The organism is Aliiroseovarius sp. xm-d-517, assembly GCF_013283135.1.
Classification (GTDB): Bacteria; Pseudomonadota; Alphaproteobacteria; order Rhodobacterales; family Rhodobacteraceae; genus Aliiroseovarius; species Aliiroseovarius crassostreae.
Genome location: NZ_WBXT01000002.1, coordinates 57672 through 105282 on the forward strand (window position 1 = coordinate 57672; position 47611 = coordinate 105282).

Annotated in this window: 42 protein-coding genes and 1 riboswitch (1 of these 43 running past the window's edge); of the genes, 17 read left to right on the forward strand and 25 right to left on the reverse strand. The window is 61.7% G+C overall.

Annotated features, from left to right (window positions below; all coding sequences use genetic code 11):
- The 3 genes from XMD517_RS15400 to gabT all read right to left on the reverse strand — a co-directional run.
- Positions 1–1116 carry the 5' portion of an aldehyde dehydrogenase family protein gene (locus tag XMD517_RS15400; RefSeq protein WP_217360576.1) on the reverse strand. It extends 315 nt beyond the left edge of the window, so only the first 1116 of its 1431 coding nucleotides appear in the window; the start codon lies at positions 1114–1116; its stop codon lies off the left edge, out of view.
- A gap of 134 nt (positions 1117–1250) precedes the next feature.
- Complete coding sequence (locus tag XMD517_RS15405; protein ID WP_173507590.1) at positions 1251–2465, reverse strand: acyl-CoA dehydrogenase; 1215 nt, start codon at positions 2463–2465, stop codon at positions 1251–1253.
- Positions 2466–2487: 22 nt separating this feature from the next.
- Positions 2488–3783 (reverse strand): 4-aminobutyrate--2-oxoglutarate transaminase, encoded by a 1296-nt coding sequence (gabT, locus tag XMD517_RS15410; protein ID WP_173507591.1) that lies wholly within the window; start codon positions 3781–3783, stop codon positions 2488–2490.
- Between the two features lie 179 nt (positions 3784–3962).
- Between gabT and XMD517_RS15415 the strand changes: the two genes are divergently transcribed.
- Positions 3963–4544 carry a cupin domain-containing protein gene (locus XMD517_RS15415; RefSeq protein ID WP_173488206.1) on the forward strand — a complete coding sequence of 194 codons (582 nt, stop codon included), beginning with the start codon at positions 3963–3965 and terminating at the stop codon, positions 4542–4544.
- Between the two features lie 79 nt (positions 4545–4623).
- Here XMD517_RS15415 and XMD517_RS15420 read toward each other — a convergent pair whose 3' ends face one another.
- From XMD517_RS15420 to XMD517_RS15470, 11 genes are all read right to left on the reverse strand, one after another.
- Positions 4624–5967 carry an FAD-binding oxidoreductase gene (locus XMD517_RS15420; RefSeq protein WP_173488205.1) on the reverse strand — a complete coding sequence of 448 codons (1344 nt, stop codon included), beginning with the start codon at positions 5965–5967 and terminating at the stop codon, positions 4624–4626.
- Positions 5968–5987: 20 nt separating this feature from the next.
- A complete protein-coding gene (locus tag XMD517_RS15425; protein WP_173488204.1) occupies positions 5988–7289 on the reverse strand; it encodes an FAD-binding oxidoreductase in 1302 nt (433 codons plus the stop codon).
- 27 nt (positions 7290–7316) lie between these two features.
- The gene (locus XMD517_RS15430) at positions 7317–8693 is read right to left on the reverse strand and encodes a glutamine synthetase family protein (protein WP_173488203.1); all 1377 of its coding nucleotides are present in this window, start codon (positions 8691–8693) and stop codon (positions 7317–7319) included.
- Positions 8694–8807: 114 nt separating this feature from the next.
- Positions 8808–9458, reverse strand: coding sequence for a GntR family transcriptional regulator (locus tag XMD517_RS15435; protein ID WP_173488202.1), 651 nt, complete (start codon positions 9456–9458; stop codon positions 8808–8810).
- A 165-nt stretch (positions 9459–9623) separates the two neighbouring features.
- Positions 9624–10274 carry an energy-coupling factor ABC transporter ATP-binding protein gene (locus tag XMD517_RS15440; protein ID WP_173485153.1) on the reverse strand — a complete coding sequence of 217 codons (651 nt, stop codon included), beginning with the start codon at positions 10272–10274 and terminating at the stop codon, positions 9624–9626.
- The gene (cbiQ, locus tag XMD517_RS15445) at positions 10261–11049 is read right to left on the reverse strand and encodes a cobalt ECF transporter T component CbiQ (RefSeq protein WP_173488201.1); all 789 of its coding nucleotides are present in this window, start codon (positions 11047–11049) and stop codon (positions 10261–10263) included. The genes XMD517_RS15440 and cbiQ overlap by 14 nt, the downstream gene beginning before the upstream one ends.
- Positions 11046–11675, reverse strand: coding sequence for a cobalt ABC transporter permease (locus XMD517_RS15450; RefSeq protein ID WP_371734356.1), 630 nt, complete (start codon positions 11673–11675; stop codon positions 11046–11048). Before XMD517_RS15450 ends, cbiQ begins: the two co-directional genes overlap by 4 nt.
- Positions 11672–12289: a cobalt transporter CbiM gene (cbiM, locus tag XMD517_RS15455; protein ID WP_173488200.1), complete on the reverse strand. Its 618-nt coding sequence runs from the start codon at positions 12287–12289 to the stop codon at positions 11672–11674. Before cbiM ends, XMD517_RS15450 begins: the two co-directional genes overlap by 4 nt.
- Positions 12290–12326: 37 nt before the next feature.
- The gene (locus XMD517_RS15460; RefSeq protein WP_173488199.1) at positions 12327–13124 is read right to left on the reverse strand and encodes a DUF4198 domain-containing protein; all 798 of its coding nucleotides are present in this window, start codon (positions 13122–13124) and stop codon (positions 12327–12329) included.
- A gap of 149 nt (positions 13125–13273) precedes the next feature.
- Positions 13274–13498: riboswitch (cobalamin riboswitch) on the reverse strand.
- A 196-nt stretch (positions 13499–13694) separates the two neighbouring features.
- The gene (gene pssA / locus XMD517_RS15465) at positions 13695–14429 is read right to left on the reverse strand and encodes a CDP-diacylglycerol--serine O-phosphatidyltransferase (RefSeq protein ID WP_173485149.1); all 735 of its coding nucleotides are present in this window, start codon (positions 14427–14429) and stop codon (positions 13695–13697) included.
- On the reverse strand, positions 14422–15114 hold the full coding sequence (locus XMD517_RS15470; protein ID WP_173488198.1) for a phosphatidylserine decarboxylase: 693 nt from the start codon (positions 15112–15114) through the stop codon (positions 14422–14424). Before XMD517_RS15470 ends, pssA begins: the two co-directional genes overlap by 8 nt.
- A gap of 171 nt (positions 15115–15285) precedes the next feature.
- Here XMD517_RS15470 and XMD517_RS15475 point away from each other — a divergent pair, with 171 nt between their 5' ends.
- Positions 15286–16185, forward strand: coding sequence for a BadF/BadG/BcrA/BcrD ATPase family protein (locus tag XMD517_RS15475; protein WP_173488197.1), 900 nt, complete (start codon positions 15286–15288; stop codon positions 16183–16185).
- Positions 16182–17300 (forward strand): N-acetylglucosamine-6-phosphate deacetylase, encoded by a 1119-nt coding sequence (gene nagA / locus XMD517_RS15480; protein WP_173488196.1) that lies wholly within the window; start codon positions 16182–16184, stop codon positions 17298–17300. The genes XMD517_RS15475 and nagA overlap by 4 nt, the downstream gene beginning before the upstream one ends.
- Positions 17301–17421: 121 nt before the next feature.
- On the opposite strand, the gene XMD517_RS15485 is transcribed toward nagA, so the two are convergent.
- Positions 17422–19326: a PhoX family phosphatase gene (locus tag XMD517_RS15485; protein ID WP_254450052.1), complete on the reverse strand. Its 1905-nt coding sequence runs from the start codon at positions 19324–19326 to the stop codon at positions 17422–17424.
- A gap of 423 nt (positions 19327–19749) precedes the next feature.
- On the opposite strand from XMD517_RS15485, the gene XMD517_RS15490 reads away from it, so the two are divergent.
- Positions 19750–22539, forward strand: coding sequence for a bifunctional aconitate hydratase 2/2-methylisocitrate dehydratase (locus XMD517_RS15490; protein WP_173488194.1), 2790 nt, complete (start codon positions 19750–19752; stop codon positions 22537–22539).
- Between the two features lie 101 nt (positions 22540–22640).
- Here the strand turns inward: XMD517_RS15490 and XMD517_RS15495 are convergent, their stop codons facing one another.
- Positions 22641–23102, reverse strand: coding sequence for an Lrp/AsnC family transcriptional regulator (locus tag XMD517_RS15495; RefSeq protein ID WP_055191012.1), 462 nt, complete (start codon positions 23100–23102; stop codon positions 22641–22643).
- A gap of 156 nt (positions 23103–23258) precedes the next feature.
- Here XMD517_RS15495 and putA point away from each other — a divergent pair, with 156 nt between their 5' ends.
- Positions 23259–26732: a bifunctional proline dehydrogenase/L-glutamate gamma-semialdehyde dehydrogenase PutA gene (gene putA, locus XMD517_RS15500; RefSeq protein ID WP_173488193.1), complete on the forward strand. Its 3474-nt coding sequence runs from the start codon at positions 23259–23261 to the stop codon at positions 26730–26732.
- Between the two features lie 115 nt (positions 26733–26847).
- Here the strand turns inward: putA and XMD517_RS15505 are convergent, their stop codons facing one another.
- Positions 26848–28851: a hydantoinase/oxoprolinase N-terminal domain-containing protein gene (locus XMD517_RS15505; protein WP_173488192.1), complete on the reverse strand. Its 2004-nt coding sequence runs from the start codon at positions 28849–28851 to the stop codon at positions 26848–26850.
- A gap of 175 nt (positions 28852–29026) precedes the next feature.
- Between XMD517_RS15505 and bioB the strand changes: the two genes are divergently transcribed.
- From bioB to XMD517_RS15535, 6 genes are read left to right on the forward strand one after another with little or no spacing between them, the layout of a single operon-like run.
- Positions 29027–30079, forward strand: coding sequence for a biotin synthase BioB (gene bioB / locus XMD517_RS15510; RefSeq protein WP_173507559.1), 1053 nt, complete (start codon positions 29027–29029; stop codon positions 30077–30079).
- On the forward strand, positions 30076–31257 hold the full coding sequence (locus tag XMD517_RS15515) for an 8-amino-7-oxononanoate synthase (protein WP_173488190.1): 1182 nt from the start codon (positions 30076–30078) through the stop codon (positions 31255–31257). The genes bioB and XMD517_RS15515 overlap by 4 nt, the downstream gene beginning before the upstream one ends.
- Positions 31254–31874: a dethiobiotin synthase gene (bioD, locus tag XMD517_RS15520; protein ID WP_173488189.1), complete on the forward strand. Its 621-nt coding sequence runs from the start codon at positions 31254–31256 to the stop codon at positions 31872–31874. Before XMD517_RS15515 ends, bioD begins: the two co-directional genes overlap by 4 nt.
- Positions 31871–33169, forward strand: coding sequence for an adenosylmethionine--8-amino-7-oxononanoate transaminase (gene bioA / locus XMD517_RS15525; RefSeq protein WP_173488188.1), 1299 nt, complete (start codon positions 31871–31873; stop codon positions 33167–33169). The genes bioD and bioA overlap by 4 nt, the downstream gene beginning before the upstream one ends.
- Positions 33166–33783, forward strand: a complete 618-nt coding sequence (locus tag XMD517_RS15530) for a pimeloyl-ACP methyl esterase BioG family protein (RefSeq protein ID WP_173488187.1) — start codon at positions 33166–33168, stop codon at positions 33781–33783. The genes bioA and XMD517_RS15530 overlap by 4 nt, the downstream gene beginning before the upstream one ends.
- A complete protein-coding gene (locus tag XMD517_RS15535) occupies positions 33780–34553 on the forward strand; it encodes a methyltransferase domain-containing protein (RefSeq protein ID WP_173488186.1) in 774 nt (257 codons plus the stop codon). Before XMD517_RS15530 ends, XMD517_RS15535 begins: the two co-directional genes overlap by 4 nt.
- A gap of 151 nt (positions 34554–34704) precedes the next feature.
- Here XMD517_RS15535 and XMD517_RS15540 read toward each other — a convergent pair whose 3' ends face one another.
- The gene (locus XMD517_RS15540; RefSeq protein ID WP_055191104.1) at positions 34705–35154 is read right to left on the reverse strand and encodes an Lrp/AsnC family transcriptional regulator; all 450 of its coding nucleotides are present in this window, start codon (positions 35152–35154) and stop codon (positions 34705–34707) included.
- Positions 35155–35274: 120 nt separating this feature from the next.
- Between XMD517_RS15540 and XMD517_RS15545 the strand changes: the two genes are divergently transcribed.
- Genes XMD517_RS15545 through XMD517_RS15560 form a run of 4 tightly spaced genes read left to right on the forward strand, consistent with a single transcriptional unit; the run spans position 35275 to position 39539 of the window.
- Entirely contained in the window at positions 35275–36420 is a 1146-nt protein-coding gene (locus tag XMD517_RS15545; RefSeq protein WP_173488185.1) for an amidohydrolase, read from the forward strand.
- An 11-nt stretch (positions 36421–36431) separates the two neighbouring features.
- On the forward strand, positions 36432–37625 hold the full coding sequence (locus XMD517_RS15550) for a diaminopropionate ammonia-lyase (RefSeq protein WP_173488184.1): 1194 nt from the start codon (positions 36432–36434) through the stop codon (positions 37623–37625).
- Positions 37618–38796 carry a Xaa-Pro peptidase family protein gene (locus XMD517_RS15555; RefSeq protein WP_173488183.1) on the forward strand — a complete coding sequence of 393 codons (1179 nt, stop codon included), beginning with the start codon at positions 37618–37620 and terminating at the stop codon, positions 38794–38796. Before XMD517_RS15550 ends, XMD517_RS15555 begins: the two co-directional genes overlap by 8 nt.
- Positions 38793–39539 carry an aspartate/glutamate racemase family protein gene (locus XMD517_RS15560; protein WP_173488182.1) on the forward strand — a complete coding sequence of 249 codons (747 nt, stop codon included), beginning with the start codon at positions 38793–38795 and terminating at the stop codon, positions 39537–39539. The genes XMD517_RS15555 and XMD517_RS15560 overlap by 4 nt, the downstream gene beginning before the upstream one ends.
- A gap of 73 nt (positions 39540–39612) precedes the next feature.
- Here the strand turns inward: XMD517_RS15560 and XMD517_RS15565 are convergent, their stop codons facing one another.
- A complete protein-coding gene (locus XMD517_RS15565; protein WP_173488181.1) occupies positions 39613–40104 on the reverse strand; it encodes a cytochrome b in 492 nt (163 codons plus the stop codon).
- 332 nt (positions 40105–40436) lie between these two features.
- Between XMD517_RS15565 and XMD517_RS15570 the strand changes: the two genes are divergently transcribed.
- Positions 40437–41444, forward strand: a complete 1008-nt coding sequence (locus XMD517_RS15570) for a type I glyceraldehyde-3-phosphate dehydrogenase (RefSeq protein WP_173488180.1) — start codon at positions 40437–40439, stop codon at positions 41442–41444.
- Between the two features lie 30 nt (positions 41445–41474).
- The gene (uraH, locus tag XMD517_RS15575) at positions 41475–41840 is read left to right on the forward strand and encodes a hydroxyisourate hydrolase (RefSeq protein WP_173488179.1); all 366 of its coding nucleotides are present in this window, start codon (positions 41475–41477) and stop codon (positions 41838–41840) included.
- Positions 41841–41890: 50 nt separating this feature from the next.
- On the opposite strand, the gene XMD517_RS15580 is transcribed toward uraH, so the two are convergent.
- The 6 genes from XMD517_RS15580 to XMD517_RS15605 form a co-directional block, all read right to left on the reverse strand.
- The gene (locus XMD517_RS15580; RefSeq protein ID WP_173485127.1) at positions 41891–42436 is read right to left on the reverse strand and encodes a biotin transporter BioY; all 546 of its coding nucleotides are present in this window, start codon (positions 42434–42436) and stop codon (positions 41891–41893) included.
- 24 nt (positions 42437–42460) lie between these two features.
- Positions 42461–43087 (reverse strand): energy-coupling factor transporter transmembrane protein EcfT, encoded by a 627-nt coding sequence (locus XMD517_RS15585; protein WP_173488178.1) that lies wholly within the window; start codon positions 43085–43087, stop codon positions 42461–42463.
- On the reverse strand, positions 43062–43799 hold the full coding sequence (locus XMD517_RS15590) for an energy-coupling factor ABC transporter ATP-binding protein (RefSeq protein WP_173488177.1): 738 nt from the start codon (positions 43797–43799) through the stop codon (positions 43062–43064). The genes XMD517_RS15585 and XMD517_RS15590 overlap by 26 nt, the downstream gene beginning before the upstream one ends.
- A gap of 209 nt (positions 43800–44008) precedes the next feature.
- Complete coding sequence (locus tag XMD517_RS15595) at positions 44009–44659, reverse strand: ATP-binding cassette domain-containing protein (protein WP_254450053.1); 651 nt, start codon at positions 44657–44659, stop codon at positions 44009–44011.
- Positions 44660–44663: 4 nt separating this feature from the next.
- On the reverse strand, positions 44664–46364 hold the full coding sequence (locus XMD517_RS15600) for an ABC transporter permease (protein ID WP_173488175.1): 1701 nt from the start codon (positions 46362–46364) through the stop codon (positions 44664–44666).
- A 53-nt stretch (positions 46365–46417) separates the two neighbouring features.
- Entirely contained in the window at positions 46418–47611 is a 1194-nt protein-coding gene (locus XMD517_RS15605) for an ABC transporter substrate-binding protein (RefSeq protein ID WP_173507592.1), read from the reverse strand.

Below are 47611 nucleotides of genomic sequence, written 5' to 3' on the forward strand. Positions count from 1 at the left end.
GCGCATCTGGTTGGTGGCGCCGACGAACATGGCCGGGGCCTGGAAGAAGCCTTCGGTGTCGCGGTTGAGGCGTTCCCCGCCGATCACCTCGGCCCCTTCGGAGCGGGCCAGATCCACATAGCCCAGATTGCCGTTCAGCTGGTTTTCCGACACAACCGGGCCGATCTGCGTGGCCACATCCAGCGGGTTGCCCACGGTGAGCGCCTGCATTTCCGCCGCGAGCCGCTCGACAAACGCGTCATGGATGCCCGCCTGCACGATAATGCGCGAGGACGCGGTGCAGCGCTGGCCGGTCGAGAAGAAGGCGCCATTGAGGACGGTCGAGACGGCAATGTCCATATCGGCATCGTCCAGGATCACCATCGGGTTCTTGCCGCCCATTTCCATCTGCAGCTTTTTCATGCCGCGCGCAGCGTCCACAGCCATGTTGCGCCCCACCGGCACCGACCCGGTAAAGCTGATTGCGGTGACGCCGGGGTGGTCCACGATGGCCTGTCCGACAACGGAGCCGCGCCCCATCACCAGGTTGAAGATGCCCGCGGGCACGCCGGCCTCGTGCAGGATCTCAGCCAGCAGATGCGCCGATCCCGGTGTCAGGTCCGCAGGTTTGAACACCACCGCATTGCCATAGGCCAGCGCCGGGGCGATTTTCCACGCCGGGATCGCAATCGGGAAGTTCCAGGGCGTGATCAGGCCCACAACCCCCACCGGTTCGCGCGACACTTCCACATCCACATCCGGGCGCACCGAGGCCACCGCATCCCCGGTCACACGGATCGCCTCTCCGGCAAAAAAGCGAAAGATCTGCGCCGCGCGGACGGTTTCCCCGATGGCTTCCGCCAGCGTCTTGCCCTCTTCGCGGGCCAGGATCGTGCCGATCTCATCCTTGCGGGCAAACAGCGCCCCCGCCACCGCCTCAAGCAGGTCCGAGCGCAGTTGCGGCGAGGCATTCGCCCAGGCCGGAAGCGCCGCATTGGCCGCCGCCACCGCGTCATTGACCTGTTCAACAGAGGCATGGGCATAGGTGCCAATCACATCCGACAGGTCTGCGGGGTTGAGGTTTGGAACGGCATCCACGCCATCCAGCCATTCACCGGCAATCAGGTTTCGCTTCATCGGCTCTCTCGTCATGTTTGAAGGTCAGGGAAAGACGAGGAAAGCCGCAGATGTCAAATCTGGGGAGATATGTACGGCTTTCCTCAGGGATCCGGCCACCAAGAGGAACAAGTGGCCGGATCTGTTCGACGGGATCAGGCGAAGGCCTGCAACCCGGTCTGGGCACGGCCCAGGATCAGCGCATGCACGTCATGGGTGCCTTCATAGGTGTTCACCGTCTCAAGGTTCACCATGTGACGGATCACGTGGAAGTCCTGGCTGATGCCGTTGCCGCCATGCATGTCACGGGCCAGACGCGCGATATCCAGCGCCTTGCCGCAATTGTTGCGCTTGATCAGCGACACCATCTCGGGCGCGGCTTTGGCTTCGTCCATCAGGCGACCGACGCGCAGAGCGGCTTGCAGGCCCAGGGTGATCTCGGTCTGCATATTGGCCAGTTTCAGCTGGAACAGTTGCATCTGCGCCAGGGGCTTGCCGAACTGTTTGCGGTCCAGCCCATATTGACGGGCACCGTGCCAGCAGGCCTCAGCCGCCCCCATCGCGCCCCAGGCAATGCCGTAACGCGCGCGGTTCAGACAGCCAAACGGACCTTTCAGGCCTTCAACATCCGGCAGCAGGGCGTCTTCGCCCACTTCCACATTCTCCATCACGATCTCGCCGGTGATCGACGCGCGCAAGGACAGCTTGCCTTCGATCTTCGGCGCGCTCAGCCCCTTGGTGCCTTTGTCCAGCACAAAGCCCTTGATCTTGCCATCATGGGCATCCGATTTGGCCCAGACCACAAACACATCCGCGATCGGCGCGTTCGAGATCCACATTTTCGAGCCGTTCAGAACATAGCCGCCATCGACCTTTTTGGCGGTGGTTTTCATCGAACCGGGATCGGAGCCCGCATCCGGCTCGGTCAGGCCAAAGCAGCCAATCCACTCACCCGATGCCAGTTTCGGCAGGTATTTCGCGCGCTGCTCTTCGGTGCCATAGGCATAGATCGGATACATCACCAGCGAGGACTGCACCGACATCATCGAACGGTAGCCACTGTCGATGCGCTCAACTTCACGCGCCACCAGACCATAGGTCACATAGCCCGCGCCAATGCCGCCGAACTTTTCCGGGATGGTGGTGCCCAGCAGGCCCATTTCACCCATCTCACGGAAGATCTCCGGATCGGTTTCTTCGCGCGCAAACGCCTCGGTCACACGCGGCATCAGCTTGTCTTCGCTATAGGCGCGGGCCGCATCACGGACCATACGCTCATCTTCGGTCAGCTGGTCTTCCAGCAGGAAGGCATCGTCCCAGTTGAAGGATGCCAGCGCCGGCTGGGATTGGGGGGAAAGATCTTTCGCCATATCTTTGTCTCCTGTTCGCGGCTTACGCGGCGGTTTTGCTGATGGCAGCTTCAATCGAAGCCTCAATGATGTCCATCGCCTCGTCGAGCTGTTCCATCGGAATGGTCAGCGGCGGCAGAAGGCGCACAGCATTGGCGCGGGTGCCGCAGGGCAGAATGATCAGACCACGCGCCTCGGCCTCGGCCACAATGGCCTGGGTCAGCGCGGGATCCGGGGCGTTGGTGTCACGGTCGGTGACCAGTTCAAAGGCAATCATCGCGCCAAGGCCACGCACGTCGCCAATCGCTTCCATCCCCTGACGCGCCGCCAGGGCGTTCAGACGGGATTTGACCGTCTCACCAATCTCAGTGGCGCGGTCGCAAAGCTTCTCTTCCTCGATCACGTCAAAGACAGCATTGGCCGCCGCCACCGCCAGCGGGTTGCCCGCATAGGTGCCGCCGATGCCGCCCACCGGGGCGGCATCGACAACCTCGGCCCGGCCAGTGACGGCTGAGAGCGGGAAGCCGCCCGCCAGGCCCTTGGCCATGGTCACCAGATCGGCGGCCACGCCCGCATGCTCAAACGCAAAAAGTTTCCCTGTCCGCGCAATCCCCGCCTGCACCTCATCCGCAATCAGGATGATGCCGTAATCGTCACAGATCTTGCGCAGCGCGCGCAGGAATTCAGGCTGGGCAATGTTGAAGCCGCCTTCACCCTGCACCGGTTCAATGATCATCGCCGCCACACGTTCCGGGTCGATCGAGCTTTTGAACATATTGTCCAGCACCGCCAGCGACTGTTCGACCGTGACCCCGTGGAATTCATTCGGGAACGGCGCATGCAGCACCTCGGGCGGCATCGCCCCGAAGGCTTTCTTGTAAGGGGTCACCTTGCCACAAAGCGCCATGCCCATCAGGGTGCGCCCATGGAAGGCGCCGGAAAAGGCAATCACACCCGAACGGCCAGTGTAAGCCCGCGCCATCTTGACCGCGTTTTCCACCGCTTCCGCGCCGGTCGTGACCATCATGGTCTTTTTCTTGAAGTCCCCCGGCGTCGACGCGTTCAGACGCTCCGCCAGCGCGATATAGCTTTCATAAGGCGCCACGTGGAAACAGGTATGCGTAAACGCCTCGGACTGCTTGGCAACCGCTTCCATCAGCTTCGGGTGACGATGGCCGGTATTGTTCACGGCAATGCCCGCCGCAAAGTCGATATAACGCTTGCCATCGGCATCCCACAGCTCGGCATTCTCTGCGCGCACCGCATAAATGCCACGGGTGGCAACGCCATTGGCAACAGCCTCGGCGCGGCGGGATTTGAGGGTTTCAGTAGTGCTCACGTGAGGCTCCTCCACAGGTGACGGAATGTGTCTCCCCCCCAAAAATCCGGGATCGATTCACATATTCATTGATTCTCGCATCCTGTATTGCTCAATTTATTGAGCATTGCTAGAGGTGAGTTTGGACAAAACTCGCTGAATCGCCCAATCTGGCAAAAAGCGATGAAAGGACCCAATCCATGGTGGACGAATTTGACGTTGGCACCCGTTTGAAGCAGCTGAGACAGCAATTCAACATGTCTCAAAGACAGCTCGCCGAATCCGCAGGCGTGCCGCACGGGCAGATCTCGATGATCGAAACCAACAGATCCAGCCCTTCCGTCGCAAGTTTGCGCAAAATTCTGGGCGGTTTCGGAATTTCCATGTCAGAGTTTTTTGAACCCGACGCAACAACAACATCCCAGACCTTCTTCACCCCCGCAGAGCTCAGAGACCTCACATCCCTCCTCTACCAGGGAAACGAAGCCGCCCAGAAAAAAATCACCCTCAAACAGGTCGGGGACGCAAAACTCCACGGCCTCCAGATCCTGCACGAAAGATACGAACCCGGCGCCGATACCGGCGAAACCATGATCGAACATGACGCAAATGAAGGCGGCATCGTCATCGAAGGCGAACTCGAAATCACCGTCGGTCCAGAAACCAGAACCCTCAAAGCCGGCGACGCATACCTCTTCAACTCAAAAGAACCACACAGATTCAAAAATAACTCCGACAGAGTATGCAAAGTCATATCAGCTTGCACTCCCCCATACCTATAAAGGACCAAAGCGGGCAGAGGGATCAGGGAATGGCCCGGCAGGCACCACGCCGGGCAGGAGGCCGGTCGGGGGCGATATCCTATCCGCCAAGCCCCTCATCACAGAGCCGATACCAGGCAAAGGCCGCGGGCAAGGCGCTGCGCCGCCAGCGACCCAGTTCAAACCGGCGCAAGGGGCGTTGCATCAAACCGGGATGCGGGCGGGCAGCCCGCCCAAGCGCCATATCGGCAATCAACGCCCCCGCATAGGGCGCCATGGTCACGCCGCCGCCGTGAAATCCAAGCGCGGCCCAAGCCCTGTCCATCCCCGGCACCGGCCCCGCAAATGGCACGAGGTTGCGGGTCATGCAGATGAGGCCGGACCAGAAATACTCTGTCTCCACCTGCTGCCAGGCCGGGAACATCCGGTCGAAATCCGCCCGCGCCATGGCCTCGGTTCGGGCCATCTCTGCCTCTGTCACACGCACGGAGCCGCGCAACCCAAGCAACATCCGCCGATCCGGCAGCAGGCGGAAATAATGCAGCAGGGTCCGGCTATCGACGCACATCTGGTCCGAGGTCCAGCCCTGCGCCGCCAGTTCATCCTCTGTCATAGGGCGCGTCACGAGGATATTTGACTGCACCGGCAGGTAACGTCCGGCCAAGGCGTCGGGCAGGTCCTCCGAGGAATAGCCATTGGTGCAGATCAGCAGGTGCCTGGCCCGCAGCCTGCCCTGAGGCGTCTGCAGGATATGTGGTGCTCCCGGCGTGATCTCCATGACTGGCGACCGGGAATGGATCCGCACCCCGGCGCGCTCTGCCGCCCCGGTCAGCCCCAGCACGAATTTCATCGGGTTGAGCGCAAAGCCGATCGGCAGGGTCACCGCCCCATGAAAATCCGGGCTGGTCATGCCGCGGGCGGGCATCTCTTCTTTCGGGATGAACTGATAGGGCAACCCGTAGCGGCTGGTATATTGCTGGCCATAGTCTTTCAGCCCCTGCACCGCGTCGGGCCGATGGGCCAGATAGGTGTAACCGCCGGACTGGCGGTCCACATCCAGCGCAAACCGCTCCAGATAGGTTTCAACCAGATCCACCGCCGCCCGCTCAGCGTCAAAAAACAGCCGCGCATCGTCCGGCCCGTAGCGGCGCAGGATCTGGCCATCATCGAGCTTTGCGGCCCCCACTGAGACCAGCCCACCATTGCGCCCCGACGCGCCCCAGCCGGGGGTCATCGCATCCAGCACCGTCACATCGGCCCCGGCCTCAGTCAGCTGGAGGGCGGCAGACAGGCCGGCATACCCGCCGCCAATCACGGCAAAATCCGTCTCTGCCTCCCCGCTCAGGGCTGGATATTCCGGTGCCGGGTCCGGCAGGAAACGGCTCCAATACCGGTCACGGATCGGGCGATCCGAATAGGCCAGATTTTCATAGATCCGCCGCATGTTCCCCCCTCAGCCGCGCCTCAGAGCCTGTCCCTGAGACTAAACCACAACATGGCCAGAACCAGAAGGGGAGAGCGAAGCGCAGGCCCGCCGGGGAAGCGTTGGGTCGGCACATTCGCCATAATGTCAAACCGTTCCGCCTGCCCCGCGATGGCTTCCGCCGCGATCTGACCCGACAGGGTGGCCAGCGCCACACCATGGCCCGAAAAACCGGACAGCGAGAGGATATTGCCACTGATCCGTTCCACATGTGGCATCCGGTTCATGGTGATCCCCAGCGTACCGCCCCAGGCATAGTCGATGCCGATGCCCTTGAGCTGCGGAAAGATCTCCTCCATCGGGCGGCGCACCGCACCGGCAATATCGGACGGGAACTTGTAACGATAGCTTTCCGTGCCACCGAAAAGCAGGCGGTGGTCGTCGGAGAAGCGGAAGTAGTTGATCACGAATTTGCTGTCGGCCACGGCATAGTTGTTGCGGATCAGATCTTCCTGCTGCGCCGGGGTCATGGGCGTGGTGGCGACAATGTAATTGTTGATCGGCATCACCCGCTCGGCCACATGGCGCTGCAGTTTTCCAAGATAGCCATTGCAGCCCATCACCACATGGCGCGCCGACAGGGTGGCCGCGTCGGTGACCACCTTTGCCGGGTCCCCTTCGATGATCTCGCTGACCTTGCTTTCCTCAAAGATCCGCACCCCGGCCTGAACCGCCATCCGCGCCAGTCCCAAGGCAAATTCCAGCGGGTGGATATGCCCCGCCCCCAGATCCAGCGTCCCCCCGTAATAGGCGGGCGAGTTCACCAGATGGCGACATTCCTCTTCATCGACAAACCGAATCTTGTCATAGCCGTATTCATCGTTGAGCTTGCGGGCATAGTCCCGGCTATGGGCAACATAACGCCGGCGGTGATCGGTGTGCAGCACCCCATCGTGGAAATCCGCCCGCACCAGATCGGATTTCGACAGATCCCGCACCAGATCCACCGATTGATTGGCCAGCGCCCACAATTCCTGCGCATGGGCCTTGCCGACCATATTTTCCAGATCATCCTGATCAAGGCGCTGCCCCTGCCCGACCTGTCCGCCATTGCGCCCCGAGGCCCCGAACCCCACGCGCTGTGCCTCAAGCAGCACCACATCATAGCCCTTCTGCGCCAGGTGCAGCGCGCTTGACAGCCCCATGAACCCACCGCCCACGACACAGACGTCACAGGTGATCTCTCCCCGGGCCTTCGGGAACCGATCCAGCGGCGTGGCGGTGGCAGCATAATAGGAGTGCGGATATTCCCCCGCACGATCATTGACGGTCAGCAGATCCATAATGTCCTCGCATTTCCCGGTTGGATATCAGGCATTCAGAAGAAGGTGACGGCGTTCCCAGGGCGAGATTTCCCGCTGGTATTCCTCGTGCTCCGCCCATTTGATATCGGAATAGAGCTTGCAAAACTCCTCCCCCAGCACGGCCCGGATCTCATGCGCCTCATCAAACAGCTCCAGCGCAGCCTGCAACGAGACCGGCAGCGGCTCCTCCGCCTCCCAAACCTCCTTGGTCGCCTCCGCGCGCGGCTCGACCCGGTTCATCATACCCAGATAGCCGCAGGCCAGAGAGGCCGCGATGGCGATATACGGGTTGCAATCCATGCCAATCACCCGGTTTTCAAGCCGCCGCGCCGCAGGGCCGGAATGGGGCACGCGCAGCCCGGTGGTGCGGTTGTCCGCCGCCCATTCCAGATTTGACGGCGCCGACTGCCCTTCAACCGTGATCCGCCGGAACGAGTTCACATAGGGCGCCAGCAGCGGCACCACATCCATCATGTATTTCTGCGATCCACCAATGAACCAGCGAAACAGGTCCGACGCGGTGCCATCTGTGTTCGAGAACACGTTCTGGCCGGACGCGCTGTCCACAACCGACTGGTGCACATGCATCGCGCTGCCCGGTTCATCGCGCATCGGCTTGGCCATGAACGTGGCAAAAACGCCGTTTTTCAACGCGGCCTCGCGGATGGTGCGTTTGAACAAAAAGACCTGATCGGCCAGATAGACCGGGTTGCCATGATTGAGGTTGATCTCGATCTGGCCGGCCCCGCCTTCCTGGATAACCGTGTCAATCTCCAGCCCCTGCGCCTCGGCAAAGTCGAAAATCGTGTCGATCACCGGCCCGTATTCATCTACCGCCGACATGGAATAGACCTGACGGCTGGCCCCTTGCCGCCCGGTGCGCCCGATCGGCGCTTCGATCGGTTCGTTCGGGTCAAGATTGGGCTTGGTCAGGTAAAATTCCAGCTCTGGCGCCACGACCGGATCCCATCCCTGCGCCCGGTAAAGACCCACCACATGTTTGAGCAGGTTGCGCGGGGCAATCGGCAACGGATCCCCCTCGCGGGTGAACATGTCACAGATGATCTGCACCGTGGCATCCTCGGCCCAGGGCACCGCATTGGCGGTGGACATGTCCGGGCGCAGCACCACGTCGCGCTCCAGCCACTGGTTCTCGATCTCCATATCCACATATTCGCCGGAAATCGTCTGGTAAAAGAGGGAAATCGGCAGCGCCAGCGCCTCCTCCGGGTCAAATTTGACCGCAGGCATCGCTTTGCCGCGCGAGGTACCGGCAAGGTCGGGAATGATGCATTCGACCTCCTCCACGCGGCGCCCGCGTGCATATTCGGTAAACTCTTCGGGCAGGGTGTTCATCCAGCCGCTGCGGCGATCCTGTGTCATCTGTCCTCCTTTGACGCCCATTTGACATGGGGCGCTCAGATCTGGATGCACTTTTGATCAAAAGTGTGCAGCGCGTCAAGATATTCCTTTACCTTGTCGCGCAGCAGGGGTCTGTCATGCGGTAAGGGATTTTTGCACAAACCCCATACCCTGGCGGATATCTTCGGCCATGGCGGCCCCGACGGCTGTCGGATCTTTTGCCCGCAACGCCCGGATCGCTTCCATATGCTGGTCACTCTGACCTGACGTGCCAAACCGGCCACATCCCACCCGCAAAGAAGGGCCAATCTGCAACCAGAGCATCTCGGCATGGCGCAACAGAATATCGGCCTCAGACGGGGCATATAGCGCAAAATGGAACCGGTAATTGGTTTCCAGATAGCCCCGGATATCCCCCAGATCAATCGCCTCGCCCATCGCGTCGTCAATTTCCTCTAACCGATCAATATCTTTTTTATCCAGCTGCTTAGCACCCATCTCTGCCAATTTTGGCTCAACGGAAAGACGCAGGATTTCGATCTGCTCGAACCGCTCCTTGGTCATGACCGGAACCGCCACCCGCCGATTTTCCAAAACCTCGAGCGCGCCTTCCGTGGTCAGTTTTCGAATGGCTTCACGCACGGGTGTCACCCCCGCCCCAATCGCCTCTGCCAACCCGTGAATGGTCAGCGGCTGGCCGGGCAGCACCTCTCCAAACAGGATCATTTCCTTGATTTTCGTGTAATAGGTTTCATGAACCGGGCGGCGGCCTGTCAATCTGCTCATCACATTCTCCAACTGGCCCCAACTGGCGGCGAACCTTCTGTCAGGGTGTAGCAGATCGCGCTGCGCGCAGCAAACCGGTCACGTCACGAGGGGCTACAGTTTTGATAAAAACTGCAAGCCTCAGGGAAAATCACCCCCCGGACAGGTCCGGAGGGCGGGGTATTTTCAGAATCGCACCAGTTTGCGCCCTTCCAGCCGATAGCCTTCCGGCGCGATTTCAGAGCGAAATTCCGGCACATGGCTGACCAGCAGGATCGCCTGATCCAACCCTTTGAGGATCTCGATCAGACGCGCGTAATTGTCCGGGTCGAGCGCATTGGTGGGTTCATCAAGGATCAGCACCTCGGGCTCCATCGCCAGAACCGTGGCCAGCGTGACCAGTCGCTTTTCGCCACCCGAAAGTTTGTGGGTGACCCGATCCCGCAGATGGATCAGCCCCAGACGCGACAGCACCCGGTCCACAATCGCCAGCGCCTCGTGCTTGGATTTGCCCAGGTTAAGCGGCCCGAAGGCCACGTCTTCGGCAACGGTTGGACAGAACAGCTGATCATCCGCATCCTGGAAAACCAGCCCGACCCGACGGCGCATCTCGTGGAAATCCGCCTCGGCGATGCAGGGTTTGCCAAAGGCTTTCACCGTGCCGCTCAGGGGGGTGATCAACCCCATGATGATCTTGAGCAGGGTGGATTTGCCCGCCCCGTTTGGCCCGACCAGCGACAGGCGCTCGCCCGGTTCCAGCCGCAGCGCCGCCCCTTCCAGCACCGGGTCCAGCCCCGGATAGGCAAAGTGGATGTCTTCCAGCTCAATGAGTGGCATAGAGAACCTCGGCGCCGATCAGGGTCAGCAATGCAACCGCAAGGGACAGGGCAAACAGGATGTCGGATCGGGTCAGCCGGAACTCCTCGAGCAGCAGGATACGGCCCGAGAACCCCCGGCATTTCATCGCCGCCAGAATGCGTTCGGACCGTTCGATCGCCCGCACCAGCATCATCCCCACCAGATAGCCATAGCTGCGATAGGTGTGCCAGTTGGTGCCGGGGCGGAAGCCGCGCAGTTTCATCGAGGTGCGCAGGCGCAGGTATTCCTCGCGCAGCACTTCGATATAGCGGATGGTGAACATCATCAGATGCACCAGCCGCGCCGGGGTTTTCAGCGCAAATAACGCATGCCCCATGGTCACCGGCTCCATCGTGCCCACCAGCGTCATCACCGCAAGGATCACCGCGTTGGCGGTCAGCGCGATTTCCACCGCGCGCCACAGCCCTTCCCAGCTGGCGGCAAACCCCCAGATCGTGAAGATCGGCGTTCCCGGCATGGTAAAGGGCAGCAGCACCAGCATGAAGATGATGAAACTGTCCATCATCGCCATGCGTTTCAAGGTCTGGCGAAACGGCAGGCCGGACAGGCAGAGCAGCCAGACCGACAGGCCCATGGCGCCGGTCAGGACCCGCAGGTCGCTCAGCCCGACCACAACAATCGCATAGGCCAGGGTCATCACGATCCGCATCCGCGGGTCCAGCGCAGAGACGGCAGCGCGAAACGCGCCAAAGCCGGACAGGGGTTTTTCAACGCCGGTCAGAACATAGGTCATTGCCTATCCCCCATCTTGTCCCCCATCTTGCGCCGTGCGGCGATATAGAAGACCACGCCAAACAGGCCGAAAATATAGCCGATCCCGCCAAGGATGGACTGGAAATTCGCTTCATTCTTCAGGGCGGTGATTTCCTTGCGCAGCGGGCGCAACTCGGTGCGCAGCATGGTCGCAAGCTCGGATTGTGCCTGATCAGACAGACCGGCAGTTGACGCCATCATCTGCCCGGGCGCGCCTTGCAGCACCGACGCCGCGGCAGCAGGATTGGGGGCGGTCGGGCTTTGCCCCATCAGCTCTGCCACTTCCGCGCCGGGCATGATCACCTCGGCCACATGACCCGCCCCCAGATCGCCCCGGAACACATGGGTGACCGGCTGGGCCGGTGTGAACAGAAAGAACCCGTCCGCATCGGTTGTGGTTTCCCCGATCTTGGTGCCCGCCTCGTCAAACACCTCAATCAGCAGATCAGCGGCCATGTCGCCGTTGGAAAACCCGACCTCGCCCTCGATATTCGATCCTGACGGAAAGACGGCGGAAATCACGTTATGGGCATAAGCCGGCAGGACCGGCAGCGCCAGAAGCGCGGTCAGAAAGAAGGCCCGGATCATGTGGATCATGTGGATCATGTCAGCCCTCCTTTCACATCCATGAACAGTTCAGGTTTGACACGGCGGGCCAGGAAAATGGCGGCCCCGGACAACAGCGCCTCGATCACCATCACCGGGATATGGGCAAAAAACACCAGCTTTGCGGCGGGCAGGAATTCATCCCCGGTCAGCGCGAGGGAAATCGCCACGGCGATGGTGGTGGCCGCAATGGCCATGCCCCCGCCGATGCCGCCCCAGATCGCGCCCTGACGCGGCGAGCCCCGCGCCACAAGCGGCCGAAACGCCAGCCCGACCAGCACCGCAGGCAGCGCGATATTCACCGCATTCACCCCCAGTACGGTCAGACCGCCAAACCCAAAGAACACCGCCTGCAGCAACAGCCCGACAAACAGGGCCGGAAAGGCGGCCCAGCCCAGCACAAGCCCGGCCAGCCCGTTCAGGATCAAATGGACCGAACTGGGCCCGATCGGCACATGGATCAGCGAGGCCACAAAGAAGCTCGCCGATAACACACCCGCCGCGGGGATACGTTCAAGGGTGAGATCCTTCAGGCCCATGGCAAGCCCGCCAATGGCCAGGACCGCCCCGCCAATCACCACCGGGTTGGACAGGGCGCCATCTACGATATGCATCCTGCCCCCTCCCCTTTTTGACTGCGGAGTGCGCGTGTCATTTCAGATCCTCCGCCCGGATCCACAACACGGCATCCTGGCTCAGCTCCTTGCCTTCATGTTCCGTCTCGGGCCCGGTTCCAAGGGCCGCAAACCCCCAATAGCCAGCTTTCGGAATGCCGAAGGTAAAGACGCCATTGGCATCGGTCAGCGCAACGATGGACCCTCCGGCCATTGGCTGAACGGTGCTGCCGGAGGTCGCGAACCGCTCCAGATCCGGTTCGGCCGCCATATATTCGATTTCGATCTCGGCGCCGGCAACGGGCTTCCCTTCGGACAGGACCTGCCCCGAGAAGGTCGAGCCGGTGATCACGTTATACGGCTTGTTGAGCGGCAGGATCTCGGTCGGCAGACCCACCGGCTGATCCCAGTCGGTGGGCAGCGTGTTGCGGTTCAGAACAACCTTGGCGATCTGCTGGATATAGATGTCTTCGCTTTGCTCATAATAGGGGGCGGGCACCGTCACCACCACGTAATCGCCCGAGCGTTTGACCGGCACGCTGGCCCGGTAGGCGGCGGCCTCGTTCGAGGCCCCTTTGAAGGTCGCAGGCTCCAGACGATCCATCAGGTCGGTCTTTTCGCCATTATGCACCATGAAAAATTCCTGCGGCTGGCCCATATCCATGGCGTGCCCGTTCTCCATCGGGTGCCAGAAGATCAGCCCCATCGGCACGTCCCCCGGACGTTCGATCAACGCATCCTTGGTATAGTTCAGCTGGAAATGCGCAAAGGCCGTGACCGGCAGCAATGCGGGAAGGGAAATGGCCAGTGCTTTGGCCAGAAAGGTCGTTTTCATATCGTCCTCATTCGACAGTGCGGACACGTCTTTCGCGCGCCCTGCAAGCAGGAATGAACAACGGGGAGTTGGCACGGTGGGTCCGGTTTTCATTCTGGGACCGCCGGGCCAGACGCTCACCCCGGCGTCCGGTTGGAAATGGGCAAGGTCTCCCTGGCCCAGTGTCCGGCAGGTCTCCTGACTCGCGGGTCAAAGCTTGGCTGGCCTTCCCGAGGCGCCTTTCGGCGGCTTCCCAGTGGCATGTTCAGCGTCGCTCACCGCTCACAGTTGCGGGGGCAGTCACGGAATTGGCGCCTGTTGGCTACACCTCACCGTATTCCCTATTGCTACCGCGGAGCCTCTGCTCGCGCGGAACCGATCACAGGGTCTGAATGTCAGATCAAGGCCCCGGATGTCAAGGCGCAGCGCCGCTTTCCACAGGTCGCAATCCGGCGACAGTCGGTCGCGCATTTACGCAAGCCGCTGAATTCAAACGAATTCGGAAGGTGAAGAAAAGCGACCCCAAAGGCAACAGCGCAGATCCGCGGCGAATCATCTGGCTCAGGACACAGCCTCTGGACACGGCGATTGTCAGTGGCGCAGCATCCGCAGCGCCCCGAGGGCCACCAGAACCAGATAGGCCACACTGCACAGCAGGAGCGTCAACCAGATATAGGTTACAAAGGCCGCCCCGAACACGCCCACAGCGACCAGCACGTATTTCACATGCTCCCGATGTACCCGCGTGGTTTTGAACGACGGGGTCGGAATGCGGCTGATCAGCAGGAACGCCACCAGCATCAGGTACAGCACCGTGATCCCATCCGGCAGAGGGCCCGACTGCACAAACACCCGGTCCAGATAGATCGGCACCAAGGCCAGAAGCGCACCCGCAGGCGCGGGCACCCCCACGAAATGCGCCGAGCTGCCGCCCTGTTCGGATTTGTTGCCCACATTGAACCGCGCCAGACGGATCAGGCAGCAGATCGCAAAGGTCAGCGCCGCCAGCCATCCCAGCGAACGCAGATCCTGTAGCCCCCAGAAATAAAGAATGAATGCAGGCGCCACGCCGAAATTCAGGAAATCGGCCAGGCTGTCCAGCTCGGCCCCCATTTCGGACTGCCCATTGACCAGCCGCGCCATCCGGCCGTCCAGACCATCCAGCACTGCCGCCAGCAAGATAAACCCAACCGCCCAGCTGACATGGCCCTGAATGGCAAACCGGATCGCGGTCATCCCCGCACAGACCGCCGCCACGGTCATCACATTCGGCACCAATTGGATCAGGGCAACCTTGCGGGGCGCCTTTTGGGGGTCATCAAGCATCGGGGCTGCCGCCTGCGTCCGACGCGTCGGTCAGCTCTGCAATCAGCGTTTCACCCGCGATCATGGTCTGGCCCAGACGCACCATCGGCTCGACCCCTTCCGGCAGATAGACATCCAGACGAGAGCCAAAGCGGATCAGGCCGAACCGCTCCCCAAGCCCCAGACGCTGCCCCTCGCCGGTGAAACAGACAATGCGGCGCGCCACGAGACCCGCGATCTGCACCACGGCAATGTCGCGCCCGTCCGGCATTTCTATCCGCAGGCTGTTGCGCTCATTATCCTTGCTGGCCTTATCGAGCGAGGCGTTGAAGAACTTGCCCGGGCGATAGGCGATCTTGATGATCTTGCCGCCCACCGGCATCCGGTTCACATGGCAGTTGAAGACCGACATGAACACGCTGACGCGGGTCAGCGGCTTGTCTTCCATCCCCAGTTCCGTCGGGGGCACCGCCGGTTCGATCAGCGACACCACCCCGTCCGCCGGGCTGATGATCACATCATCGCGCACCGGCGACATGCGTTCGGGATCGCGGAAGAAGTAGTAACACCAGACGGTCAGCCCGACCCCGATCCAGCCAAGCGGCTCCCACAGCAAAAACAGCACCACGGTGATCGCGGCAAAAATGGCAACAAACCGACGCCCCTCGGGATGCATCGGTTTGACGAAGGTAGACATCATATTCACGGCAGGTTTTCCGATCAAAAAAGTTCGCCCCAAAATACGCAGCGCGATTGGGAAAGCAAGCGACATCACCCGCGCCCGCCTTTGGAGCGGCGCCTGCACTCCGGCAAGACCTTGCAATCAGTCCGAGTTTGGCCTGTTCTTTTGCCCTCATCTGCGCTTTACAGTTTGACCATGACATCAATTTTCGCCCCCTCATCCCCCTGCCCCCCGCACCCGGTCATTGCCGTGGATGGCGGCGGCACCAAATGCCGGATGGTGCTGGAGAGCGGCCCCACCCGACATGACGTCGAAGGCGGGTCGGTGAATGTGAACTCCGATTTCGAGGGCGCGATGGCCGAGATCAGGCGCTGTCTGGATCTGCTGTCGCAACGCTCCGGCCAACCGGCGGACCAGCTGGCCGCCCTGCCCAGCTATCTCGGGCTGGCCGGGATCATCAGCCCGGCGCAGATCCCCGCGATCCATGCCGCCCTGCCCTTTTCGCGCGTCAAGATCGAAGATGACCAGCCCGCCGCGCTTAAAGGCGTGCTGGGGGACGAGGACGGGTATCTTGCCCATTGCGGCACCGGATCTTTCGTCGCGTCCCAGATCAGGGGAAAGATGCGCTTTATCGGCGGGTGGGGCGCGGTTCTGGGCGATCCGGCCTCGGCAATGTGGGTGGGGCGGACGGCGCTCAGCTATAGTCTGGATGTGGTGGATGGGCTGCGCGCCCCCTCAGACCTTGCCAGTCATTTCCTTGATCAGTTTGCCGACCCCCTTGGCATCCTGCGCTTTGCCGCCGGGGCCTCACCCGCTGATTTCGGGCAACTGGCCCGGGCCGTGACCCGATTTGCCGAAGAGGGTGACGCTCTGGCGCTGGCGGTGATGGAGGCCGGGGCGGATGCAATTGCCGACCGGTTGATCCGAATGGGCTGGCAGCAGGGCCAGCCGCTCTGCCTGACCGGTGGGATCGGACCGGAATTTGCCGCCTATCTGCCCGACCGGATGCAACAGAGCCTGATCGCGCCCAAAGCCACGCCGCTTGAGGGCGCGCTGGCGCTGGCACATCTTTTTGCTGCGGAGGGTCAGCCATGACCGCTGCCACGCTGCGCGTCTCGGGCGGGCCGATCTTTGACGGCACCCAGCTGCGGATGGGCCATATGGCCCTGTTTGTGAACGGGGCGCTGCAAACGCTCCTGCCCGAGGATGGGACCAGACCGGATATCGACCTTGGCGGGGATATCCTGTCGCCGGGCTATGCGGATCTGCAGGTCAATGGCGGCGGCGGGGTGATGCTGGGGGACGCCCCTGATATCGACACCCTGCGCCTCATGTCCAAAGCGCACCGCCAGCTTGGCGTGGCGCAATTCCTGCCCACGCTGATCACGGATCGGCCCGAAACCACCCGCGCCACCATCACCGCCGTGCAACAGGCCATCCATGCACAACTGCCCGGCATTGCCGGATTGCATCTGGAAGGCCCGCACCTGTCACTGGCCCGCAAAGGCGCCCATGACGCCGCCCTGATCCGGGCCATGACCGAGGCCGATCTGGACATGCTCATCGCCGCCGCACAGGCCCTCCCCCTGCTGAAAGTCACAATCGCCCCGGAAAACGTCACCCCCGAACAGGTTCGCGAGCTGGCCCAGGCCGGGGTTCTGGTCTCACTTGGTCATACCGATGCAGATTTCGACACCTGCCTGCGTTATGTCGAAGCAGGGGCACGCTGCGTCACCCATCTGTTCAACGCGATGAGCCCACTGACCAGCCGCGCGCCGGGCTGCGTGGGCGCAGCCCTCAGCGACGGGCGGCTCTGGGCCGGGGTGATCGCGGACGGGATCCATGTGCACCCGCAGGTATTGCGCACGGCCTGGGCCGCCAAATCTGGCCCCGGTGAGATTTTCCTCGTCTCCGACGCAATGGCCGTGGCGGGAAGCGACCGGACAGGGTTTGATCTGAACGGACGCCGGATCACGCGGGATCAGGGTCGGCTGACGCTGGCGGATGGCACGCTTGCCGGGGCCGATCTGGACCTGACCCGCGCCATTCAGGTGATGGTTGAGGAGGTCGGCCTGCCGATGGCTGCGGCCCTGCGCGCCGCCACCTCTGCGCCACGGGCGCTCGCGGGGCTTGCACCCCCAACAGCCGCAAAGGATTTCATCCGCCTCAGCCCGGACCTGCGCACGCTGCGCTGGCTGTCAGAAAAATGAACCCACCCCCGGCCCGTTCAACCAGTCTGGGCGAAACCGGCCGGGGGTGGATCTGTCTTGCGGGGCTTTCAACGCACCCGTTTGCGCCGTTTCCGCGCAGATCAGCCCAAGTGACCCCGGATCAACCGAGGCGCCCGTTATCCTCGCGTTTCACCGCAATGACAGATGAGCGTGGCAGGCCGGTTTCCGCAGGCCAGGATCCGCCCGGATGCTGGATCCCGACAAAAGCGGTGCGCCGGTCCGATGACCAGCACAGCCCGGTCACTTCGCTGCCTTTCGGCCCGGTCATAAAGCGCGCAATCTCTCCGGTCAGAGGATCGCCCACCAGCATCTGGTTGTTGCCCATCCCGGCATAATCACCTTCGTTGCTGTCCTTGCCATCGGTCTGAATCCACAGAAGGCCGCTGTCATCAAACGCCATCCCGTCCGGCGAGTTGAACAGGTTGCCCTCGGTGATATTCGCGGATCCGCCATAGATATTGTCATAAAGCGTGGGATTGCCCGCCATCACATAAAGGTCCCAGTCGAACCGGTCAGAGGCGTGATCGTCCTGATGCGGACGCCAGCGCAGGATCTGGCCGTAATGGTTGGTTTCACGCGGGTTCGGCCCGTTGACCGATGTGTCATCCCCACCGGCATTGGGCTTTACCCCCCGGTTCTTGTTATTGGTCAGCGCGCAATAAACCTCGGTTGCAACCGGGTTTGCGGCCACCCATTCGGGACGGTCCATGGTGGTGGCCCCCACGGCCGAACCTGCTTCGCGCGCAAAGATCAGCACTTCGGCCAGGCTCTCCATGCCGGTGGTTTCCGGGGTCAGGGCCAGCCATTCCCCGGTACCGTCATCGTGGAACTTCGCCACGAAAAGCGTCCCGTCATCCAGCAACCCCTCGGTGGAGCCGCCCGGCTGATACCGGCCATGGGACACGAAACGATACAGGAACTCGCCGCGTTCATCATCGCCCATATAGACCACAACCTGCCCGGAGGGCGCCAGCACCACCTCAGCGTTTTCATGTTTGAACCGGCCAAGGCCCGTGTGTTTCACCGGCATGCTGTTGGGGTCGGTCGGGTCAATCTCGACGATCCAGCCCGCCCGGTTGGGTTCATTCGGGGTCTTCGACGTGTCAAACCGCGCATCCCATTTGTGATAGTCATAGCCCCAGCCATCCGCACCGATCCCGTAACGCTGGAAACCGCGCGGCAGCGGGTCGGCCTCACCGGCGGTGGACCCGAAATAGCCGTTGAAGTTTTCCTCGCAGGTCAGATAGGTCCCCCACGGGGTCTTGCCAGAGCCGCAATTGTTCAGCGTGCCCAGCGAGCGGGTGCCGGTCGGATCCGCCTCGGTTTGCAACAGGGCGTGACCCGCCGCAGGCCCCACCAGTTTCATCGGTGAGTTATGGGTGATCCGGCGGTTGAACGGGCTGTCCACAACCACCTGCCAGCCTTCCGACCCTTCGGCCAGTTCCATCACCGTCACGCCCTGAAGGTTCTGCAGTTTCTGCACATCCCCGGCCCCGGCGGGCACCCCGCCCTGGGCGGCCGGCAGGTTGATCTTGCGGTTGGCATATTCATGGTTGATCACAATCAGCTCGTGACCCTGATAGCTGAAACATTCCATCCCATCGGTATTTTCGCCGAAAACCCGGTCCGACTTGGCAACGGGACCACCGTCCTGAACGCTGTAGCCCGCACCGTCTGCAAACAGCGCATCCCCCCAGCTGGCCAGAACCTGACTGTGATAGCCCTCGGGCACATGCACCAGATGATCGGTGGCGATCGGAATGGGTTTGAACGGGAAACGCGCCGCAGTTTGCGCCTGTTGCGCCAGCGCCGAGGTGGCGTTCAGCATCCCTGCCCCCACCCCTGCGCCCATGACGGCAGCCCCGGATCCGAAGGCCAGAATGCCGCCCAGAAACCCCCGGCGGCTCAGCGCGCGTTCGACCACCTCGTCAAACTCGTTTTCATCAGGGCGCGGGAAATGTTTCTCATCCCAGTCATCCGCGGACAGGTCGTGCATTTGGTCCATATCTTCTCTCCAACCAGACATGCGGCCCACACCAGATCGGGCGGGCTTTGCGTTTTGGCGTAAGGAACCCCCGAAATGTAACAGAAAGACCATCGCCACATGAAGGTTTCGCGACGCTGCCGAATTTCACGGGCAAACACCCGATGGGCCAGACGGACAGGTGACAGAGCACCAGCCCTGCCCTATGTTGCCGGGGATTCGTTACGGCCTTCAACCGGGTCTCCATCTGGAATTTATCAGGGGGAGTATGGGGGGATTACCGGGGAAAATCTTTGGGATTGCCCTTAATTTTCAGGGCAAAAGGGGTTGCATACAAATGTATGCTGAAATATATCACCCATAGCTAGCTTCCCCCGGCCCGCCAGATTCTGCTCTGCCCCGGCGTCGAAAGCTGAAACCAAACTCTAACGCGTAGGGATCGTCATGAGCTTGTATACCGACTATCTGACCGAGATCGAAACCCGTAAGGCCCAAGGCCTGAACCCCAAGCCGATTGACGGTGGTGACCTGGTTGCCGAGCTGATCGAACAGATCAAGGACACCGGCAACGAACACCGCGAAGACAGCCTCAAGTTCTTCATTTACAACACCCTGCCCGGCACCACCTCTGCCGCTGGTGTGAAAGCGGCCTTTCTGAAAGAGATCATTCTGGGCACGGCCACCGTGGCCGAAATCACTCCGGATTTCGCCTTTGAACTGCTGTCGCACATGAAGGGCGGACCCTCGGTCAAGGTGCTTCTGGATCTGGCTCTGGGTGATGACGCCGCAATCGCTTCGCAGGCTGCGGACGTGCTGAAGACTCAGGTGTTCCTCTATGAAGCTGACACCGACCGTCTGGAAGACGCTTACAAGGCCGGCAATGCCGTGGCCAAGGATATTCTGGAAAGCTATGCCAAGGCTGAGTTCTTCACCAAGCTGCCCGAGGTGGAAGAAGAGATTAAAGTGGTCACCTATATCGCCGGTGTGGGCGATATCTCGACCGACCTGATGTCGCCGGGCGCCGAAGCGCATTCGCGCGCCGACCGCGAGCTGCACGGCCAATGTTTCAGCACCCCCGAAGCACAGGCCGAGATCCGCGCCCTGCAAGAGGCGCATCCCGATGCACGCGTGATGATGATTTCGGAAAAAGGCACGATGGGCGTGGGGTCCTCGCGCATGTCCGGGATCAACAACGTGGCGCTGTGGATGGGCAAACAGGCCAGCCCCTATGTGCCCTTCATCAACATCGCCCCGGTTGTGGCCGGCACCAATGGCATCTCGCCGATTTTCCTGACCACTGTTGGCGTGACCGGCGGGATCGGCATTGACCTGAAAAACTGGGTCAAGAAGACCGATGCTGATGGCAACACGGTTCTGGATGAAAACGGCGAACCCGTTCTGGAACAGGCCTATTCGGTGGAAACCGGCAAGGTGCTGACCATCAACAGCAAAACCAAGAAACTCTATGATGCGGACGGCACCGAGCTGGCCGACGTGTCCGCCTCCTTCACCCCGCAGAAACTTGAGTTCATGAAGGCGGGCGGCTCTTACGCCGTGGTCTTCGGCAAGAAACTGCAGACATTTGCAGCCGAAGCCCTGGGACAGGAGCTGAAATCGGCTTACGCCCCGTCGAAAGAGATTTCGATCGAAGGTCAGGGCCTGACCGCGGTTGAGAAGATCTTCAACCGCAACGCCCGCGGCACCACCCCCGGCAAGACCCTCTATGCCGGTTCGGATGTGCGCGTGAAGGTGAACGTGGTAGGGTCGCAGGACACCACCGGCCCGATGACCGCTCAGGAACTGGAAGCGATGGCCGCGACCGTGATTTCCCCGTCGGTTGACGTGGGCTATCAGTCGGGCTGCCACACCGCGTCTGTGTGGGACAAGAAGGCACAGGCCAACATTCCGAAACTGATGCAGTTCATGAATGATTTCGGCCTGATCACCGCGCGTGACCCGAAGGGTGTTTACCATTCGATGACCGACGTGATCCACAAGGTGCTGAATGACATCACCGTGGACGACTGGGACGTGATCATCGGCGGCGACAGCCACACCCGCATGTCCAAAGGCGTGGCCTTTGGTGCAGATAGCGGCACCGTGGCGCTCGCGCTGGCAACCGGCGAAGCCGCCATGCCGATCCCGGAATCGGTCAAAGTGACCTTCAAAGGCCAGATGGCCGATCACATGGATTTCCGCGACGTGGTGCACGCCACCCAGGCGCAGATGCTGCAGCAACATGGCGACAACGTGTTCCAGGGCCGCATCATCGAGGTGCATATCGGCACATTGCTGGCTGACCAGGCCTTCACCTTCACCGACTGGACCGCCGAGATGAAGGCGAAAGCCTCGATCTGTATCTCGAATGACGAGACGCTGATCGGTTCGCTGGAACTGGCCAAGTCGCGCATCCAGATCATGATCGACAAGGGTATGGACAACGCTGCCCAGACCCTGCAGGGCCTGATCAACAAGGCTGACGCCCGGATCGCGGACATCAAATCGGGTGCGAACCCGGCGCTGACCCCGGATGACAACGCAAAATACTTTGCCGAAGTTGTGGTGGATCTGGACCAGATCGTTGAACCGATGATCGCCGACCCGGATGTGAACAACGACGACGTGTCCAAGCGTTACACCCACGACACGATCCGCCCGATCAGCTACTACAAGGCTGAAAAGACCGTGGATCTGGGCTTTGTCGGCTCGTGCATGGTGCATAAGGGCGACATCAAGATCGTGGCGCAGATGCTGAAGAACCTCGAAAAGATCCATGGTTCCGTCACCTTCAAGGCCCCGCTTGTGGTGGCGGCCCCGACCTACAACATCATTGATGAGCTGAAGGAAGAAGGCGACTGGGAGATCTTGCAGAAATATTCGGGCTTCGAGTTTGACGACCTGTTCCCGAAAACCCAGGCACGGACCGAGTATGAGAACATTCTCTATCTCGAACGTCCGGGCTGCAGCCTCTGCATGGGCAACCAGGAAAAGGCCGAAAAAGGCGATACGGTGCTGGCCACCTCAACCCGCCTGTTCCAGGGCCGCGTCGTGGCCGACCTGCCCGAGAAGAAAGGCGAAAGCCTGCTCGCCTCGACCCCGGTTGTGGTCCTGTCCGCCATTCTTGGCCGCACCCCGACCCTTGAGGAATACAAGGCCGCCGTGGAGGGCATCGACCTGACCAAATTCGCCCCGCCGCAAGAAGTGCCCAGCACCGCGAAATCGGTCCATTTCTAAGATCCCGCTCACTATCCCGACGGGACAACAGAACACGGCAGGGGGGCGCGCGCGTCCCCCTGTTTCATTTTACCTGTTTCATTTCAGATACCCCATTTGGGTCAGAAGGCCTCGTCCTTGACCGACTGCATCGACACATGGGTTGAGGTGCTGGCCACAAAAGGCAGGCCGGAAATCACCTCTCCCAGAATGGTGCGATAGGATTGCATGTCGCGCGTGCGCAGCTTCAGCAGATAATCAAACGCCCCGGCAATCATGTGGCACTGTTCAATCTCGGGCGCCGCCTGCACCGCCGCATTGAACGCGCTCAGCGCCGCTTCGGTCGTATCGGTCAACTCCACCTCGACAAACACGACCTGATCGAGCCCAAGCTTCTCCGGATCCAGCATCGCCTTGAAGCCGTGGATATACCCCTCCGCCATCAGGCGCTTCATGCGCAGCTGGCAGGGTGTCTTGGACAGGCCCACCCGGTTTGCAAGCTCGGTCACCGGCAGGCGCCCCTCCCCCGACAGAATCTTCAATATTTCCCGATCATATCGGTCGAGATTCCCATTTTCCGCCATTCTTCATATCCTTTGACCCATTCAGAGCATTAAAATAGGTCTCTTGGGCCACAAACTCAATCACTTTAGGCATTCTGCCTTTCCGTTCTACGCTACACTTATCCAACCTTGAAACCCCGCCGACCTTTGACACGGCCCACTCTCACGAGGACCGCAATGACCAAGCTGACCCATATCCGCTCCACCCTGCGCGCAAATCACCTGCGCGATGAGCGTGCCGTGCTGGCCGACCTGACCGCCGCCCACCCATTCAGCGCCGCCGAGCGCGCCATGGCCCGCAATGCCGCCACCCGGCTGGTCGAGGACATTCGCGGTCACAGCGATCCGGGGTTGATGGAAGTGTTCCTGGCCGAATATGGCCTGTCGACCAGCGAAGGCGTCGCCCTGATGTGCCTGGCCGAGGCGCTGCTGCGTGTGCCCGATGCAGACACGATCGACGCGCTGATCGAAGACAAGATCGCGCCATCCGCCTGGGGCCAGCACCTTGGCCAATCCTCCTCCTCACTGGTCAATGCCTCGACCTGGGCCCTGATGCTGACCGGCAAGGTTCTGAAAGAAGGCGAGGGGGTGATTGCCACGCTCAAGGGCGCGGTGAAACGGCTGGGTGAACCGGTGATCCGGGCGGCTGTTGGCCGCGCGATGAAAGAGATGGGCGCACAGTTCGTGCTGGGCGAAACCATCAAAGAGGCCGTGAAGCGAGGCAAGAAGAAGGAAAAGGAAGGCTACACCTATTCCTATGACATGCTGGGCGAAGCGGCGCTGACCGCCGAAGACGCCAAGGACTTCCTCACCGCTTATTCCGATGCGATTGCCAATCTGGCCGCGGAATGCCGCTCCGGTGACATTCGTGAAAATCCGGGCATCTCGATCAAACTCTCCGCCCTGCACCCGCGTTACGAAGTGGGACAGCGCGACCGGGTGATGAGCGAACTGGTGCCGGTGACGCTGAAACTGGCCCAGCAGGCCAAGGCCGCCGGGATGGGGTTCAATATCGACGCGGAAGAGGCCGACCGGCTGGAACTGTCGATGGATGTGATCGAAACCGTGCTGCGCGACCCGTCGCTGGCCGGTTGGGACGGGTTTGGCGTGGTGGTTCAGGCCTATGGCAAACGCGCAGCCCAGGTGATCGACTGGCTTTATACACTGGCCGAAGAGCTGGATCGCAAGATCATGGTGCGCTTGGTAAAAGGGGCCTATTGGGACACCGAGGTAAAACGCGCGCAGGTCGAAGGGCTGAAGGGCTTCCCGGTCTATACCCGCAAACTTGCCACCGACATCTCTTATATCTGCAACGCCCGCAAGCTGCTGGGAATGACCAACCGGATCTACCCGCAATTTGCCACCCACAACGCCCATACCGTGGCGGCGATCCTGCAGATGGCTGGCGACAACAGGTCGTTTGAATTCCAGCGCCTGCACGGAATGGGCGAAAGCCTGCACGACATCGTCCTGCAACAAAACGGCACCCGCTGCCGCATCTACGCCCCGGTTGGCGCCCATCGTGATCTCTTGGCCTATCTGGTGCGCCGCCTGCTTGAAAACGGCGCCAACTCCTCTTTCGTGAACCAGATCGTCGACGAAGACGTGCCCGCCGAAACCGTCGCCGCCGACCCGTTTGAGGCCTATGGCGCCGGGGGGCAGAACGCGGCGGTGAAAACGCCGGCAAACCTGTTCGGCCCGGAACGGGTGAATTCGAAAGGCTGGGATCTGCATGACGAAGACGACCTGGCCGATATTGTGGCCGCCCGCACCCCGTTCAAAACCAGAACCTGGACCGTGGGCCCGCTGATCGCAGGCGAAGTGGAAGGGGACAGCGCCCATAAGGTGATCAACCCCGCCAGTCCTTCGGACGTTCTGGGCGAGGTCGTTCAGGTCTCCGCCAAAGATGTGGAAACCGCGCTGAACGCCGCCGCGCCGTGGGATGCGGATGCCGCCACCCGCGCCGAGGTGCTGAACCGTGCCGCCGACCTTTACGAAGAAAATTTCGGCGAAATCTTTGCCATCCTCACCCGCGAAGCCGGGAAAACGCCGATGGATGCCATTGCCGAACTGCGCGAAGCGGTCGATTTCCTGCGCTATTACGCAGCACGGGGTCTGGAACAGAAACTGCCCGCCCGCGGGGTGATGGCCTGCATCTCGCCGTGGAACTTCCCGCTGGCGATCTTCTCGGGCCAGATTGCCGCCGCGCTGGCAGCTGGCAATGGCGTGCTGGCGAAACCGGCCGAACCCACGGCCATCATTGCCACCCGCGCCGTGCAACTGATGCATGAGGCCGGCGTGCCGGTCTCCGCCCTGCAGCTCCTGCCCGGTCGCGGATCGGTTGTCGGCGCGCGCATCACCTCGGATCCGCGCATCAAAGGCGTCTGCTTTACCGGCTCCACCGCCACCGCCCAGACCATCAACCGCGCCATGGCCGAAGGCGTCGCCCCCGGCGCCCCGCTGATCGCCGAAACCGGCGGGCTGAACGCGATGATCGTCGACAGCACCGCCCTGCCCGAACAGGCCATCAAGGATATCGTGGCCTCAAGCTTCCAATCCGCTGGCCAGCGATGCTCGGCCCTGCGGATGCTTTACGTGCAGGAAGATGTGGCCGCCCCGTTCCTTAAAATGCTGTATGGCGCAATGGACGAACTGGTGGTCGGCAACCCCTGGAACCTGTCCACCGACACCGGCCCGGTCATCAACGAAGGGGCCCGGCGCGAGATCCAGGACTATATCGAAGCCGCGCGACGCGACGGGCGCCTGCTGAAAGAACTCGACATTCCGCAAGGCGGCACCTTCATCGCCCCCACGGTTCTGTCCGTCTCCGGCATTGCCGATCTGGAAAAAGAGGTGTTCGGTCCGGTCATGCATGTGGCCACCTTCAAAGCCCACGAACTCGACGACGTGGTGGCCGCCATCAACGCCACCGGGTTCGGGCTGACCTTCGGGATGCACACACGCATCGACGATCGGGTCGAACAGGTGACCTCGCAGCTGAATGTCGGCAATATGTATATCAACCGCAACCAGATCGGCGCCATCGTGGGATCACAACCCTTCGGGGGCGAGGGCCTTTCCGGCACCGGCCCAAAGGCCGGCGGCCCGAACTACGTACCCCGCTTCACCCAACCCGGCAGCCGCACCCTCGCCGCCGAGGCAGGATCAGCCGTGGAACTCGCCCGCCTGCAGGCCGCAATTGACGCAGCCCCCCGCCCCGCCCGGCGGCCCCTGACCTGCGACGCCCTGCCCGGCCCAACCGGCGAAAGCAACATGCTGTCCGTCTATGGTCGCGGGCTGCTGCTCTGCACCGGCCCCACATTGGCCGCCGCAAAAGAACAGGCCGAAATTGCCCGGGCCCATGGCTGCACCAGTGTGATCATTGCCCCCGGTGCCTCGGGCGAGCACATGGTGGACGGCGTGCTGGATCCGGCACACCTCTCCGCCCTGACCGGCATCGACGGCGTGGTGTCCTGGGCAGAAGACGCCCCCCTGCGCGACATGCGCCGTGCACTCGCCGCCCGCAGCGGCGCGCTGGTGGCCCTGATCACGGACGAGGATTTCGGCCCGCGCTGCCTGATGGAGCGGCACATCTGCGTCGACACCACCGCAGCCGGCGGCAATGCCTCACTGCTCGCGCAAGCGAGCTAAACGGTCCACCACATGAAAAACCGGGAGCCCGCCCTATGCGGCTCCCGGCCCTCTTTTTCTTGCTGAAAATACCTCGGGGTGAGACCCGAAGGGTCGAGGGGCAGCGCCCCTCCCTTCAAACCGCGATCCGGGGGCGCCCCGAAGCCTCGGCGGTTACATCCGCATCCAGAAACACCTCACGCCCATCAATTGTAGCGGTGCGGATATTGCGATGTGCCTGCGTGTGGACCCCTTCGGCCCCCGCCGCATCCGCTTCTGCCTGCGCTTGCAGCAACAACACCTCTTCCACCCGGGCCATGGCCGCGTCAGCCGACAGGAAATCCTCGGGTCCCTGCTCCAAATGCGCCCGGAACTTGCCTTCGGCGGGGCTTGTCACGCTCGCGCTATGGCGAATGGTGATCCGCCCCACCACCGCGCCAATCGCATTGGCCACATGGGCATGGCGCGGCAGCTTCATCTCGCAGCCCAGCCGCGCGCCCACGGCGGGGTAATAGGTCGGGGCCGACGCCCCCAGCCCCACAACGGGAAGGTTCAGCCCGGCGTCGAGGCGCACAAGCCCGCGATGCGCCCCCAGCCCGCGCTGGGTCAGCACATGACGGGCCAGCTCTTCTGGCGACAGGTCAAACCCCTCCTCTTCCTGCGCAAAGGCGCTTTCCAGAAGCGCAATCCCGGTCTGGTGTGTCAGCTGATCAATGATCATCCGCGCCACCTCTTCGGCGGATTGTGCCAGCACCTTGCCCGCCCCGGTGCGCTGGCGACCAAACAGCACCAGCGCCTTTTCCGCCGCCCCCCGGTCCCAGGCCGCATTCAGCCCCAGAACATGGCTCGCATCCGAGGGGGTAATGCCCGAAATCTGCACCAACCCGCGCTCGATCAGGCGGCGCAGCGCCATATATTCCAACCGGGAGGAGAGCACCTCCCCCAGCGGGTGAATCTCCTCTCCGATCCGGTCCAGAAGCCCGGTTTCCCGCGCACTCAGCCCGGTGCGCAGCGCCCCTTTCACAGGGCGCACGAAACGGGCAAAATGCTCGCCCAGATAGGTGCTTTTCAGCTGCGTATCCAATAGCTTATGCACCAGATCAGGGGCCTCTGTGGCAATCAAGGACACCGGCAGGACGCGGCGCGGACCAAGGGTGATCTGGCCCTCAAGACCGCTTTGCACCAGATGCGCCTCGCTATCTCCGCCCAGCCCGGTGGTGCGCATCGCAACCGCTTCGACCATGGTGCGATAGGGGCCAACCCGGGCGCCATCGGGGTCAATCGCCGGGCGCCCATCGCGCAGCAGCGCCACATCGGTGGTGGTGCCGCCAATATCGCTGACCAGCGCCTCGGCCACACCGGTCATCCAACGCGCACCAACAATGCTCGCCGCTGGACCGGACAGGATGGTTTCAATCGGGCGCTCCAGCGCAAATTCAGCCGAAATCAGCGCGCCATCCCCGCGCACGACCATCAGCGGCGCATCCACGCCCAGCTCAGCCAGCCGGGCCTGCGCCCGCGTGATCAGCCGGTTGATCATGCCGATCAGCCGCGCATTCAACACCGCGGTCAGGGCGCGTTTCGGCCCGCCCAGCTTGGCCGACAGGTGGTGCGAGCAGCTGACCGGTTTGCCCAGACGGTCTTGAATGATCTCCGCCACCCGCCGCTCATGCCCGGTATTGCGGGTGGCAAATTGCGCGCCGATGGCAAAGGCGGACACCTCATCGCCATGCGCCTCCAGCCACGCCACCAGCGCCGCCTCATCCAACGGGGCCGCCTCATTGCCGGCATAATCATGGCCGCCCGCGATCAGCACACAAGGATCATCCCCAATCGCGTCCGAAAGCCCGTTGCGCGCCATATCCTTTTCGTCAAAGCCGATCAGAACAAGGCCCACCCGCTCGCCCTGCCCTTCGATCAGGGCATTGGTGGCCAGCGTGGTCGAGAGCGACGCAAGTGTCACATCTTTGGGCGACACCCCCGCCTGCGCAAACACCGCCTGCGCCGCCAGACCGATTCCCTCAGCCAGATCATGGCGCGTGGTCAGGGATTTGGCGGCGGCAATCACCGTTTTTTCATCTTCGATCAGAACCGCATCCGTATAGGTGCCGCCGGTATCCACGCCCAATGCCAATGCCATGTATCTTCTCCTGTTTCGCCCCATTCACATAGCGCCCCGCCCACCCCCCTGTCAGGTGATTTCCGACCGCCGAGGTCGTTTTTCATATGTCCCGGCACAAAGCACCGCTTGCCTTTTCAAAAACTATAGATAATATCCCCGACCAAATGTCACCTAATAGGGTTTTATCTATAAAATGGAAAACGGCAAGAAAATCTGGACCCGGGAAGAGGCGCTCGCCCTGCATGACCAACCGCTGATGGACCTGCTGTTTCAGGCCCAGACCGTGCATCGGGCCAATTTCGACCCCAACAAGGTGCAGATGTCGCGCCTGCTGTCGATCAAGACCGGCGGCTGCGCCGAAGATTGCTCCTATTGCTCACAATCCGCCCGCAACGGCTCAAAACTCACCGCCTCCAAACTGATCGAGGTCGAGCGCGTCCTGTCCGAAGCCCGCAAGGCCAAAGAGGCCGGGGCCACGCGCTATTGCATGGGGGCGGCCTGGCGCGAACCCAAAGAACGCGACATGGATCAGCTCATCGCCATGGTCGAAGGCGTCAAGGCCATGGGCATGGAAAGCTGCATGACGCTGGGGATGCTCGACGACACGCAGGTCATTCGCCTGAAAAATGCAGGCCTGGATTACTACAACCACAATGTCGACACCTCGGAACGGTTTTACCCCGAGGTGATCACCACCCGCACCTATGCCGACCGGATCGACACGCTCAATCGGGTGCGCGAAGCCGGGATCAAGGTCTGCTCTGGCGGCATCCTGGGCATGGGCGAGGAAGGTCAGGACCGGGTGGATATGCTGGTGACACTGGCCAATCTCGAAGAGGCCCCCGACAGCGTGCCGATCAATATGCTGATGCCACAGGAAAACACCCCGCTCGCGGATTTGAAACCCATCGACCCGATCGCCTTTGTCCGCGTCATCGCCACCGCCCGCATCATGATGCCGCGCTCACATGTGCGCCTGTCGGCGGACCGCAGCGACATGACGGATGAAATGCAGGCAATGTGTTTCTTCGCCGGCGCCAACTCGATCTTCTGTGGCGACACGCTGTTGACCGCGGACAATCCCGAAGACGACAAGGACATGGCGCTGTTTGCCAAGCTTGGCCTGAAACCGATGGTCGCAGCCGACCATATGGATTGCGACAAGAAGACAGCCGATGCGCAGCCCCCGATCCCCAACCTGCGCCCTTTTGGAGCCAGCACCGCCCCGATTGAGGCCGCTGAATGAGCGTCACCGCCCGCCTGTCCGGCGCGCTTGACGCCCTGTCCGCGCGCCATCGCAGGCGGGCGCTGATCCCGCGCGCGGGGCTGGATTTTGCCTCGAATGACTATCTTGGTCTGGCCGGGTCGGAGCTTTTGCAGGCGGCGGCACGGGATGCGCTGTCGCGCAATGTGCCTCTTGGGTCGGGCGGATCCCGGCTCTTGCGGGGCAACCACGCAGAGCATCAGGCGCTTGAGGAGGAGGCAGCGCTGTTTTTCGGCGCCGAGGCCGCGCTTTTCATGGGCGGGGGGTTTCAGGCCAATCAGGCGATTTTCTCCACCCTTCCCGCGGCGGGCGACCTGATCTTGCATGACGCGCTGATCCACGCCTCGGCCCATGAAGGGATACGGCTGGGCCGGGCCGAGGCGCGCGCATTTGCCCATAATGACCTGTCTTCCGCCCGCAGCACGCTGGCCCGCTGGCGGGCCGAAGGTGGGGCGGAGCGGGATCGTGCGCAGGTCTGGATTGCGGTTGAAAGCGTCTATTCGATGGAAGGGGACATGGCCCCGCTGAGGGAGCTGGCCCGGTTCGCCGCTGAGGAAAACGCGGTTCTCGTCGTGGATGAGGCCCATGCCACCGGGGTGTTCGGCGCGCGCGGCGAAGGGCTTGCCCATGAGGCGGCCGGGCATCTTGGCGATCACCTGCTCACGCTGCATACCTGCGGCAAGGGGCTGGGCGTTTCCGGCGGGCTGATCTGCGGCGCGCGCATCATGATCGACACGCTGATCAACCGCGCGCGCCCCTTCATCTTTGCCACCGCCCCGTCGCCTTTCGACGCGGCCCTTGTGCGGGCGGTGCTGGCCGGATTGGCCGAGCACCCCACCCGCGTGCTGGCTGCGCAGGCCCGGATCCGTCATGCCCATGACGAAGCCGCACGAGTGTTGACCCTGCCTGACCTCTCAAGCCAGATCATCCCGGTGGTGCTGGGGACCGATCAGGCCGCGATGCGGGCGGCGCAGGATCTGCAGGATCTGGGGTTCGACATTCGCGCCATCCGTCCGCCCACCGTGCCGCGTGGCACCGCACGGCTACGCGTCTCAATCACCGGGAATGTGACCAATCGCCAGATCACGCAGCTGATCGAGGCCATCGCCGCCACCTGCCCCAAGGCACATCCCGACCCCTCAATGGAGCCTGTTGCATGAAACCGCTTGTCGTGACCGGCACCGATACCGGGGTCGGGAAATCCATTGTCGCAGCCGGGCTGACCGCAGCCCTTGGCGCGGCCTATTGGAAGCCGGTGCAATCCGGGCTGGAGGATGAAACCGACAGCGCGCTGGTGGCCCGGCTGACCGGCGTCACCCCGCTGCCGGAAACCTATCGCCTGCCGCTTCCGGCCTCGCCGCACCTGTCCGCCGAAGCGGCCGGGGTCAAGATCGACCTTGGAAAGCTGGCCCTGCCCAAGCTGGACGGGCCATTGGTGGTGGAAGGCGCGGGCGGCGTGATGGTGCCGCTGACACGCCGGCATTTCTACCTCGACCTGTTTGCCCGCTGGCAGGCGCCGATTGTGCTGGTTGCACGCACCCAGCTGGGCACGATCAACCACACCACCCTGTCGCTGCGCGCCCTGCGCGGGGCGGGGTGCCACGTGGTTGGCGTGATTTTCAACGGCCCACCGGACCCCAAGGTCGAACAGACCATTTCCGAGATGAACGCCGTCGCCCATCTTGGCCGCCTCGCCCCCCTGGACGAGATCACGCCGGGCACATTGCGCAGGGGCTTTGCCGCGATCGACATGCCCACCATCCGGAGCGCGCTATGAAAGACACGCTTTCCCCCCGCGCCTTTGACGCCACCCATCTGTGGCACCCCTATACCAACGTGGCCGATCCCGGCCCGATGCATCTGATCACCGGGGCGGAGGGCATCTGGCTGACCCGGGACGATGGCGGGCAGATGATCGACGCCATGTCCTCGTGGTGGTGCACCATTCACGGCCACCGCCACCCCCGGATCACCGGCGCGATGAAAGCGCAGATCGACACGCTGCCACATGTCATGTTCGGCGGCCTCACCCATGACCCGGCGATTGAACTGGGCCGCAAGCTGGTGGGGCTCTTACCGGACGGGCTCGACCGGATCTTCTATTGCGACAGCGGGTCCGTGGCGGTGGAAGTGGCGATGAAAATGGCAGTGCAATACCAGATCGCCACCGGCCACAGGGACAAGGTGGAATTTGCCACCATCCGCGGCGGCTATCATGGGGATACATGGAAGGCGATGAGCGTCTGCGATCCGGTGAACGGGATGCACGGCCTCTTTCGCGGCGCGCTGCAGATCCAGCATTTCCTGCCCCGCCCCGCCGTGACCATTGATCAGGACTGGAGCGACGACCCGTTGACAAACGGCCTCGCAGCCCTGTCAAAACTGCTGATCGACAAGGGCGACCGCATCGCCGCCCTGATCGTCGAACCGGTGGTGCAGGGTGCTGGCGGAATGTATTTTTACCACCCGCTCTACCTGAAAGAGGCAAAAGCCCTCTGCGCCGCCCATGACGTGCTGCTGATTTTTGATGAGATTGCCACCGGCTTTGGCCGCACCGGCGCGCTGTTTGCCGCCGAAATGGCCGACACAACGCCGGACATCCTGTGCCTCGGAAAAGCCCTGACCGGCGGGCATATCTCTTTTGCCGCCACCGTGACCACACAGGACATCGCCTATGGCATCGGCCGGTCAGAGGCAGGCGTGTTCATGCATGGGCCGACCTATATGGGCAACCCCCTTGCCTGTGCAGCCGGGGTGGCCAGCCTGTCGCTGATCGAAACCGGCGCATGGAAGGCACAAACCGCTGCAATAGAGACACAGATGAAAGCGGAACTCGCCCCCGCCCGCAGCCTGCCCGGTGTGCGGGACGTGCGGGTTCTGGGGGCAATTGGCGTGATCGAAATGCACAGTCCGGTTGACCCGCGCGTGGCCCATGCGGCCGCCCCCCGCACCGGGGTCTGGCTGCGGCCCTTTGCCCATAACATCTACACCATGCCGCCCTTCATCATCACCCCCGACGAGCTGTCGCGCGTGACCGCCGCCATGGTCGAGCTTGCAAGGGGGCACGGATGAACGCCCGCTGGCTGACCCGAACCGGCGCCCCCGCGCTTGTTATCCTCTTTGGCGGATGGGCGCTTGGACCCGAACCATTTGTGCAGCTCGCCGGGGATCAGGACCTGCTGTTTGTCGACGATTACCGGCACCTTGACCTGCCCCCACCCGACCGCGCGCCCTATGAAACCGTCACTGTTCTGGCCTATTCCTTTGGCGTCGCTTCGGCGCTGCACTGGCTTGATCAGACCGGCTTTGCCCCGGATCACCTTGTTGCCGTGAACGGCACCCCCTGCCCCGCCGATCCGCAAATGGGCATCCGACCAGAGGTGGTCCGCGCCACGGCCGAGGGTTTGAGCGAAACGAGCTTTGCCCGGTTCTGCCGCCGCGCCGGGATGACCACCCCACCACAGATCGACATCCCGACCCGGCAGGACGAGCTCTTCACGATCCTTGCACGGGGCAATGCCAGACCAAGGCATTTCAACCGGATCTGGATCTCGGCCCAGGACCGGATCATCCCCAGCACCGCCCAACGCCGCGCCTGGGCCGCACAGCCGGGTCAGATCCGTGAGGTCAACGCCCCACATATGCCCTTTGCCCCCGGCCAGACCTGGCAGGAGTGGCTGTCATGAATGCCCTCCCCTCCCCCTCAGCCGCCGCCACCCGCGTCGGGCGCAGCTTTGCCCGCAATTTCCAGACCTATCACGCCAATGCCCGCCTGCTGGCCGCGATTGCAACGCTGCTGGCCCGCCGGTTGCAGCACCATGGCGCACCGTCCCATTTTGCCCGCGGGTTCGAATTTGGCTGCGGCACCGGGCATCTGACCGGGGCGCTCCGCGCGCGGTTCACCTTTGGAGAGCTGACCCTGAATGACCTCGTGCCCGAGGCCGCCGATGTGGCGCGCGCCCATGGGGCCGCCTTCCACCCCGGAGACATCCGCCGCACCCCCTGGCCAGACAGGCCCACCCTGATCACCTCGGCCTCCACCCTGCAATGGATGCGGGATCCGGCGGCGCTGGTGGCGCGGGCTGCGGACCAGCTCGCCCCCGGTGGCTGGTTGGCGCTGTCCGGGTTCGGACCACGGCAATATTGCGAATTGTCCGCATTGGGATCGGCGGCAGGCGCGCCGGGCCTGTGCCGCCCCGAAACACTTGCTGCTCCCCTAGAAGGGTTCAGGATCCATGAAGCACGCGGGCGCTGTCACAGGCTTTGGTTCACCTCCCCGCAGGAGGTGTTGCGTCATTTGCGGGCAACCGGTGTGAACGGAGCGGCGCGCGCGGTCTGGACCCGGGCGCGTCTGCGCGAATTCTGTGACGGGTATCGGGCCCGGTTCGAGCAGGATGGGCAGGTCTCGCTGACCTATCACCCGGTCTGGCTGATTGCGCAGAAACCGGCGGCGTAAAGAGGGCGGCGCAGGGGCGGAACCTGCAAGCAAAAACTTTAAACTTCGCCTCTGCGGCGGTCAGAAACTTTAAACTTTGGCATTTTGACCCGTGTGAAACTTTAAAGTTTCACACCGGCCGGATTTTCAGCCCCGCGCCGACCCATGCCCGTCACAGCACATCAAGCGAGGTCTTGACCCGATCCATCACCACCGCCGTTTTGAACCGGTTGATATTGCTTTCCTCAAAGAAATAGTCCTGGGTGAAGGCCTCATATTCCTTGATATCCTTCACCGTGAGGATCAGCACGAAATCCCCCTCGCCGGTGGTATAATAACATTGCTGCACAGCGGGGGCATGGCGCATCTTGCGTTTGAACGCATCCAGCGAGGCGCGGTTCTCACGCTCCATCATCACCTCAACAATAATGGTCATTTCGCGGCCAAGTTTTGCAGGCGAAAGCACGGCGATTTCCTTTTCGATCACACCGCTGGCGCGCAGTTTCTGAAGCCGCTTCTGCACCGCGGGTGGCGACAGACCGACATCCTGTCCAATCGCCTCTGCGGTCATGCGCGCATTGCCCTGCACAAGGCGCAGGATCGCCAGGTCCTTCTCATCCATTCTGATTTCCATCACAATTTTGCCAGTTTGGTCTGAATTTTATCGCGTATTGCTAAAATTGATACGCCATACCTCAATGATTTTGCGGAATTCTGAAGACATAACGCCACGAGGACCCATATGGACAACTTCCATCGCCGCCTGACCGCTTTGCGACACGACCTTCACCGGCACCCCGAACTGGGTTTTGAGGAAACCCGGACCAGGCAGATGATTGCCGACCACCTCCGCGCCCTCGGGATCGAAGTGGAGGAAGGCATTGGAATCGTTGGCGTTCTGCGCGCGGGGCAAGGCAACCGGGCGATTGGGCTGCGCGCTGATATGGACGCGCTGCCGATCCATGAAACCGCGCATCATGACCATGTTTCGACCACGCCGGGGAAAATGCATGCCTGCGGCCATGACGGCCATGTCGCCATGCTGCTGGGGGCCGCTGAGCGGTTGGCCCGGACCCCGGATTTCGACGGCACGGTGGTGTTCCTCTTCCAACCGAACGAGGAGCACGGGCTGGGTGCCAAAGCGATGATTGACGATGGCCTGCTGACCCGTCACCCGATTGACGAGGTCTATGCCATCCACAATCTTCCCGGCGCGCCCTTGGGTCAGATCTCGTCCCGAACCGGTCAGATCTGCGCCAGCGAAAGCCTGTTTGAAATCACGCTCCGGGGTCAGGGCGGTCATGCCTCGATGCCCCATACCGGCGTGGACGCCATCACGGTCGGGGCGGAACTGGTGCTTGCCTTGCAGACCATCGTGTCGCGCAAACTGGCCCCCGGCGCCGGTGCCGTGGTCTCGGTGACCGAGTTCCTGACCGACGGGCAGCGCAATGTCCTGCCCGGACGGGCCATTTTGAAAGGCGATGTGCGCGCACGCCTTCCCGAAGACCGCGAGGCGGTGGCGGGGTTCATGCATCAGATCGCACAGGGCGTTGCCGCCACACATGGCGTCACGGTGGACATTCAGTTCAACACTGAATTCATTGAAACAATTAACGCCGAAGCCCCGACACAGGCGGTCTACCGCGCGGGCGAGGCTGCCGGCTGTAACGTGCTCCGCAACCGCCCCCCGATGAGCTTTTCCGAAGATTTTGCCCATTTCTCCGCCGCCGTGCCCGGATGTTTCCTGCTTTTGGGCAATGGCACCGAGGGGCCGCATGGCCAGCCGCTGCACGCCAGCGACTACGACTTCAACGACGCTCTGCTTCCCATTGGGTCAGAGTTCTGGGTGCAGCTGGTCCGCGACCGCCTGCCACCCCGCACAGACTGAAAGGACATCTGATGCACAGCGCCTTCTCCACCGCATCCCTCTGCCACACCAAGGGCAACCCGCAGCCCGCCAAAGCAGCTTTTTCCGTTCTGTCAGAGCAGGATTTTGCCGCAAGCTGGGCCGAGATCACCGCCTGGCCGGGCTATGCTCCGACCCCGCTGATCTCGCTTGCCGGGCTTGCGCGCGAAATAGGAGTGGGTGCAATCCACTACAAGCACGAAGGGCCGCGGTTCGGGTTGGGCAGCTTCAAGGCGCTTGGCGGGTCTTACGCCGCCTTGCGGGTGCTGGCGCGTGAGCTGTCCGCCCGCCTGGGACAGGATATCACCCCCGCCGATATCCGCACGGGCCGCTATGCCGACGAGGTGAAAGACATCACGCTGGTTTCTGCCACTGATGGCAATCACGGCCGATCACTGGCCTGGGGGTGTCAGACCGTGGGCGCCCCCTGTCGCATCTATATCCACGCTGAAGTCAGCGAAGGCCGCGCCGAGGCAATGCGCGCGTTGGGCGCCGAGGTGATCCGCATCAAGGGCGATTACGACGAAAGCGTCCTGCTGGCCAAATCCGAGGCCGAAGGAAACGGCTGGTTCGTGGTCTCGGACACTTCGTGGGAGGGGTATACCGAACCACCCCGCGATGTGATGGCAGGGTATGGCGTGATGACGCGTGAGGTCTGTGAGGCCCTTGATCAGGCCCCAACCCATGTGGTGTTACAAGGGGGTGTGGGTGGACTGGCCGCCTCGGTCGCAGCCGGATTGCGGCAGTATTGGGGGCAGGACGCACCGCATGTGGTGATCGTCGAACCCGAACTGGCGGCCTGCCTGTTTGACAGCGCCAGGGCGGGCAAGGCCACCAATTTTGCCATTCAGCACGAAACCATCATGGCCGGACTGTCCTGTGGGGAACCTTCGGAAATGGCATGGGATATCCTTGCCGAGGAGGCCAGCGACTTCCTGACCATTCCGGACAGCATTGTCGCGCCAACCGTGCGTCTTCTGGCGCGGCCCGAGTTTGGGGATGTGGCCATCGAGGCCGGAGAAAGCGCCGTGGCGGGGCTTGCCGCCCTGATTGCGGCCCGACAGGATCCGTCCCTGTCCGAAACGCTCGGGCTGGACGCCCGTTCGCGGGTGTTGTTCATCGGCTCAGAAGGGGTGACCGACCCGGATATTTTTGCAGCCATCATGGACGGGCAGGACAATGTCTGACGGATTGACCCGCGGCTTTCCAGAAGAGGAATTTGCCGCCCGCACCGCAGCCGCGCAGGCGCGCATGGCGGAAATGGGACTGGCGGGGATGTTGCTGCTGAGCGAAGCGGAGCTGCGTTATTTCAGCGGGTTTCACACGCTGTTTTGGCAAAGCCCGACCCGCCCCTGGTTCCTGTTTGTGCCCCTTGAGGGCAAACCGATTGCAATCATCCCCGAAATCGGTGCCGCCCTGATGCGTCAGACCTGGATTGAGGACATTCGCACATGGGCCGCCCCTGCTCCGGACGATGATGGGATCAGCCTGCTGAGCGACCTGCTGTCGCCCCTTGCCGCACGGGGCGCAACCATCGGTGTGATGAAGGGACACGAAACCGCCCTGCGCATGCCGCTTGGCGATTACGAACGGCTGATGGCGCAGCTCCCTGGTCTGCAGATCACTGATTGCACGGCGATTGTGCGCGGGCTTCGCATGGTGAAATCCGAACGCGAGATTGAAAAGCTCACCCGGATCTGTGCCATCGGTTCACACACATTCGCCGAGGTGCCCATGCTGGCCCATGAGGGGCAGGCCTTTGAGGACACGTTCCGCGCCTTTCGCCGCGAAGCCCTTTTGCAGGGCGCGGATGATGTGCCCTATCTGGTCGGTGGGGCCGATCAGGGGGGCTATCATGACGTGATTTCCCCCCCGTCCCGTCGCCCACTGCAAAAAGGGGACATCATGATGCTTGATACCGGGATGACCTGGGACGGGTATTTCTGCGATTTCGACCGCAACTGGGCAATTGGTCAGGCGGATGATGCGTCACGCCGCGCCTATGATGTTTTGTGGCGGGCCACCGAAGCCGGGATTTCGGCGGCCCGGCCCGGCGCCACCTGCGCGGATCTGTTCCATGCGATGCAACGGGTCATTTCCGAACTGGATCAGAGCGGCGCCTCAGATGGCGATGTCGGCCGGTTGGGTCACGGGCTGGGAATGCAACTGACCGAATGGCCTTCTCACGTGGCGTGGGACCAGACGGTGATCGAAGAAAACATGGTGCTAACGCTGGAACCGTCGCTGAGTTATGGCGACGGTCGTATCATGGTGCATGAAGAAAATATCGTGGTGCGGGCGGAGGGGGCCGAGCTGATCTCTCACCGCGCGGCCCCGGAATTGCCGGTGATCTCATGAAACTGCCATTTGAAACCGACGAGGGTATTGGCACCCACGCCACCCTTGGCACCGTTGTCTTGGAAACGGATGAGACGTTGGAGCCGGAATTTGCCCGGCTGGTGCCCCGCCCCGGCGTGGCGCTTTATCATACCCGCATTCCGATGGTGGCAGAGATCACCCCGGACACCTTGGCGAAAATGGAAGCAGACCTGCCCGCTTCGGTCCGGCTTCTGCCCCCGTCCCTGACATTTGATGTGATCGGCTATGGCTGCACCTCTGCCGCCACCGTGATCGGGTCGGAACAGGTGGCAAAAGCCATCCAGACCGTATTTCCCGGTGTTTTGGTCACGGATCCCCTTGCCGCCCTGATCGCCGCCGGGCGAAAAATCGGGGCAAGACGGCTTGGATTTCTGACACCCTATGTGGCCAATGTCTCCGCCCGGATGCGCGGCAGATTGCAGGATGCGGGGTTTGAGATCGCGGGGTTCGGCTCTTTCGAAGAAGGGCGCGACCCGGTGGTGGCCCGGATCAGCGAGGCCTCCATCCTTGAAGCGGCGGTCACGGTTGCCCAAACGCAACCCTGTGACGCGATCATCATCTCCTGCACCAACCTGCGCTGCCTCGATATTCTGGATGAGATCGAGGCCCGCACCGGGGTGGCGGCGCTTTCCAGCAATCAGGCTCTGGCCTGGCACATGCTGCGACTGGCCGGTGTGCAGGATCAACAGATCGGGGCGGGCCGCCTGTTTCGAGAGTTCTGACCGGGGGCAAGCCCGCACACGGAGCCGCCCCATCCCAGAATTCACCCCACGAGACTGCAAGACCAGTCCAGGGTCACATCTCGGCCTGTTTCATCCGCGCAATCAGGTTGGTTTTCAGCACAAACTGGTGAAACAGCGCCGCCGCCACGTGAAGGAGCGACAGGATCAGAAGCGGCGCTTTCAGCACGTCATGGGCAAAAGCCGCCTGCTCGACACTGCCGAACCAGGCCAGCGCACCAGTGACCGGCATCAGGACCATCAGCACATAAAGCGTCCAATGGGTCAGATGGGCGGCGGTTTGCAGAAGGGCATGCTCCTGTTCAGGCGGTTTCGGCGCCCCTCGCGTCAGGCGCAGCGACAGGCGCCAGATCACGAACAGCAGCACCAACCCGCCACCGACGACATGTGCCAGAATAAGCGGATTGAACACCACGTCGCCCCCCTTGAGATAGGTATCCCAAGCCTGTTCGATCGGTTCCTTCAGAAGATACTGCGCCGCAATCAGGGCGACCACAATCCAATGCAGCCGGATCTGGGCGAGCGAATAACCTTTCGGCTGTGCCATGATGTCCTCGTGTCTTTATCAGGCCCCGGGGATCCGGGTCTTTCTGAGTGTGAAACGGGCAGGCGCATGATTTCCGTCGCGGCCTGCCCAACAAATCTCCAGCTCCTCAGCCTAAAGCGTTTCGGTTTTAACCTGATACAAGGGGAAACCGAAACGCGGTAAGAGACATCAATGTCGTGGGCGTTTCAGAATAAACATGTGTGTCAAGTTTATCCCGAACCGCTTTAATTCCCGACATTCCCACAGTCCGATGCGTCAAGCGCACGTTTTGCCCTTGCCCTGCCGCGCGCAGTAGCGTTCTCTTTCCCGGTTACCTCTGCCGCGGAGTCCCCATGTCACCGACACGTAAAATCAGAATTGGCCTGAATGGGTTTGGCCGGATCGGCCGCTCGATCCTGCGCATCCTGCTGGCAGGTCCGAACGAGTTTGAGGTCGTTTTCATCAATGATATCGAACCGTTGGATACCTGTGCCTATCTGTTCAAATATGACAGCGTGTTCGGTCCCTGGGCCGGCACGGTCGAAACCGGGCCGGAGGCGCTGATTGTCAACGGCCAGAGGATCCCGTTTCATGCCCATCCCGACATCAGTGTTATGGATCTGTCGGATGTGGATATCGTGTTCGAATGCACCGGCATGGCGGGCAAACGCGCAATGGCCGAACGGGGTCTGGCAGCGGGGGCCTCTCGGGTGCTGATTTCCGGCCCCTCGGACGAGGCGGACGTGACCGTGGTTCTGGGCGCAAATGATGCGGATATTGCCGATCACAAAATCATCTCAAACGCCTCCTGCACCACCAACGCCCTGGCCCCGCTGCTGGCAGTGATCGACCGGGAATGGGGGTTGATAGGTGGTCACATGACCACGGTGCATTGTTATACGGGAAGCCAGCCCACAGTGGACAAACCCCGCGCCAACCCGGCACGTTCACGGGCCGCCGCCCTGTCGATGGTGCCGACCACCACCTCTGCACATCAGCTGGTGGGAAAAGTGCTGCCCGCGCTTGCCGGGAAAATTGAGGCCCGCGCCATCCGCGTGCCCACCGCCTCGGTCTCCTGCATTGACCTTGTGGTCGAAGTGGAAAACGACATTCCCGAGGATCTGGCCCGCGCCCGGCTGAAAGAGATTGCCCAGTCCAGCGTAGTGCTGGGATGGACCGAAGAACCGCTGGTTTCGTCCGATCTGCGGATGCGCCCGGAAAGTCTGGTGATTTCGGGGCCTGAACTGTCGATCAGCCCTGGGGGGTTGCTGCGCGTCTTCGGCTGGTACGACAATGAATGGGGCTTTTCCAACCGAATGCTCGACATGGCACGGCGGATGCGGCAGGGTATGGATTGTTGACAATCTTTCCAACCATCGGGCGAGGATCCCATGACCGGCTATCTCACCACCCATGTTCTTGACACCGCGCGCGGCTGCCCTGCCGAAGGCATTTCCATCACCCTGTTTCGCCTCATCGGGGACACGCGGGAAAACATTGGTCAGACCGTGACCAATTCAGATGGGCGAACCGACACGCCGATCCTTCCGCCTGACAGGTTTCAAACGGGTCAATACGAGCTGGTATTCTCTTGCGGCGCCTATCTGCGCAAATCCGGTCAGGTCGGCGACTGGACCAGCGATGATCTGTTGTTTCTTGATCAGGTGCCGATCCGTTTCGCCATGTCGCAAGAGGCACATTATCACGTGCCCCTCCTGCTCTCCCCTTACGGTTATTCCACCTATCGGGGCAGCTAAGCGTTTCCGGCCAGATCTGAATCACAGCTGCAACCGGAAACGCCGTATGTTCAGCTGCGCGACAACACGCTGGCGGGACGCGCCCGGAACAGGGCCTGTGTCAGCAGGCCCGCGATCACCGCTTTCACAATATCGCCAGGCACGAAGGGGGCCATGATCGTCGCAGACGCGGCCAGCCCTTTGCCCGTCACAAAGGCAAATCCTGCAATGCCAAACGCATAGACCACCACGATGCCGCCGATCATGGCCGCCAGCCCCGCAACCACAGCCAGATTGCCTGCGCGCATCTTTTCAACGATCAGGCCAATGACAAATGCGCCGATCGGAAAGCCCACAAGAAACCCGGCCGTCGGCCCGGCGAACACTCCAAACCCGCCACGGCCACCGGCCAGAAGCGGCAGACCGATTGCCACAAGCAGTAAAAACAGCAGCACCGCCAGCGCCCCGCGACGGGCCCCCAGAACCGTGCCGCACAACATCACCCCAAGACTTTGCGCCGTAATAGGCACCCCGAACCCCAACGCAATCGGCGGGATCAGCCCCAGCGCGGCAATCAGCGCCGCAAACAGCGCAATCAAAGTCACATTCCGTTCCATAACCCTCACTCCTTCAGGATCGTATTATTTGTGTGTGTCTGACATCTGCATGGCCTGAAACCCACCCCTTGCGCGCAAGGCATCCGCCACATGATCCGCATCGTCCAGCGCCTGCACCGTAAAGGGCAGCACAATACGCCAGCCGGGCCGGCGGGTTGAACGCGCCTGCCATGCCATACGCAACCCCTGCCCTTTTTCGACCAGAACCGGCGTGAAGCGGATGACCAGAGCAATTGCGATTTCAAGCGCCTCAGCCTTCAGCCCAACCCGCCGCAGCGGACGAGTGATCCAGCGGATCACCGCAATGAAATCCGACAGGCGCGTGGTCATGGTGACAAGATTGGCCAGTCCAACCGCCGTCATCATCCGTAGAACGATCACGCTGCCCGCCTCGTAATCTGCGGTGACCAAATGCCAGACCGCCATCAGGGCCACAAACGGCCAGATCATCCGCATCGCACGCCAGCCAGCTTTGGCAAATTCCATTCCGGGTAACGCATAGAGCACCACCATCAGGGCAAAACCTGCCAGCTGCGGTGGGATCGTGCGCGCCGAGAAAAGCGCGACCGTTGCGAACCCCAACAGCGCCAGCTTAACCCCGGCGGGCCAATCATGTGCGGGGGTCTTAATTGGCGAGGTCAGCGAGATCATCACTCTCTCCTTGCCGCGCCATTTCATCCAGATAGGCAGGCAGTAGAGTATCCGGCGCCCCCTGCCCCACCAAACGGCCCTGATCCAGCCAGATCACATCATCATACCCGGTCAGGTCCTCTGGCGCATGGGTCACATGCAATATGTGGCCATCATAGCGTGCAAGACGCCGTGTCAACTGTGCCCGAATGGGCAGGTCCAGACCGGAAAAGGGTTCATCAAGGATCAACCATTTCGGACGCATCGCCAGCACTGACATCAGGCACAAAAGCTGCTTTTGCCCCTGTGACAACCGGCTGACATGAGCATCGCGCCAATGCGTAACCTGATAGTCTGCAAGCCATGTTAGAGCCTGTTTTTCCGCCGCCTCCCTCGTCTCTCCCATCTGGGTCAGACCAAAACACAGCTCTTCCAGAACTGTAGGGAAAATGATCTGGTGATCCGGGTTCTGAAACAGGATCCCAACAGCGGACAACGCCGCTTTGCGATTTTTGCCAGGAGAGATCCCTGCGACCCTGATTTCGCCCGCATCCGGGTCCAAAAGGCCGGCCACAAGACGGGACAGCGTGGTTTTCCCGGACCCGTTGCGCCCAACAACCCCTACGCGCCGCGCAGAGACCGACAGCGACACATCCGTCAGGATCGCCTTTCCATCGCGCGCATAAGATACGTTGTCAAACCGTATCCCGTTCATGGGCTGCTGCTGTTGCATGTGTTGCATCGGTCCCGAAAATCCCCCGGCCATCCACCGGATTCGTTCATTGGCAGGGTTTTACGCGCATCGCACCATAAATGCCGCAAGAAAATGCACCAACAGCATTTGCAAAAATCCCGGGCCGCGCATCGATCCCCACCGCCAATGAGATTGAGATCTCTCGTAATCAGTTTTGATGAACCAATGGATAAGTAAATTCGGGTAGGTTAGAGACTGTTTTGGGCAGAATGCGCCCCAAGAACCACAAGCGACCCGGCGGCAGCCAGGGCATCCTCGCGATCATGGGTCACCATCAGAACAGGCAGGTTTTGCGACCTCGCCCGCTCAAACACAATTGCACGGATCTGATGACGCAAGGTTTCGTCCAGCCCTGAGAACGGTTCATCGAGAAGAAGGGCCCTAGGCTGCGAAAGCAGAACACGCATCAACGCCACACGCGCGCGCTGCCCCCCCGATAGCGTCGCGGGATCGCGATCCGCAAACCCTTCCAACCCAACTTGGGCCAGGGCGAGCTCTACCGTAGCCCTGCGCTGTTCACGCCCACCGCCGGGCGCCAGGCCAAATGCCAAGTTCCCGCCGACCGACAGGTGCGGAAACAACAGGGCATCCTGAAAAAGGATCCCAATTCGGCGCAAATGAGGAGGCCTGTCGGTAATGTCCTCACCGTTCAAAACGATCTTGCCGCGCAGATCAAAAGCCGGAGTCAGGGACCCGATCACGGCAGACAGAAGGGTCGATTTCCCAACCCCCGATGGCCCCATGAGCGTCAGCACCTCTCCGGGATTGATATGCCGATCCAATGATACCAACGGCGTTTTATTGTGAGTGATTTCGACCCTATTCAGGCTCAATCCCATGGGTTTATCCTTCATGTCGCAACCCCGATCTATTGCGCCAGACCAGCGCAGGGACCAACAATGCCAGGGCAAAGGGTGCAAGCGCCACCACGGTCTGCAACAAGGCAAATACGCCAATCGCGCGACGATCCCCCCCGGATGACAAGGCCAAAGCTTCGGTTGTCAGGGTTTCCACCCGGCCGCCGCCCATCAGCAGGGTTGGCAGATATTGCCCAACCGAGACCGCCACGCCAACCGCAAGTGCCGTGAGGATCGGCCCCAGCAACATGGGCAGGCGGATCTGCCAAAGCACCCGATTCGCAGACGCCCCGAGCGACGCCGCCACCAAAGCCTGCCGCTGATCCCATTGTCGCCACGGATCCTGAAGAGAAAGGCGCATATAGGGCAACACAAAGACCAGATGGGCCAGCAACACCCCTGCCCTGCCCGTCTCGATCCCAAATGACAGCATCAAGGTCTGCAGGCCCGGCAGGAATGCGGTTTGCGGCACCAGAAGCGGCAGATACAAAAGCCACATTCCACGGCTGCTCAGACGTTTGCCCTGACGCTCTTCTGCTTCAAGGCATCCTATGGTCAAAAACAGACCCAAACTCACCACAATTCCGGCTATCAAAATGGTTTCGAGCGTGGCATTCAGGCTGCCCGTAGCGTGTCGTTGCCAACTGCGCAGGGTAAACTGGTCCGGCAACAGGTCGGGAAAGGTCCAAAACCCTGCAAATGACCAAACCAACATTCCCAGCAAGCCCAGTATGAGCCACAGAACGACGCTGAACGCCAAGAACAGCCCTCCACCCCGTGCGGCACCGTCCCCCTCAAACCGAACGCCACGCGCCACCAGAAGGCCACAGAGGCCCGCCAATGCCCGTTCCAGCCCCCACCATAGGGCGAGCCCCCCCAGAACCAGCCCAAATTGCAGCAACGCGCCAGCAGCAGCCCGCAATCTGAACGCCAGATCGGGGTCCGACATCCAGCGCACAATCTGAACAGAAAGGGTGGACGGCGTGGAGGGCCCAAGGATAACCGCGACGTCAACCACCGACATGGACCATGCCAGCACAACCAGAACCGGCAGCCGGATCCTTTGATAAATAGCGGGGAACACAGCGATCAGCCAACCGGCAACACGCCCGTAGCCCAGGGATTGCGCCACAATCAGCCGCCGGCCTCCCCCAACCTGGCCCAAAGCAGCAATGGACATCAGCAGCAGGAACGGAACTTCTTTCACTACCATTCCGGCAATCAGCGAAAGCCCCGCCGGGTCTTGCAGGATCAACAAATCCGGTGGTCGCTCCCACCCAGTCAGGCCAGGTGAGATCAATCGAAACACCCAACCGGATGGCGCAATGAGGAACGCGAACCCAAAGGCTGCGGCCGCGTGCGGCACCGACAGTAATGGTGAGAGCGCGCGTTCAACCCAGGCAAACCATCGGGTGCCCGACCACCCCGCCAGGATCAGCGCCACGATGAGCAGTGACAAAGCTGCAGCCGCGAAACCCGTGGTCAGGGACAGCCGAACCGATGCCCCCAACCCCGGCCAGGCCAACAGGTCCCGAAACGGTTCTGCTGACGGTCCGACATAGCCGGCAGCGGGCAAATGGCCCAAAGCAGGTAGGACCACGCCATAGAGTCCCGCAAAAACCGGGCCAAGTAACACCAGAAGGGTCAAGCCCGGTAAGACAGACAATAGGCTGGCTCGGTTTGACATTCACACTCCCGACTGACAGATATCAGTCCCTAAACAAGCGCATAGAGACGATTTTATTGCGTCACACCGTAACGGGTTTGCCAGTCCTCCGAAATGCGCGTCATCCAGCTCGGATGAGGTTCAGCCTGCGCTTGCCCCAACTCTTCCGGTGACAGGGTCGCAATCCCCAGATCGAGGTCGGCAAACCGGGCTTTATCAGCATCAGGCAGCGACGCAACATCCAGCACGGTGCCATATCCAAGCACATTCGGGTCCTGGGCACGGGCCTGCGCTTCCGGGCTAAGCAGGAAGTCGGCCAGAACCATGGCCCCTTCCTTGGACCCGGAATTATAGGGAATTGCCACGAAGGAGGCATTGCCAATGGTACCCTTTTGCAGGACGAACGTGCGGACCGTGTCAGGCAATTCATAGTTTGCAATAGCGGTTGATGCGGCCCCCGGGCTGAAGGAAATCGCCAGATCCAGCTCTCCGTCATTGATCAACTGGATTTGTCTGGTTCCGTTGGGCGGATACGCCCTGCCCTCGCGCCACAGAACCGGAGTGAGCTGTTCCAGATATGCCCAAAGTGGTGCGGTGACCTTGGCATAAGTGTCATCCGACACAGGTTGCGACAACAACGCAGGATCTTCGATCAGGTCAACCAGCATCTGTTTGAGAAACGTGGTTCCCAGAAAATCGGGCGGTTGAGGATAGGTGAATCGACCTGGATGCGCTTTTGCCCACTCAAGGATCTGGTTGGCAGACGGCAAAGGCGCATCGATATCCGCAGTGTCATACATGAACACGACCTGCGCCATCGCCCAGGGACTTTCATATCCTTCAACCGGAACGGTGAAATCGGTGCGTACAGTTTTGCCCTCAACGTCGACATACTGCCAGCCGGGAAGCTGTTCGGCAAAAGGCCCAAACAACAGGTTTGCTTCTTTCATCGAAGCAAAATTCGCACCATTGATCCAGATAAGATCAATCGCACCATCATCGTCCTTGCCCGCCTGTTTTTCCGCAAGCACCCGCGTCACCGCATCGGCCGTATCGGTCAGTTTCACATGTTCAACCGTAACCCCATATGTTTCCTGCACCCGCTGGCCTGCCCAGGCAATGAACGCATTGGTCGTCGGCGATCCGCCCCAGGCATTCCAATAGACAGTTTGCCCCTCAGCTTTTTGGAGCACATCACTCCAGTTGCCCGGATCCGTGTCGGCCTGCGCAGAGAACGGGACCAACGCCCCCAAAACGGCTGCCTTCAA

Excerpts from the sequence above, each read along its gene's own strand:
- XMD517_RS15585 (WP_173488178.1), bottom strand. The coding sequence starts at position 43,087 with ATGATCTCGCTGACCTCGCCAATTAAGACCCCCGCACATGATTGGCCC.
- XMD517_RS15505 (WP_173488192.1), bottom strand. The coding sequence starts at position 28,851 with ATGGCATTGGCATTGGGCGTGGATACCGGCGGCACCTATACGGATGCG.
- XMD517_RS15515 (WP_173488190.1), top strand. The coding sequence starts at position 30,076 with ATGAGCGTCACCGCCCGCCTGTCCGGCGCGCTTGACGCCCTGTCCGCG.
- XMD517_RS15475 (WP_173488197.1), top strand. The coding sequence starts at position 15,286 with ATGACATCAATTTTCGCCCCCTCATCCCCCTGCCCCCCGCACCCGGTC.
- XMD517_RS15460 (WP_173488199.1), bottom strand. The coding sequence starts at position 13,124 with ATGAAAACGACCTTTCTGGCCAAAGCACTGGCCATTTCCCTTCCCGCA.
- cbiQ (WP_173488201.1), bottom strand. The coding sequence starts at position 11,049 with ATGACCTATGTTCTGACCGGCGTTGAAAAACCCCTGTCCGGCTTTGGC.
- uraH (WP_173488179.1), top strand. The coding sequence starts at position 41,475 with ATGACCGGCTATCTCACCACCCATGTTCTTGACACCGCGCGCGGCTGC.
- bioB (WP_173507559.1), top strand. The coding sequence starts at position 29,027 with ATGGAAAACGGCAAGAAAATCTGGACCCGGGAAGAGGCGCTCGCCCTG.
- XMD517_RS15555 (WP_173488183.1), top strand. The coding sequence starts at position 37,618 with ATGTCTGACGGATTGACCCGCGGCTTTCCAGAAGAGGAATTTGCCGCC.
- XMD517_RS15495 (WP_055191012.1), bottom strand. The coding sequence starts at position 23,102 with ATGGCGGAAAATGGGAATCTCGACCGATATGATCGGGAAATATTGAAG.
- XMD517_RS15595 (WP_254450053.1), bottom strand. The coding sequence starts at position 44,659 with ATGGGATTGAGCCTGAATAGGGTCGAAATCACTCACAATAAAACGCCG.
- cbiM (WP_173488200.1), bottom strand. The coding sequence starts at position 12,289 with ATGCATATCGTAGATGGCGCCCTGTCCAACCCGGTGGTGATTGGCGGG.
- XMD517_RS15560 (WP_173488182.1), top strand. The coding sequence starts at position 38,793 with ATGAAACTGCCATTTGAAACCGACGAGGGTATTGGCACCCACGCCACC.
- XMD517_RS15565 (WP_173488181.1), bottom strand. The coding sequence starts at position 40,104 with ATGGCACAGCCGAAAGGTTATTCGCTCGCCCAGATCCGGCTGCATTGG.
- XMD517_RS15415 (WP_173488206.1), top strand. The coding sequence starts at position 3,963 with ATGGTGGACGAATTTGACGTTGGCACCCGTTTGAAGCAGCTGAGACAG.
- XMD517_RS15535 (WP_173488186.1), top strand. The coding sequence starts at position 33,780 with ATGAATGCCCTCCCCTCCCCCTCAGCCGCCGCCACCCGCGTCGGGCGC.
- XMD517_RS15440 (WP_173485153.1), bottom strand. The coding sequence starts at position 10,274 with ATGCCACTCATTGAGCTGGAAGACATCCACTTTGCCTATCCGGGGCTG.
- bioD (WP_173488189.1), top strand. The coding sequence starts at position 31,254 with ATGAAACCGCTTGTCGTGACCGGCACCGATACCGGGGTCGGGAAATCC.
- XMD517_RS15550 (WP_173488184.1), top strand. The coding sequence starts at position 36,432 with ATGCACAGCGCCTTCTCCACCGCATCCCTCTGCCACACCAAGGGCAAC.
- putA (WP_173488193.1), top strand. The coding sequence starts at position 23,259 with ATGACCAAGCTGACCCATATCCGCTCCACCCTGCGCGCAAATCACCTG.
- XMD517_RS15430 (WP_173488203.1), bottom strand. The coding sequence starts at position 8,693 with ATGACACAGGATCGCCGCAGCGGCTGGATGAACACCCTGCCCGAAGAG.
- pssA (WP_173485149.1), bottom strand. The coding sequence starts at position 14,429 with ATGCTTGATGACCCCCAAAAGGCGCCCCGCAAGGTTGCCCTGATCCAA.
- XMD517_RS15540 (WP_055191104.1), bottom strand. The coding sequence starts at position 35,154 with ATGGATGAGAAGGACCTGGCGATCCTGCGCCTTGTGCAGGGCAATGCG.
- XMD517_RS15590 (WP_173488177.1), bottom strand. The coding sequence starts at position 43,799 with ATGCAACAGCAGCAGCCCATGAACGGGATACGGTTTGACAACGTATCT.
- bioA (WP_173488188.1), top strand. The coding sequence starts at position 31,871 with ATGAAAGACACGCTTTCCCCCCGCGCCTTTGACGCCACCCATCTGTGG.
- XMD517_RS15580 (WP_173485127.1), bottom strand. The coding sequence starts at position 42,436 with ATGGAACGGAATGTGACTTTGATTGCGCTGTTTGCGGCGCTGATTGCC.
- XMD517_RS15420 (WP_173488205.1), bottom strand. The coding sequence starts at position 5,967 with ATGCGGCGGATCTATGAAAATCTGGCCTATTCGGATCGCCCGATCCGT.
- XMD517_RS15485 (WP_254450052.1), bottom strand. The coding sequence starts at position 19,326 with ATGGACCAAATGCACGACCTGTCCGCGGATGACTGGGATGAGAAACAT.
- XMD517_RS15425 (WP_173488204.1), bottom strand. The coding sequence starts at position 7,289 with ATGGATCTGCTGACCGTCAATGATCGTGCGGGGGAATATCCGCACTCC.
- XMD517_RS15435 (WP_173488202.1), bottom strand. The coding sequence starts at position 9,458 with ATGAGCAGATTGACAGGCCGCCGCCCGGTTCATGAAACCTATTACACG.
- XMD517_RS15570 (WP_173488180.1), top strand. The coding sequence starts at position 40,437 with ATGTCACCGACACGTAAAATCAGAATTGGCCTGAATGGGTTTGGCCGG.
- XMD517_RS15600 (WP_173488175.1), bottom strand. The coding sequence starts at position 46,364 with ATGTCAAACCGAGCCAGCCTATTGTCTGTCTTACCGGGCTTGACCCTT.
- XMD517_RS15530 (WP_173488187.1), top strand. The coding sequence starts at position 33,166 with ATGAACGCCCGCTGGCTGACCCGAACCGGCGCCCCCGCGCTTGTTATC.
- XMD517_RS15405 (WP_173507590.1), bottom strand. The coding sequence starts at position 2,465 with ATGGCGAAAGATCTTTCCCCCCAATCCCAGCCGGCGCTGGCATCCTTC.
- XMD517_RS15490 (WP_173488194.1), top strand. The coding sequence starts at position 19,750 with ATGAGCTTGTATACCGACTATCTGACCGAGATCGAAACCCGTAAGGCC.
- XMD517_RS15450 (WP_371734356.1), bottom strand. The coding sequence starts at position 11,675 with ATGATCCACATGATCCACATGATCCGGGCCTTCTTTCTGACCGCGCTT.
- XMD517_RS15545 (WP_173488185.1), top strand. The coding sequence starts at position 35,275 with ATGGACAACTTCCATCGCCGCCTGACCGCTTTGCGACACGACCTTCAC.
- nagA (WP_173488196.1), top strand. The coding sequence starts at position 16,182 with ATGACCGCTGCCACGCTGCGCGTCTCGGGCGGGCCGATCTTTGACGGC.